Source organism: Thioalkalivibrio sp. XN8, from assembly GCF_011058255.1.
GTDB lineage: Bacteria > Pseudomonadota > Gammaproteobacteria > Steroidobacterales > XN24 > XN24.
Map to the genome: position 1 here is coordinate 194,314 of NZ_JAALFH010000062.1, position 44,105 is coordinate 238,418.

Genomic DNA, 44,105 nt, shown 5'->3' on the forward strand with positions numbered 1-44,105 from the left:
CCGTCGTCTTCGCCTCCATCAGCGCCTTGTCACCCCGGGCCTCGACATTGAGCCGCACCAGCGGCTCGGTGTTCGAGGCGCGCAGGTTGAAGCGCCAGTCGGCGAACTCCATGGACAGGCCGTCGGTGCGATCGACGGCCACGGCCTCGTCCGCGTAACGATCCTCGACCGCCGCCAGCACCGCCGGCGGATCGTCGATCGAGCGGTTGATCTCGCCGGAGGCCGGGAAGGCGGCCATGCGCTCCTCGACCAGCGCCGACAGCGGGCGGCCGGCGCGGGACACGAGCTCCGCCACCAGCAGCCACGGGATCATCCCGGAGTCGCAGTAGGCGAAGTCGCGGAAGTAGTGATGCGCGCTCATCTCGCCGCCGTACACGGCGTCCTCGAGCCGCATGCGCTCCTTGATGAAGGCGTGGCCGGTCTTCGACATCACCGGCACCCCGCCGCCCCGTTCGACGATGTCGATGGTGTTCCAGGTCAGGCGCGGGTCGTGCACGATCTTCGCGCCGGGGTGCTTGGCCAGGAACGCCTCGGCCAGCAGCCCGACGATATAGTAGCCCTCGATGAAGCGGCCGGTCTCGTCGAACAGGAAGCAGCGGTCGTAGTCGCCGTCCCAGGCGATGCCGAAATCGGCGCCGGCCTTGACCACGGCGTCGGCGGTCGCGGCGCGATGCTCGGGCAGCAGCGGGTTGGGCACGCCGTGCGGGAACGTGCCGTCGGGCGCGTGCTGGATTTTCACGAACTCGAAGGGCAGCCGCGGCTCGAGCTTGTCGATCACCAGGCCCGCGCCGCCGTTGCCGGCGTTGACCACGAGCTTCAGCGGCTTGAGCGCCTGGCGGTCGACATAACCGAGCAGGTGATCGATGTATTCCGCGTAGATATCGACCTCGGTCCGCCGCCCCCGCCGCGGCGTGGCTTCGAAGCGGTCGCGCTCGACCCGCTCCTCGATGTCCTTCAGGCCCGAGTCGCCGCTGATCGGCTTCGACTGCTCGCGCACGAATTTCATGCCGTTCCAGTCGGGCGGATTGTGGCTGGCGGTGACCATGATGCCGCCGTGCACGTCGAGGTGGCTGGCGGCGAAGTACACCATCTCGGTGCCGCCCAGGCCGATGTCGACCACGTCCACGCCGGCGTCCATCAGGCCCTCGGCCAGCGCGTCGGCGAGCTCGGGGGACGACAGCCGCACGTCGTAGCCGACCGCCACGCGGCGCGGGCCGATGACGGCGGCGTAGGCGCGGCCGATGCGGCGGGCGATGTCGGGGTTGAGGTCGTCCGGGAGGCGGCCGCGGACGTCATAGGCCTTGAAGCATTTCATGTGAGGTCATCCAGTGGCGGAAGCCGGCATTCTAGCAACGCAGCGTGAAACCTGGGCCAGTCGGCGAGTCCCGGCGTTTCTGCACGCTCCGGCGACGAAGGCCCCCTGCAATGCCCGGCCCAGTAGTGCTAGTATCTGACCAACTAAGTAGTCACTTTAGGAGACAGGGCATGCGCGCCGACACGGTGAACCTGGCTGACGCCAAGGCCAGGCTGAGCGAACTGGTGGAACAGGCGGAGTCGGGCGAAACCGTGGTCATCACGCGTCGCGGCAAGCCCGTCGCGAGGCTGACGACTGCGACGCCGGAGCGCAAGCCGGTCGCGCTGGCGATACTGGCGGCAGTGACGGAACCGATGCCGCGCCAGGACGAGTCCGCGGCCACCTTCATCCGGAAGCTGCGCGAGGATTCGCGCTACTGATGCATTACCTCGACACGAGCGTGCTGGTCGCGGCCCTGACGAACGAGGCCAGGACCGCGACGACACAGCGCTGGCTCGCCGCGCAGGCGCCGGGGGCGCTCGCCATCAGCGACTGGGTGATCACTGAATTCTCCGCGGCCCTGGCAATGAAGCTCCGGCTGCGGGCGCTGGCGGCCGGGCATCGGGCCGATGCGCTCCGGGTATTCGCCGCGCTGGTGGAGGAGTCGTTTCACGTGCTCGGCGCGAGCGGGACGGAGTTCCGCGTGGCCGCCCGCTTTGCCGACCAGCAGAAGACCGGGCTGCGCGCTGGCGACGCCCTGCACCTGGCGATCGCCTCGGGGCACGGCGCGGCCGTGGTGACGCTCGACCGGAAGCTGGCGGCAGCCGCACGGTCGCTCGGCGTCAGCTGCCAGATGCTCTGATGGGGACTGTCCCGGGGACAGTCCCCACCTAACCCCGCCCGTAGGTGTCCTCGAAGCGGACGATGTCGTCCTCGCCGAGGTAGGAGCCCGACTGCACCTCGACCAGGTGCAGCGGCACCTTGCCGGGGTTCTCGAGCCGGTGGGTGGTGCCCATCGGGATATAGGTGGACTGGTTCTCGCCCAGCAGGAACACCTCGTCGCCGCACGTGACGCGGGCCGTGCCCTGCACCACGATCCAGTGCTCGGCGCGGTGGTGATGCATCTGCAATGACAGCTGCGCGCCCGGGTTCACCACGATCCGCTTCACCTGGAAACGGTCGCCGTTGTCGATGCTGTCGTAGCTGCCCCAGGGCCGGAACACCTGGCGATGCAGCGAGGTCTCGTAGCGGCCGTCGGCCTTGAGCCGCGCCACCAGCTTCTTCACGTCCTGAACCCGGTCGCGCGGCGCCACCAGCACGGCGTCCTTGGTCTCGACCACCACGCAGTCGGCCAGCCCGACCGCCGCCACCAGGCGGCTCTGGGCGTAGAGATAGCAGTTGGTGGCGTCCTCGCAGAGCACGTCGCCGACCGCGACGTTGCCGGCCGCGTCCGCTTCGCAGGCGTCGTGCAGGCTGGCCCAGCTGCCGACGTCGCTCCAGCCGGCGGCCAGCGGCACCATCCAGGCATGCGCCGTGTTCTCCATCACCGCGTAGTCGATGGAGTCCGAGGGACATTCCTCGAAGGCATGCCGATCCACGCGGACGAAGTCGAGATCCGACTTCGCGCCGGCCACGGCGGCCACGCACTGGGTCACGATCTCGGGGCGATGCGTCCGCAGCTCCTCGATGTAGCGGCCGGCGCGGAACATGAACATGCCCGAGTTCCAGAAGTACTCGCCCGAAGCGACGTACTCGGCGGCGAGTTTCGCATCGGGCTTCTCCACGAACTGCTGCACGGCGGCGGCGCCGTCCTTGGCCGCGGCGCGGATGTAGCCGTAACCGGTCTCGGGCCGGTCGGGCACCACGCCGAAGGTGACCAGCTTGCCCTCCTCCGCCAGCTTCGCGCCCGCGGCCACGGCACGGCGGAAAGTCGCGGGATCGCGGATGACGTGGTCGGCCGGCAGCACCAGCAGCACCGGGTCCACGCCCTGGGCCTGCTCCTGCAGGGCCGTCGCCGCCGCCAGGGCCACCGCCGGCGCCGTGTTGCGGCCCACCGGCTCGAGCAGGATCGCCGCCGGCTTCACGCCGGCCGCGCGCAGCTGCTCCGCGACGAGGAAGCGGTGCTCCTCGTTGCAGACGATGATCGGCTCGGCCAGGCCCTCGATCCCGTCGAGGCGCGCGAGGGTCGCCTGGAGCATGGTCTGCTCGCCCACCAGCGGCAGCAGCTGTTTCGGGTAGAGCTCGCGCGACAGCGGCCACAGGCGCGTGCCGGAGCCGCCGGACAAAATCACGGGGACGATCATCTGGGCAATCCCTGGCGTCGAAAGGTGCCCCGGATTGTACGACAGGGTGGCGGGGTGATTGCCACGGCCAGGCGCGGGATTTGTGACGGGCGTCCGGCTGCGGGCCCGGGCCGCCGATTATCCTGCGTTCCATGCACGCCACGCAGCTGGAATCCAAGGTCGGCGAGGCCCCGCGGTTCTACCTCGGGCGCCAGCCCATCCTCGACCGCGACGGGCGCACGGTGGCCTACGAACTGCTGTTCCGCCCCAGCGCGCGCAACGGCGTGGACGTGGTGGACGACCGCGCCGCGACGGCCGCGGTGATCGCGCACGCCTTCAGCGACCTCGGCATCGAGGCCGTGCTCGGCGGCTGCAAGGGCTTCATCAACTTCGACGCCGCGCTGCTCCATTCCGAGGTGCCGGAACTGCTGCCGGCGAGCAGTATCGTCATCGAGATCCTCGAGACCGTGGAGATCACGCCGGCGCTGCTGGACCGCTGCCGCGAACTGAAGGCCAAGGGCTTCCGCTTCGCGCTCGACGATGTCATGCGCCCGGAAGAGATCGGCCCCGAGGTGCTCGGGCTGATCGACATCGTCAAGGTCGACCTGGCCACCACCCACCGCGACGACCTGCCCGCCATCGCCGCGGCGGGGCAAGCCGCGGGCGTGCAGCTGCTGGCGGAGAAAGTGGACAGCCTGTTCCACGCCGACCGGTGCAAGGAACTCGGCTTCGACCTGTTCCAGGGCTATTACTTCGCCCGCCCCATGCTGCTCGGCGGGCGCGATACCCGGCCGGACCGGCAGTTGCTGCTGCAGTTGCTGCAGCAAGTGGCGCAGAACGCGCCGCGCCAGGAGATCGAGCAGACCTTCAAGCGCGCGCCCGAGCTGGCGTTCAAGCTGATGCGGCTGGTGAACTCCGTCGGCATGGGGCTGGCCAACCGCATCCAGAGCCTCGCGCATGCGCTGGTCGTGCTCGGCGACCGGCAGCTGCATCGCTGGCTGCAGGTGCTGGTGTTCGCGCACCAGGACCAGGACGGCGCGCCGAGCGCGCTGATGACGCTGGCGGCCACGCGCGGCCGGCTGATGGAACTGATTACCGAGCGCTGCCCCGACTACGCCGACCTGCGCGACCAGGCTTTCATGACCGGGATCATGTCGCTGCTCGACACGCTGCTCGACATGCCGATGGAAGACCTGCTGCAACAGGTCAACCTCGGCCTGCCGATCCACGACGCGCTGCTCGCGCGCCGCGGCCGCCTGGGCGAGATGCTCAGCCTCGTCGAGGCGCTGGAGAAGAAGGACTCGGCCTTGCTGCCGCGGCTGCTCGGCGAGGACTCCCGGTGGCCGGTGGACGAGCTGCCGGCGCTGCAGGTCAGCGCGATGACCTGGGCCGGGGAGCTCGGGGTGGCGCGCTAAGTCCCGGTACTGGGGACAGTCCCCAGGTCAGAGCGGGGGGCGCTCCTGCGGCAGCGGCTGTTCACGTGCCCATTCGATCGCGGCCTCGACATCGCCCTCTTCAATGCCCAGCGACTCGAGTTTCTCCCGCACGCCGCGGGCGGCGTCCGGGCGCACCGGGGTGAGTACGATGCGCCCCTGTTCCACCGCGACGTCGAAATACTCGAACCGGCCGACGGCCGAGACCACCGCCTTGGGGAGCGTCAGCTGGTTCTTGGAAGTGAGCTTGGCGAGCATGGGGCGCGTCCGGATGTTGGAGTAAGGAATTCTTACTACGGTCCGAGCCGGCTTGCAATCGCGGCGTCGAGAGCCTGGGCGAGCCTCACAGCCAGCTCTCGACCATCAGCCCCGGCACGCGCCGGAATTCGCGCTCATTGTTGGTGACCAGCGCAAGTCCGGCGCTGCGGGCGTGTCCCGCGATCATGAGGTCGTAGGCGCCGATAGCCTGCCCGGCGCGCCTGAGTTCTGCGCGCACCCGACCGCTATGGAAAGCTGCCGGGGCGTCGAATGGCAACACCACGAGGCGCGCGGCGAAACTCTCGAGCACGCGGCGGTTGGCCTCCGGCCGCGCAGAGTGCTCGACGCCGAAATGCAGCTCGCTTAGCACGACCGAGGAGATCGACAGGGACTCTGCATGCTGGTCGAGGCGATCCTGCAGCGCGGGATGCTGATGCCGGAGCACGAAAACGCAGCTGTCCGTGTCCAGCATGTAGCGGAGCATCAGAGCGCGTCCCGCTCCTGGATGGGAGGCTGCTCGCGCTCGCCCATGAAATCATCGGACACGGCCGGACCGGCGAAGAAATCCTCCCAGCGACGGCCGGACGGAACGATCAAGCGCGCGTCGCCAATCCGGAGGATGTCCACCTGCTTCACGTCCTCGGGCAAGGCGACATCCTTGGGCAGGCGCACGGCCTGGGTTCGGTTGCTCTTGAACACTGTGGTCTGGGTCACTGGGCGCTCGCTCATGTTGCCAAGTATGGCCGCAGCCGAGGGATATATCAACTGGATATACACTCTGCTCCGGGCTTCAGAGATCATCTCCGCGGGAGACGGAGCCGGGAACCGGCGATATGGCGGTTATAGCGCGGGAAATGGCGAACTGGGGACTGTGAAAGGCTCATGCGCGAGGTCCAACCCGGGCATCGTGTCCGTGCTGCCGGTCGGCGCGGCATTTCCTCGGAACCCGCCTTTCAGCCTAGAATCGGGCGCCTGAACCGTGCGAAGAATAAATCCAACGGGTGGCGTGGCCCCGCAGCGGGCCGAAGGGGGAGCGACAATGAGCATCAGGCATTGGGGGAAGGTGGCGCTGGGCCTGCTGGCGTTGGCGGTGGCGGCGGAGGGCTGGGCGCAAAGCGCCGCGGAGGTCATCGAGCAGGCGCGGGCGCGGGCCCGCCAGGTCGAGGAGATCAAGCAGGTCCTGAACGACCCGGACCAGAACGTGCGCCTGGCGGCTTTCGAGACCATGGTCGGCAGCGACGACCCGCTCATGCGGGACCTGGCGCTCGACGCGGGACTGAACAGCACCGACCAGGTCCTGCGCGGGATGGCGCTGCGCCACGCCGTGCTCGGGCTGGCGCAGCTCACGATCTCGCTGGAGGTGGACGAAACCGCCCCCAAGGAAATCCAGGAAAGCTCGCGCGATTACCTGCTGAAGAACGGCAGCAGCTTTGCCATGACCATCGACGCCAAGGGCAGGGATTTCGGCACAGGCGCCTTTCACGGCGCCGGCCAGGCCTCGTACCGCGGCAACGTCAGCGGGCTGGTGGTGACGTTCAAGTACAGCTATCACTCGGGTGAGCTGCACCTGCAGGACGACAACACCCTGGCCGGCAAGATGTTCTACCAGTGGAGTTCGCACAACCACCAGTTCAAGGCGACGGCCCCGCTGCGCTGAAGCGCGGGGCCGCTGACGCGGCCTAGCGTTCGCCCTCGAGGATCCGGACCCGGCCGAGCGCGACCTCGGCCGGCGCGCCGCGGGTCGCGTAGATTTCCAGCCGCAGCAGGCGCGCGCGCACCGGCAGGAACTCGAGGCGCGCCACGCCGTCGACGTACTCCAGCGTGCCGGAAGTCACGGCGCGCCAGGCCGGCCTTTCGGCGTTCACCGAGGTCATCACCTGCACCCGCGCCGGCAGGGCCGGCGAGTCGCCCGCCTCCCCCGCGATGAACTCCACCCCCCGCACGATGCGCACCGCGTCGGGGCCGCCGAGCTCCACCGCCGCCGGCCACTGCGGCACGCGCGCCGCCCAGAATCCTTCGCTGCCGCCGCTGGTGAGCCGCGCCGCGATGTGCCCCGAGCCGGTCGGATCGACGCTCCAGCCCGTGACCTGCCAGGCGCCGGATGCCGGCGCGATCGCGCCTGCGGCCGCCGGACCTTGGGCCGGGCTCGAGGCCACGGCCGGCGCCGGGGCCGCGACGCCGCCGCGCACGAAGGCATCCACCTTGGCCATCAGGGCATCGGTGCGGATCACGGTGCCCACGCCGCTGCGCGCGCTGACCGACAGCAGCATGCCGACGGGCTGGTCGCCGAGCAGCAACAGGCTGCCGCTGTGGCCCTTGCGAATGCGCTCGCCCTCCACCGTCGGCAGCACCCGGAGCAGGCCGGCGCCGTCGTCGTCCACCACCGTCACCGCCAGCCGCCCGAGCGTGCCGTCGCCGTTCACCGAGCGCAGCGTGCCGAGCCCGCCGTCGCGCAGCCGGCGCTCCACCGAGCGCGGAATGCTGCCGACGCTGTAGCCGCAATCCTGGCCGATGCCCCCGGCCAGGACCGCGACGGCTGCGTCGTCGCCGAGGTCCACCACCTCGACGCCCTCGCCGCGCAGCCCGCGCGGCCCCTCGCGCAAGAGCGACGGCACGCTGGTCTCCTGCGCCACGTGAAACGGCAGCACCGCGAAGCAGCGGCCGCCGGAATGCATCAGCCAAGCCTGGCCCACCTCGAGCTCCGGGGCGTCGTAGGAGCGCACCACCGCCTGCTGCGCGTGGGCGAGCGGCAGCGCCAGCAGCAGCGCCACGCCCGCCGCGAACACCGCAGGGCGTCTTGCGTCACGCATCCGCATCACCCTGCCCGCCCCGCCAGCGCCGCCAGTCCGCCGCCAGCCGGCGGCGCCGCTCGCGGAAACTGCCCTGGCCGAGCTCGGCGCCGTCCTTGTAGATCGACATGAAACCCAGCAGCGAGACGAGCAGCACCGCCCAGGTCGACACCGCGCTGTGGCGGGTCAGGCGCGCCAGCAGGCCGGGCGAGAAGCTGTAGCCCTGGTCGCCGAAGCGCACGATCTGCACCGCGTCCGCCTCGCCCAGCGCGACCACGGTCATGGCGGCCGGCTCCGTCGGCGCCGGCAGCAGGTCGAAGTGCACGAAGCCCTTGGTCGCGCTGCCGCCGGCGCGCGAGCGCTGGCCGAGGTCGACCCGGTCGCCCGGCAGCAGTGCCGCGGTCGTGACCAGGTCGCGCCCGCCCGCGGCCTCGTCCGAGCGGGTGTAGAGGGACACCGTCCCGCCGCGCAGCAGGGTGGGCTCGCGCCACGACACGTCCTTGCCGATCGACCCGGCGCCCGCGAAGGGCAGCAGGATGCGGCGCGGGGGATGGTCGGCGCCCGGCGGCGGGAAATGCAGGATGGCCGCGTGGCCGAGTTCCAGCGGCGCCGCAGCGCCGCCCGGCAGCAACTCCAACGGCGCCAGGCCGTCTCCCTCGCCGCTGACCTGCAGGGCGAGGCTGCCGTCGTCCCCGACGTCGAGGCGCACCGAGTACGCCGCCTCGATGCGCGGCATGGCGGGCAGGCGCAGGGTGGCCTCGCTCAGCCCGCGCAGGTCGAAAGCGCGCCAGCGGCGCCCGGGGCACGGCGAGTCGGCCTCCGGCGCCGGCAGCTCGTCCAGCCCGGCCGACGCGCTCGACTCGCCGGCGCGGATGCAGAGCAGCGCCCCGTCGATGCGCCAGTTCGTCTCCAGCTCGGGGGTCAGCAGCAGGGTCGCATGCTCGGACTGCGCCTCGATTGAGAACGGCCACGGCTGGCGCGACAGCAGCGCCCACGCCACCAGCCCGACGAGCGCAATGACCAGCAGCGGCAGCGATGTCCGCAGCGCCAGCAGCAACAGGTTCCACGAGTCGTCGAGCAGCTGCAGGAACCCGATCTCGCGGGCGCCCGCCTCGCTCACGGGTTGGCGCCCAGCTGCAACTCGATGGCGACCGCGCCGAGCGGCCGGCCGTAGCGCTCACGCTCGATGACCACCTGCTTGCGGCCGGCGCCGAGCAGGCCGAGCGGGATGCTGCAGCGGTAGTCGTAGCTGGTGCGCCGCCCCTCGGTGAACTCCTCGCAGTCGTGCTCGGCGCCGTCCGGCCCGCGGAACCAGACGTCGTTGGCGCCGAAGGCGTTCACCAGCACGTCCACGCTGGCGGCGGGATCGACGGAGACCGGCACGAGGTACACGGCCGGCGACTCGTCGCAGCTGCCGGGCATGGCGCGCACCGCGAGGTCGCCCGCGGGATAGCGGCTGATGAGCTCGCGCTGGCGCGTGAAATCCTCGTAGGGCAGCACGACCATGCCCCCGGCGCCCGCGCTGACGTCGTAGCTGTTGCGCGAGTAGTAGACGCCGTCGCGCGACAGCAGCGTCAGGCAGACGGCGTCGGCCGACGCCGGGACCAGCAGGCCGGCGAGCGCGGCTGCGCCGGACAGCGCGCTCGTGGCGGCCACGCCGACGACCACGGAACCGCTGACGGCGACCTCTTCCTGCACCGCCTCATGGAAACTGCCGTTCAGGCTGGCCCGGGGCGGCGGCGTGGCGCCGGCCTGGCCGGCGGCGAGACAGAGCAGCACGGCGAACACTCCGGGCGACGGCGCTCCGAACGACGCCGGCGTCCGCGTTCGCATCACAGGTGGCATGTGCATGGCGTCCTCCCCTGGGCCGCCTTCAGTCGGCGGCCCGTCCCCGCGGTCGATTCTGCGGCCGGCGGTGGAGAGGGTCAATTCAGGCAGCTGCACGTCGCGGCAGTGGCTTACATGACACGAATCCGGGGGTTTCGTGTCACGTAAGGGCCGAATCGGCGTGGCTTTCCGCTGGTTTCTCTCGTAAAAACAGTAGCCTAGGTCGGTCCGACCCGCTGCCCGCGCCCGATACCGTAGTAGGTGAAGCCCAGCCGCTGCATGTGGTCGGGGTCGAAGACGTTGCGGCCGTCGAAGATCACGGGCTCGGCCAGCGCTTCCTTCACCGCATCGAAGTCGGGGCTGCGGAACTCCATCCACTCGGTCACCAGCGCCAGGCAGTCGGCGCCCTCGAGCGCCTCAGCGGCGTTCTTGCACAACACCAGGTCCGGCCGGTCACCGTAGATGCGCCCGGTTTCCTTGCGCGCCTGCGGGTCGTAGGCCCGCACTTTCGCGCCCGCCTCCCACAGCGACTCCATCAGCACCCGGCTCGAAGCCTCGCGCATGTCGTCGGTGTTGGGCTTGAAGGCCAGGCCCCAGATCGCGACGGTCTTCCCAGCGAGGTCGCCGCCGTAGTGCGCGCTGATCTTGTCGAACAGGACGCGTTTCTGGCGCTCGTTCACGGCCTCGACGGCCTCGAGAAGCAGCGCCGGGAAGCCGGCCTTCTGCGCCGAGTGCGCCAGCGCCTTCACGTCCTTGGGGAAGCAGGAGCCGCCGTAGCCGGCGCCCGGGTAGATGAAGTGGTAGCCAATGCGCGGATCCGAACCGATGCCGAGGCGGACATGCTCGATGTCGGCGCCGAAGCGCTCGGCCAGGTTCGCCAGCTCGTTCATGAAACTGATCTTGGTCGCCAGCATGGCGTTGGCCGCGTACTTGGTCAGCTCCGCCGAACGGATGTCCATGGCGATGAGGCGGTCGTGCTGGCGATTGAAGGGCTCGTAGAGCAGCCGCAATAGCTCGGTGGTGCGCGGGTTGTCGGTGCCGACGATGATGCGGTCCGGGCGCATGAAGTCGTCGACCGCGGCGCCCTCCTTGAGGAATTCCGGGTTCGAGACCACGTCGAAGTCGATCGCCGCGCCGCGCTCGGTGAGGGTGCGGTCGATCTCGGCCTTCACCTTGTCGGCCGTGCCGACCGGCACCGTCGACTTGTCCACGACGATGCGGTAGTCCTCCATGTGCTCGCCGATGCTGCGCGCGACGGCGAGAACGTGCTGCAAGTCGGCCGAGCCGTCCTCGTCCGGCGGCGTGCCGACGGCGATGAACTGGAACAGGCCGTGGGCCACGCCCTGGGGAATGTCGGAGGTGAACTTCAGCCGGCCGGACTCGCGGTTGCGGGCCACTACCGCCTCGAGGCCCGGCTCGAAGATCGGGATCTCGCCGGCGTTGAGCCGGTCGATCTTGTCCTGGTCGATGTCCACGCACAGGACCTGGTTGCCCACGTCCGCCAGGCAGGCGCCCGTGACCAGGCCGACATAGCCGGAGCCGAAAATCGTCACTTTCACCGCAATATCCCTTCAGGTTCGGGGTCGGACCGTCTCAAGTAATTGAAACGCGACGGATTATGGCAGAAAAACCCGGTGGATTGAGGGCTTACGTCACACAAAACGCCGGTATTCGTGTCACGTAAGCTAGCCAAAAGGAATGTCGGTAAAGTTTACCCGCGAGACCAGTTCTCGACCTCAAGGCCCGGGACCCGGCTGAACTCCGCCTCGTTGTCCGTGACGACCACTGCGCCGAGCGCACGTCCCTGCGCTGCGATCCAGTAGTCGTTCGCGCCGATCGGCGTGCCGCAGCGCTCGAGATGCGCGCGGATTTCGGCATAGTGCCTCGCGACCTCGGCATCGAGCGGAACGAGTGCCATCTCGCGGACGAGTTCGGCGAGGCGAGCGGCATTGCGTTGCCTGGCAGCGCTCTTGGCGACGCCGAGCTCCAGCTCGCCAAGAACGATCGGGGAAAGCACCAGCGCCTCAGCGGGAACCCGGGCCAAGCGAGCGCGCAGCGGCGGCAAGCCTTTCATGGCGCCGATGAAGATGTTGGTATCCAGGATGTATTGCACTCAGAGCCCGGCCACAGGTTCCGGTGCAGGATCTGCCGGTGCCACGAGATCGATTTCCGCGGCGTCGGGCCAGCAGGGCTCGAACAACTCCGACGCCATCCGGGGCGCATCTGGCACCAGCCGGGCAACCACCTTCCCATGCCTGGTGATCACCACGGTGGCCCCCGCCTCCACTTCGGCAAGGAGAGACGAAAAATGGGCCTTGGCTTCAACGACCTGGACTCTTCGCATGGTTGCACACCATTCTGACCATGTGGTCAGAATTCTAGGTCATGCTGAGCAACCTTGCCAGATCGAGTTTCTGGGTGATTGAGCAGGAATCCCGGATGCGGCTCTGTCGTGCGCGACTCACATCCAGTTCAGGTTCCAGAGCTGGCGAGGATCCTCCGGACCACCCCCCGCACATTCTCATGAACCGCCGGCTCATCCAGCACCTTCTGCAGCGAGAACCACCGCCACGCCGAATGCTGGGCTGCCTGGCCTGAAGCCAGGGCTAGCGACCCGGCCACGTCCCGCGAAACCTGGACGAGGTAAGCCAGGTTCACATAGTGCGTCGACACCGATGGGTCGAATGCGCTGTCGGGATAGAAGTGATCCCAGGCGCCGAGCAGCCGAGCTTCGCGGAGGATTTCCGGAGCCAGGCCCACCTCCTCGATCGCGACCCGCTCCATCGCCTGGCCGATTGGCTCGTTCTTCCGGATGCGCCCGCCCGGCGTAAACCACCAGCCCTGCGCGGGCCGGTTGTTCCGCCACCCGAGCAACAGCTCGGGCCCGGCCTCTCCCGGACTGACGAGGAACAGGTCGATCGAGACCAGCGGCAAGGCCGCGCAAGCCATCGAGAAGGTCTCCGGAGCAAGCCAGCCGGGCTTGCTCATCGCTCAGCCGCGGGCCTCGTCGATGTGCTCCAGGTACCAGCGATACGCATCGCGCAGGCCTTCCTCGAGACCGATCCGGGCCTCCCAGCCGAGCGCCTTCAGCCGGCTGACGTCGAGCAGCTTCCGCGGTGTCCCGTCCGGCTTGCTGGTATCGAACTCCAAGCGGCCGGTGAAGCCCGTGACGCGGGCAACCGTCTCCGCCAGCTCGCGAATCGTGCAATCGACGCCGGTACCGACATTGATATGGCTCAGCATCGGTTGCGTGTGCGCCGAGTAGACCTCGGGAGATAGCCCCATCACATGCACGCAAGCCGCCGCCATGTCGTCGACATGCAGGAACTCGCGCATGGGGTTGCCCGAGCCCCAGATCACCACTTCCTCGTCGCCGCGCTGGACGGCCTCGTGGAAGCGCCGCAGGAGCGCCGGGATGACGTGGCTGTTCTCGGGATGGAAGTTGTCCCCTGGGCCGTACAGGTTGGTGGGCATGACGCTGCGGTAGTCCCGACCGTACTGCCGGTTATAGCTCTCGCACAGCTTGATGCCCGCGATCTTGGCGATGGCGTAGGGCTCGTTGGTGGGCTCGAGCGGTCCTGTAAGCAAGGCATCCTCGCGCATGGGCTGTTCGGCCAGCTTGGGATAGATGCAGGATGAGCCGAGGAAGAGAAGCTTCTCTACGCCCGCCACGTGCGCCGCGTGGATGACGTTCGCCTCGATGATCAGGTTCTGGTAGATGAACTCGGCCGGGTAGGTGTTGTTGGCATGTATGCCGCCGACCCGGGCTGCCGCGAGGTAGACCTGGTCGATCGCGCGCGAGGCAAAGAACGACTGCACCGCCGCCTGGTCCAGGAGGTCGAGCTCCTCCCGGCCTGCCGTGATGATGTTGCCGGCCCCGGATTGCTCGAGCTGCCGCACGATCGCGGAGCCGACCATGCCGCGATGACCCGCGACGAAGATGCCCTGGCCCGTGGACATAGTGCCGGTCAGCTCTCGAAGGACATCGGCACGTCGTGGCCGTGCGCCTTCAGGAAGGCATGGCGCTGGGCCACCTTGAGGTCTTCGGCCACCATCTCTGCGCACATCTCCTGGGCGGTGATTTCCGGCACCCAGCCGAGCTTCTCGCGTGCCTTGCTGGGATCGCCGAGCAGCGTCTCGACCTCCGCAGGGCGAAAGTAGCGCGGATCGACCCGGACGATCACATCGCCGGGACTCAGCGCGGGCGCCGCATCGCTTTCGACCGCCTCGACAATCGCCTGCTCCTCCACGCCCTCCCCCTCGAAGCGAAGCGCGACGCCGAGTTCGGCCGCGGTCCAGCGGATGAAGTCACGCACCGAGTACTGGACGCCAGTCGCGATCACGAAATCCTCCGGCTTGTCCTGCTGGAGCATCATCCACTGCATACGCACGTAGTCACGGGCGTGACCCCAGTCCCGGAGCGAATCCAGGTTGCCCATGTAGAGGCAGGGCTCGAGGCCTTGCGCGATGTTGGCCAGGCCGCGGGTGATCTTGCGGGTGACGAAAGTCTCACCGCGCCGCGGGCTCTCGTGGTTGAACAGGATCCCGTTGCAGGCATACATACCATAGGCTTCACGGTAGTTGACCGTGATCCAGTAGGCATAGAGCTTGGCGACCGCATAGGGACTGCGCGGATAGAACGGCGTGGTCTCCTTCTGCGGAATCTCCTGCACCAGGCCGTAGAGTTCGGAGGTCGAAGCCTGGTAATACCGGGTCTTCTTCTCCAGGCCCAGCAAGCGGATCGCCTCGAGCAGGCGCAGCGAGCCCAGCGCATCCACGTCGGCAGTGTACTCCGGGGCCTCGAAGCTCACCGCCACGTGACTCTGCGCGCCCAGGTTGTACACCTCGTCCGGCTGCACCTCCTGCAGGATGCGCGTCAGGTTGGAGGAGTCGGTCAGGTCCCCGTAGTGGAGCACGAAGCGCTGGTTCCGGACGTGCGGATCCTGGTAGATGTGGTCCACGCGCTGGGTATTGAACATCGAGGCGCGCCGCTTGATGCCGTGGACCTCGTAGCCCTTCTCCAGCAGGAACTCCGCCAGGTAGGAGCCGTCCTGGCCCGTGACTCCAGTGATTAGTGCTTTTTTCAAGGCGATCCCCAAGAGCTTTGTGACTATGCAGCCCCAGGATTCTTCCCGGCACGAGCCGGCAAATCAACCACTTTCCCGGTCGCCGGCTTGATGTGACCCCGACTCGCCCGATACACATGATCGGCCAGCGTCGCCGGCGGGCGATACTCCTCGACGACGTCCAACAGGATGCGGCGCATGGCGTCGCAGTCGTTCTGCAACACGGCCTTGCTGACGGCCTCGACCGCGCGGTGTACTTCGTCCCAGGCCGCGTGGCGCTCGCGGGCCTTCCAGATCCGCGGATGGTCGGTGCCGACCGCGTTGCCGCTGATCAGCAACTCTTCGTAAAGCTTCTCGGCCGGCCGCAAACCGGTGAAGGCGATCTCGATGTCGCCGTCCGGGTGTTCGGCGTCCCGCACCTGGAGGCCGCTGAGCTGGATCATCTTCCGCGCCAGATCGACGATCTTGACCGGCTCGCCCATGTCGAGCAGGAAGACCTCTCCGGCCCGACCCATGGCGCCGGCCTGGATCACCAGCTGCGCCGCCTCGGGAATAGTCATGAAGTAACGCACGATCTCGGGATGCGTCACCGTCACCGGGCCGCCGTTGCGAATCTGCTCCCGGAACACCGGCACGACCGATCCGGAAGACGCCAGCACGTTGCCGAACCGGACCATGCAGATCCGCATCTTCGAACCCTGCTCGACCATGCCCTGCAGGATCATCTCGGCAAAACGCTTGCTCGCCCCCATGACGTTGGTCGGGTTCACGGCCTTGTCGGTCGAAACCAGCACGAAGGTTTCGACACCTGCGTGTGCCGCCGCCTCGGCCGTCCGGTAAGTGCCGATAACGTTGTTCCGGATGCCGGCTCCCATGTTGTATTCGACCAGCGGGACGTGCTTGTAGGCCGCCGCGTGGTAGATCGTCCGGACCTTGAACGACTGCATGACCTGCTGCAGGAAGTCGCTCTCGGTCACCGAGGCGAGGACCGGAATGATCTCGAGGGGAAGGCCATGGAGCTCCGCCGCCGCCCGCAGCTCGCGCTCGATGGCGTAGAGGGAAGGCTCAGAGTGATCGACGAGCACCAGCCGGGTCGTGCCGAGATGAATGATCTGCCGGCAGAGCTCCGAGCCGATGGAGCCGCCTGCGCCCGTCACCATCACCGTGCGCCCCTCGATGCTGGCCCGGATGAGGTCGGGCCGCGGGGGAATGGGATCACGGCCGAGCAGGTCCTCGACATCGACCTCGCGGAGGTCGTCGAAGCTGGCCCTGCCGCTGACCAGGTCGTTCATGTCCGGCACGGTCTGGACGTGCAGTGGATAAGGCTCGAGCCAGCGGATGATCTCTGCCCGGCGCTGGCGTGATGCGGACGGAATGGCGAGGAGGATCCGAACGGCATCATGCGCCTGGATGAGTTCATCGAGGCGATCAGGGATGAACACCGGCAAGCCCGCCACCAGGCTGCCGCTCAGCGCAGGATCGTCATCGACGAAGGCGACCGGCAGGCATTGCCCGCCGGTGCCAAGCAGGTTCGCCAATCGAGCTCCCGAATTACCGGCGCCGTAGATGATTGCGCGCTCGCGCGGCTTGCGGCTGCCGTGCAGGAAATCACGCAGGGAGAACCTCGAGCCTGCCGTATGGATCACGGCGAAAGCCCAGAATACGGCGGCAGCCGCCAGGCTGATCCCGGACTCGGGCCGCAGGTAACCGTAGATCGCCATGACGATGCTGAGCAGCGTCACACCCTTGAGCACCGAACCGATGACCCGGCTGCGCAGGAACCTGACGACCGCCCGGTAGAGCCCGAGGCGACCGAACACGACGATCGTGAGCGGCGCCAGGAGGACGAGGAAAACCCACGGCGGGCCGTGCTCGGCGATGACCGCGGGGTTGACCAGCCAGATGGAAAGGGCGGCCGCGCCGAGGATGAACACCAGGTCCGTGCCGACCATCAGGGCGCGCTTGGCGGACCGCGGCAAGCCGACGAGGTAAGCCCTGAGTCGATGGAGCGACTCTTCGCTCAAGAAGCGCATGCGCTGAATTGCCCAACCCCCCGGAAACACTGAGAATTCCGTTTCTCTGTTACAAGCCCGTGACGCAGCTTATCCGCAAACTCCGCCGAACGCCATATTTGGGCATTCACTCCCAATCCAGGCTCCGGGAACTCAGATTCAAGTCACAAGCTCGACCGGCCGCAATCGTATAAGATTGCGCGCCAAACATCACGGGAAACCTCTCCGAAATGACCGTCGCCGAAGAAACGCCCAATCTCGACACCCGCACCCTCACCCACCTCGAGCGCCTGGAGGCCGAGGCGATCCATATTATGCGCGAGGTCGTGGCCGAGGCCGAGAACCCGGTCATGCTTTACTCCGTGGGCAAGGACAGCTCGGTGATGCTCCACATCGCCCAGAAAGCCTTCTATCCCGCCAAGCCGCCCTTCCCGCTGCTGCACATCGACACCACCTGGAACTTCCGGGCGCTGTACGCCTTCCGCGCGGAGATGATCGATGAAGTCGGCATGCAGCTCATCGTGCACATCAACGAGGAGGCCGTGGCCGAGGGCATCAATCCCTTCACCCACGGCTCGGCGCTGTATACCGACGTCATGAACACCGTGGCGCTGAAGCAGGCGCTGGACAAGCATGGCTTCGACGCGGCCTTCGGCGGTGGCCGGCGCGACGAGGAGAAATCGCGCGCCAAGGAGCGCGTGTTCTCGTTCCGCACCGCCCAGCACCGCTGGGACCCGAAGAACCAGCGCCCCGAGCTGTGGAAGCTCTACAACGCCCGCAAGAAGAAGGGCGAGTCCATCCGAGCCTTCCCCCTGTCGAACTGGACCGAGATCGACATCTGGCAGTACATCTGGCTGCACAACGTGCCGATCGTGCCGCTGTACTTCGCCGCCACGCAGCCGGTCGTTGAGCGCGACGGCATGCTCATCATGGTGGATGACGAGCGCATGCCGCTGAACCCGGGCGAGCAGCCGATGATGAAACAGGTGCGTTTCCGCACCATGGGCTGCTACCCGCTCACCGGCGCGGTGGAATCCGACGCCACCACCCTGCCCGACATCTTCCGCGAGATCCTGCTGGCCACGGCGTCCGAGCGCCAGGGCCGGGTGATCGACTACGACGACGGCGGCGCCTCGATGGAGCGGAAAAAGCAGGAGGGCTACTACTGATGGCCAGCGTGACCGAGATGGAGCTGGCCGCCAGCGTGGAAGAGTACCTGCGCCAGCACGAGCACAAGTCCCTGCTGCGCTTCATCACCTGCGGCAGCGTGGACGACGGCAAGAGCACCCTGATCGGCCGCATGCTCTACGACTCCAAGCTGCTGTTCGAGGACCAGCTCGCGGCGGTGACCAAGGATTCGCGGAAGTGGGGCACCCAGGGCGACGAGATCGACCTGGCGCTGCTGGTGGACGGCCTCGCCGCCGAACGCGAACAGGGCATCACCATCGACGTCGCCTACCGCTTCTTCGCCACCGAGCAGCGCAAGTTCATCGTTGCCGACACGCCCGGTCATGAGCAGTACACCCGCAATATGGTCACGGGCGCCTCTACGGCGGATGCGGCCGTGATCCTGGTGGATGCCCGCAACGGCGTCCTGACCCAGACCCGGCGCCACAGCTACCTGGTGTCGCTGCTGGGGATCCGGCACGTGGCGCTGGCCGTCAACAAGATGGATGCAGTCGAGTATTCGCAGGCCCGGTTCGACGAGATCGTCGAGGACTACGCCGAGTTCGCGAAGAAAATCGGGATCGAGGAGTTCACCGCGATTCCGATCTCGGCCCTGAAGGGCGACAACGTGGTCGCGCCGAGCCCGCACATGGACTGGTACCACGGCCCGACGCTGATCGGTTACCTCGAGACCGTCGAGCTCGACGACACCCGCATGCAGCAGGCGCCGTTCCGGCTGCCGGTGCAGTGGGTCAACCGGCCCACCTCAACCTTCCGCGGCTTCGCCGGGATGGTGGTCTCCGGCACGATCCGGCCCGGCGACCGCATCCGCGTGCAGCCCTCAGGCCGAGAGAGCACCGTCGCCCGGATCGTTACTTACGACGGCGAACTGGGCGAGGCCGTTGCCGGCCAGTCCGTGACCCTGACCCTGGAAGACGAGATCGACATCTCCCGCGGCGCGGTGATTTCCGGCGCCGACGCGCCGGCGCAGATCGCCGACCAGTTCGAGGCCAAGGTCGTCTGGATGGCCGACGAGCCGCTGATGCCCGGCCGCTCCTACCTGGCGAAGATCGGCACCAACCTGGTCGGCGCGCAGGTCACCGACATCAAGTACCAGGTCAATGTGAACACCCTGGAGCACACGGCGGCGAAGAAGCTCGAGCTGAACGGCATCGCTTTCTGCAACGTCAGCTTCGACCGGCCGGTCCCCTTCGATCCCTACGTCGAGAACCGCGACACCGGCAGCTTCATCCTCATCGACCGGATGAACAACAACACCGTCGGCGCCGGCATGCTCGACTTCGCGCTGCGCCGCTCACAGAACATTCACCACCAGCACCACGACATCGACAAGGCCGCTCGCGCCGCGGTGAAGGGCCAGAAGCCGTGTGTCCTGTGGTTCACCGGATTGTCGGGGTCGGGCAAGTCGACCGTGGCGAACCTGGTCGAGAAGAAGCTCCATGCCATGGGGCATCACACCTACTTGTTGGACGGCGACAATGTCCGCCACGGACTGAACCGTGATCTAGGGTTCACCGAGGAGGACCGGGTCGAGAACATCCGCCGCGTGGCCGAGGTCGCGAAGCTGATGGTGGACGCGGGCTTGATCGTCTTGACGGCGTTCATTTCACCCTATCGGGCCGAGCGGCAGATGGCTAGGGCCCTGTTCGACGAGGGCGAGTTCATCGAAGTGTTCATGGATACGCCGCTGGAGATCGCCGAGCAGCGCGATCCGAAGGGGCTTTACAAGAAGGCCAGGCGCGGGGAGTTGAAGAACTTCACGGGGATTGATGCTCCGTATGAGAGGCCGGAGGCCGCAGAGTTGTCCATCGACACCAAGACCCAAACACCGGAGGCGGGAGCCGATTCGATAATGGCGGCCATTCGCCATATGTCGATCATTTGACATCGAATGCCCCCGGGCCTTGAACGGCCCGTGGCTAATACGAAGTAGGCAAGAATCGGCCCCGGACCCGACGTGTTTGATTGGAAGCGCGGAACTCGAGGGACAGACCACAATTCCGGGTTCATAGCAAAGGGAGAGACCTGAGATCGGCAAAGTACTGATACCGGCTCTCGTGGCTCTGGGATTATTCGCGGGCTTCGCCCGGGAAATCCTGCTCGCCTATGTCTTCGGGACATCCCGCGAGGTAGAGATCTTCAGGGTCGCTTTCGGCCTCCCGAGTGTCCTGAGCGACAGCCTCGCGGTGTCTTTTGTCGCGATACTCATTCGACTCATTCTGAGCGCGGAGAAAAACCGACCGGCCCAGGCTCTTCGGCAAGCGGTTTGGGCCAGCGTCGCAGTGGCATTCGCAGTTTATGCGATAGGCTTCCTAACCATGCCGTTGCAGGCAAGGTGGTTAGCGCCAGGAATGAGCGAAGCCGACCACGCGAAACTCATATTCGCGGGCCGAGTATGCTGGACAATGTTCTTGTTCGTAATTCTGTCCCTTCCTTTGCGTTCCTTGATGAGCGCTAGGGGACGAATCTGGCCTGGCGCCGCATCTCAGGCAATTAGGTCTGGCGGTTTCGTAGTCGTTCTCCTCGTCCTCGTTTTCGTGCTTGGCCGCGAGGATGTAACGGCTCCCGCAGCGGCAGCGGCAGTGGGCGGCGCCACCGTCCTCGTTGTCCACATCTTTGCTCTCGGAAAACAAGGCCGGAGACGATTTGCCAACGTGGTCGGGCAGTTGCGGCCACCGGAGTTCCGTGTACTGGAGCCAACTCTGTTCGCGCTGGCAACTGTGGTCCTGACGCAGATACTTCTGTCTGCCGGAAGGCTAATGGATCGGGCTGCCGCCACCCTGATAGAGGAAGGCATGCTCGCCGCCCTCGATTACAGTTACGCCCTGGTAATGGCCGTAGGAGCCCTTCTTGGGACTTCCACGAATCTTGTTTTGGCCCCCCGAATGGGGCGCTCGATTCGAGATTCCGGCCGGCTCTCCAAGGAAGAATGGCGGTTGATCTTTGCCATCACGGGCGTCGCCACTGTAATCGGCTTAGCTTTATCCGGATTGGGCGACCTCATCGTGAGAGTGGTCTACCAGTACGGCGCCTTCGACGCGACAGCCGCTGCGTTAACCTCCAGCATATTCCGCATCCATGCGCTGGCGCTTGGACCCTTGATACTCGCGCTCCTACTAACACAGGTATTGATCGCAAGCGGAAAACAAAAATCCGTCACTGTCGCTGCGATAGGCAATATTTTCATCAAGCTTTTGTCCCTTCTGTCGGTCATGCACTTTGGCTGGGGCGTGCAGGGTATCGCCGCCACATTGATAATCGCGGAAACCACTATGGTAATGATCTTAGGAAGCCAAATCGCGCGTCAGCCCCGCCCCTGCTAAGCGATACGTCCGCTCACCGGCTCTCCTCCAGCAGTTGACGGTAGCGCCTGTTTCGGTCTTCCCCGTCGCCAGACAGTCCGAGGACCGAGTTCACAACGTAATTTTGATAGGGCACATACATGAACGTGGATGGACGGGTAAACGAGACAAGCATGAAGACGGTCCCCATCGCGATCACCGGCCAAACGTACCTAGAGCGCGCGATACGGTATGGTGAGAACGCAAGCAAACTGAACACAATGACGACTTCATAAAAAATTCTGTTCCGAATAACGTGTTCCGGAATAAAGACTAGGGCCACAATCGACATGACTAGCAAGAACCGCAACAGAAAATACAACCGGGGATCGAAAGATCGTCGCCAAACGTAAGACACGCGAAACGACATTACCACTATTAGCACGTAGAACGTCACAGCAAATATTGCTTCCAATATGTTTAGATCTAGATCTCTTTCTGTGAAATAGAAGACCAATTTGTCCGCTATCCGCGATGGAAATATCGGAATTAAACTGAGTATGACCCCCGGAAATACCAATGGAAATGCGAGAAAGAGAACCATTACGGCGGACAACCACATTCTCTTCGTGCTTGTAGCTGCCAGCAACAGCGCCCCAATGTAAAGTAGCGCTGAAAATTGGAAAAATAACGAGAGGGAAACCAGCAGAAATGCCATGGCACCTCTGCCCCTTAGGTATGCAGCGAGCCCAAAGTTGAATAGACTGACGGCAAACGCCTGCCTAATTGTTGAGAACTCAAGGGTAAACAAAAGAAAAAGATGCACGATAATAAGTGCAGCAGAAATATTCTTGCATCCGACAGCGCGACCGAGAGTCCAAAAACTGCACAGGAATGCAAAATATAAGGCGCTCTGAAACCATTCGTAGTCTGGAACGACCTGAGAGAATACGTAAGTTAGGAACAAGAAACCAAGTTCCGCCGGATATTGGAGCTGTATTGCGACAAAATTCCTCAGGAATTGGGGAAAGGGATACTGGCTAAGGTAATCAAACATCTCCTTGTAGTACGGCCAGTCATACGCCATTTCGAAACGTAGGCCTACAAAAAAGAACGAGATACCGGCGACAAGGAAATCGCGTACCCCAGGCGAAACCTTCGGGAGATTCGCGAGGAGAACAAGAACCAATATAAAGACTATATAAACTGCCACGAAGCAGGCCACGTGGCTGTGTAAAGAGTCGGCCTATACATCATCACGCTGTCACCATTAATTTTCGCCTCCCCATAGAACGGCGAGCGCTTCCAATGCATTGGCCGGGAAGATTGAATTCCCTACAAAACGGGACACTTTCCGTAGCGCTATAAACCGCGGAATAGTCCCTCAGACGCCCAGACCTGAGCACGGGCTATATCAGACTCTGGCAAGCGCGCATTGAAGCCCAAAGCTCGTCCGACTATCGCCCATACTGTGAGGCCGATATACATGAGATCGCGTCGAAGAGAAGCTCGCTCCAAATAAGCGCGTTCCAGAGCCAGCTTGGCTGGCATCAGCTCGTTGACATAGCTCATCTCGGGATCACCGGGGTCTAGTAGCCGGTCGGCCATGATGTAGTTGTAAATGGCCCCGGGGCTCGTCAATCCAGGCCTCACAGAGAGCGTCTCTCTCATCCAACTCGTGTAGAAATTTTCCACAATCTCGGGTGCTTCTGCCCTCGGGCCGACAATCGACAAGTCGCCTCTCACCACATTCCAGAACTGCGGCAGTTCATCGATCTTCAGATTTCGAATCAATCGCCCGAATGCGAACACGCGCTCGTCATCGGGGGCCGTGATCGAAGAGGAATTCCCGTTTTGGACATGCATTGTCCTCAGCTTCCACATAGTGAAAGGAACACCATAGCGTCCGACACGACGGGCCGGGTAGAACACGGGACCTGGCGAAGAAACTCTTATGCAGATCCCGGACAACAGGACAATTGGGGCGGAGAGCACGACCCCTATGGAGCCGAACAGAAGATCAAATAAGCGTTTGGCCATCTCGGAGGACACGACGGATGGTCATAAAGGACTCCGCGGCTTCGGAGCATACCTGGGATCCGGCGCTCTCCGCCTTGGCCTGAAGCGACCTGATCGACCGCGGGTGCGGCCACTCCCTTAGCTCTGTTTTATATCGAGCCATTGCTTCGAGTTTTAGAGAAAGTGTCTCGGAAATGTCTACCCATGTATCAGGGTTAAAGTTCCTCGGATACGCCCACTCGGTCGAGCTGACAGTGTCGAACGAATACACCGCTTCGATACTCCTCTCCAGCGGCCGTGTTGCCACCAAGGCAGCTTGGAAGAGCAATTGGTGGTCCCGATTAATGTCATAACCGTACTGGATATAAACCACATTAGGTTCGACTTCATGAACGATCTCCTCGATCGGAGAAATGATCTCCACAAGAGAATATCGATCTAATCCTTGATCAGGAAATGGCAGCAACCTCAAATCATCTACACCCAGGACGTGCGCAGCTTCCTGCGCTTGGCGCCGGACAGCTTCACCCCCGGTCTCGTCGTGCTTCAGGTCCCCGGCACACACGATGACGCTAGTAACCCGGTGCCGTGCACGCGTATGCAGGGCTATTGTGCCCCCGAGGCCCAGAAGTTCATCATCCGGGTGGGCCGCGATCACCAACACTCTCTTGTTATGACTCAACGCCCGCTTCCTCCAGTATCCCATTTGCCGCGAAACTCTCCCTCGGCAAGCGAGGCACCCTGTATTCTCTGCCCGTCGTGGTTCTCGATCTCCAGCAGGACCACCCCGCCTACTCCGCAAGCGACCAGCATTCCACTAGCGTCGACCAAGTCCGAATAGACCGGCCCCAGGATTGTCCCGGGCGATCCCAGTTGTTGTTGCAGCGGCAACAACGCCGCACGCCAAACCAGGTACTTTCGCCCTTCAAGGAAAGAGAACGCACCTGGGTATGGATTTGTCAGCGCACGGATGAAATTGTAGACATCTCCTGCCGAATGCTCCCATTTAATTAGTCCGTCTTCCGGGCGTCGTCTAGGCAACAGTGGCGCTCCATCTGACACCTGCGGCGTGTAATCAGGCCTCCGGCCTGAAAGCAACGTGTCCACGAGTTCCAGAAGCATTTCACTATTGGTCATCGCGACGCGCTCATATAGGGTCGCGACGTTATCAAACGGCGATATCTCGATTCGCCTCTGGGCAACAATGTCCCCACTATCGACGTCCTCAGCAAGCCGAATCAGCGTATTGCCAGTGTATCTTTCACCCCGAATGAGCGCCCAATTAACCGGGGCACTTCCACGATTCGCCGGAAGCAGAGAAGCGTGGGCGCCAAAGCACCCAATCTTCGTCGAGCGAAGAACTCTCTCACCCAATATTTGCGACCATCCGATGACAAGCAAGACGTCCAGATCGAGGCGCGTCAGCAGGTCGAGCGTTTCCTCATCGTTGATGTTTCGGACACGAAAGCATGGCAATCCGTAGCCCACCGCGATTTCTGCGAAATTGGCAGCTCCGGAGCGAATCGCGAGCCGTTCGGCATCAAGCGTGATGATGCATTCAATCGGGTAACCAGCAGTGATGAGGTCATGAAGCGGCTTGACTCCCTCAACGTGGTGGCTAAGCCAGCCAATCCGAAGGCGACGACGATCTTTAGTCATCAGGAACGATCCCTGGTTAATCCAAACTGATGCCCGATAGCGGTCTTCTCTTCCGCATCAGACTGTATTCAACCAGTCAAAGTCTGGCAGACAACCTCAACGACACGCTGTTGCTCTACCTCAGTCATCGACATGTACAAAGGCAAACTTACACACCGCTCGAAGTATTTGTCCGCGCGGGGAAAACTGCCGGTGCTTGTGGCCTGGGCCCAATACGTCATTTGGTGCAGAGGGCGATAATGCACCGAAGTGGCGACGCCGTGCTGTTGAAGAGAACGGATGAAGTCGTCCCTAGACAACGGAGCCTCTTCCGTTAGCTGCAAGACATAAAGATGCCAAGAGTGAGAATCGCCCTCGGCGGGTGGCGGCGGCAACGCCACTGGAAGCTCCGCGAAAGCCATGTTGTACCGATCGACAAGTCGACGTCTGGCGTCGAGGAACTCGTTAATGCGCCCTAACTGAACACGACCAATTGCTGCTGCGAGATCGGTAAGGTTGTATTTGAACCCGGCGTCGACCACATCATAGATCCAGCTTGCCTTGACGTTGGTGAACCGATCAAAGACGTCTCGATCGATTCCGTGAAGCCGCATTTTTCGCGCCCGGCTTGCAACGTCTTCACGGCTTGTGACGAGCATCCCGCCTTCACCCGTTGTCATGGTCTTGTTGGCGTAGAAGCTGAACGCAGTAACGTCAGCACCCAGCGTGCTACTACCGATAAGCTCGCCCAAATGCCTGGCCGGAAGAGCATGGGCAGCATCATCGACGATCAACAACCCATGGTCATCAGCAAGACGGCGCAACGATGTCATATCACAGGGCCTGCCCGCGAAATGGACGGGCATGATCACTTTCGTCCGGCTTGTAATCGCCCGACCCGCCGCCGAAGTATCCAAACACAAGGTGTTGGGATCGATATCGACGAAGACCGGAATCGCTCCGAGATACCTGACGACTTCAGCTGTAGCTGTGAAGGTCAGCGTTGGGACGATAACCTCGTCGCCTTGCGAAACGCCAAGAGCCTCCAGCGCAAGGTGAAGCGCAGCTGTCGCCGAGTTAACTGCCACCGAGTGCACCCCACCGCCCAGCATGGCCGAGAACTCGGTTTCGAACGCTGCGGCCTGAGGCCCCGTTGTGAGCCAACCGCCCCGGAGACACTCCAGAACGGCATTGATCTCGGCGTCCCCGATGCTAGGGCGAAAGAAAGGCACAGAAACCGCTGTCATATCTCGTATTCCAACTCTGAGAGAACGGGTCCCATCACCCGGTGCAAGGTGCTGATCTCGTCCTGAGGTAGATCAAGCCACGGCTTCGCTGGACTCGGCGATATGTTGCGTCTGTAGCACGCGAGGATGCCGGAAGAATCTGGCAATCCTAAGGCGCCGACCAATTCTTCCAATGCGGAAGGCCCAGCAATCAAATCTTCGTACCTGATAGTGAACACGCGTGAGTCTGCACCGGGGAGCCGCGCAAGGTCTCTTCTGGCGCGCGTGACTGACTCCAACCATTGCTGGGCACAGACCTCAGCAAGCGGCGCATCCTCAGCCAGTTGATCGATCCCTGGGAATCTGGGCCCCCAAACGTGTCCGCCCTTTCGCCCCGAGATAATACCCCTGATGAAGTTACCGCCGAACCACGCGATATAGCTGGCATTGGCGAGCGGAATTTGGCGGACTTTGATGAACAAGGACCGCCAGTCGGGCGGTTTCCTCCACTGTCGCATTGCGCTCTCGGCGACATCGCGGCCATCGCGCACGAGGTGGACATAACGCGCGTCCGGAAAGACCGCATCTACGAACGCGACTCTCAATGTGCTAGCTACGGTCTTCTCGATCAGGACATCCCCCGGGCCTGCCTTCGCCAACGAGCGGAGTGTCCGGCGAATGAAATTTTTGCGCTTGTCGGTCAGGCTGGCGGGATCAAGAACATCATGCTCGGTGCCCTCTGCGCCATAACGCCATACGTAATTGACGTCGTACGGAACCGCAGCACCGCCCGCGCCGGCAGCCAGCACATCTCGAAGAAACTTCGTGCCCGATCTGGCTGCGCCAATCAGTATTACGGGCCGCGGTTCAATCATGTTCTCGAGTTTCCTCCAATCTGGTCTTCGTCGGCTAACTTGCTGATGGATTCAGTCCCGCTGACTCGAATTGAAGCAGTGCCGAAGATCGCGAGCGCGCCATCGGCCAGTACCCTCAGCTCGGTACTCGCCGCACCAGCGCCTCGAGAATCTGAGAATATTTCTCGAGGGCTTGGTCACGACCATACTTCAGTTGATTCAAGCGCAGGGCCCGCATGCCTTGTTCGACACCCAAGCTGCGGTCTTCGTAATAACGTCGAACAGCTGTGACCAACGTATCTGGATCATCCAGAGGCACTACGCATCCGATTTCCTCTTCCAAAACCATCCGCGCAATCTCTCCAGTACTTTCGCCCTGATAAAGAATCGGTCTACCCGCAGCAAGAGCGCCGTAAGCCTTCGAGGGGACTGCGAGTCCCTCGAAGCCAGCCCTAAGCGAAAGGAAGTGAACGTCACCGAGGCTCAGGCTTTCAGCCAGCCGTTCATTCGGCTGAAAGGGAAGTAACCTTACATTCTCCAAGCCGAAACGTTGCTGCCATTCCGATATCTCCTTTCTCCGGGAGCCATCTCCGATGAACAGGAACACAATATCCGGTAACTCTTTTAGTCTTCGAGCAGCTTCAAGTACGTCGGAAAATGAATGCGATACACCCATATTCCCTGAATATAGGATCACGAATTTCCCGCCTAGTCCCAGCTCATCTCTGAGGCGGTTTCGCTCGTGATCTACTGCCCAGACCTCCGCATCGTTCACCCAATTCTGGACAAGCTCAAGACGCGCCGGCGCGACGCCGATCTTCTCCAGTTGCTCACGCATGCATCGCCCGATGACGATTACAGCATCAGCCCGGCGCAAGACGATTCCCGAGACTTTCGCGAGGAGTCTCGTTGCCAGACCATTTTCCTTCAATATTCCATCCCGAACCGCAAGATCCGGGTAGACGTCCATGACTAGGCAGCAATATGGCTGACGCCTGAAAGCTCGCAGAAGAATCCCCCACGAAGAGAAAAGAGGCGGCTGAGTGAGGAAGAAATTCAGTTGGGCCCGCGGACCGAAAAGGGAAAGGAGAACGGCGCCAACCAAGTATGTAACCATAACCAAGAGCTTCTGCGACCTGCGCTGCACGGGTTCATTGCTCCAACCGATGCGCCGGACTCGTACGCCACTCGGCGCCAAGCTCTCCTCCAAGGGCCTTCGGCCTTCGCGGTACTCTCGACTGGAGACGATAACCTCGACCTTGAGGCCTCGGTCGGACAGGAACGGCAATAAGTCCCGGTAGAAAGGTGAAACTGGCTCATAGGTGTTAAAGAAACGGATATCGGCCATTAAGACTCAACCTTCAATGGTGTCCGCCAGCTACCCTGGGCGACGTCTTGCCTTAGAAAGACTGAAGTTGAGACACACATCTCTATAATCGCCCATCAAGCAGAAAACCCCGTATCGAAGGAACCGCGGGCGCAGTTGCGTGCGGATCGTCAATCCGGGTTCGAGCGAACGACATGGAGCAAGAAGACCAGCAGCACGCCGACCATCGCTCCCAAAATGACTCCAGCGATCGCAAGCACTGGCCTATTTGGCCGCACATGCTCCCTCGGTATCCAGGCCGGGTCAATCACACGAAACGCGAATTCTTCGTTCCCGCGGGCAAGCATGAGTTTCTGAAGCTCGCTTTCCAGCAGACGCCCTATTGATTGTTGCAGGGTAACCAGACTGGTCTGCGCCAATTCAGCCCGGAGGAAAGCGACGTTGGTTTCGGCTTCCGCCAAGGCGCGTTCGCGCAATCCATTGTTCAGACGAACAACAAGTTCGGCAGCCCATTGGGCCGCGACCTCCGGATCAGTCCATTCAATCGCGAGAGTAACCAGCCCAGAGTCACGGTCTTCGCTCACACTCAAGACGTGGTCATGGAAATAATCGACTGCGTCGCGGGTGTCAGGCCAGTCTTCCGGGTCATCGTCACGCCAAGCTTTGCGCGTAGCATCCCATTCGTCTTGGAAGAACAATTTCAGCAGGCCAAAATCCTCCACGAAAGCCCGAGCTAACTCCCGAGACCTAAGCACCGCAATCGCCTCAGCGCTTCCCTCTCCGCCTATACTTACGCCGGCCAATGCAGCAAGCCCACCGAGTTGCCCGCCGATCGCGGGGGTGGTTACCTCCTCGGCCGGTGCCAACAGAGTCGCGGTACGAAACCATTCTGTCGCCAGAAACGCATAGGCAATCGCTGCAACGGCGAAAACCATAGTCGTGGCAGCGATAATTTGCTTGCCATCCCATAAGATGCGTAGAAGTTCCCGCAAGTCGATCTCGTCATCGGTACTGCCATCGAATCTCGGATCGGGCACGACGTAGACCATTCGGCCGCCTTCCCCAGGCCTGGTAACGTCGACGCCGTCGTTTTCGCCTGTCGACGAATTTCGCATTAATCGATCTTCCCGTCAGAATGAGTTTACCGCCGCCACCGCGACAGCCAGGTTGAAGATAATCGACGTCACCGCACTCCACAGCGGCAGTGGCCTCATCCTCTCGATGTCGGTCGGCACGACGATCGTATCTCCAGGCTCCACCGTCGTATCCGCCGCGCTGAACCACCTTCGCGACTCACTGGCGCTGACCTGCCCGTTAGCCCGCACGATGTAGATTCGGTCGGTATCAGCGCGGCGCGTCATGCCGCCGCTGAGGTTGATGTAATCGTCGCGGCTAAGTCCTTCCTCGAACAGGATGGAGGTGGGGCTCTGCACCTCGCCGAGCACGGTCACGGACTGCATCGGACCGGGCACCATCAGCATGTCGCCGTCCTCCAGCACGATATCCCGCGCCGAGCCGGGCTCGGACTGCAGCACCCTGTTCAAGTCCATCGCCAGCCGCCCGACCGGTGTCGCCGACTGCAGGTCGCCGAGCAAGCTCCGCCCGGTCGCGATGGTTTCCATGGCCTGGGCGTCCCCGCCGGCCTGCCCGGCCTGTGCGCCCTCCAAAGCAAGTGCCGAGAGGTCGGCTTCCATGCGCTGGGAGAGCCGCCTGAGCTGCTCGGCCTCGCGCTGCCGCAGTTCCACGCGCGTGAAAACGGCGCCCTCCGGGAAAGCTCGGTCGGTCAGGCCGCCGGCTCTTTGGAGCACCGACAACAGGGTCTCACCCTTGCGGATGGGGTAGGTACCGGGGAACCGGACCTCTCCGAGCAACGTCACCGACTCCTGCTCGCGCCAGTTGGTCACTTCCTTCACATTGAGGAAGTCATAGGGCTGGAGCATGAAGTCTGCGGCGGGGTCGCCGGCGGCAATGCCGGCCAGGTCCACTTCGACCAGCTCGGCTTCCCGGTACTCGCCGCCCACGACCTGGTACCGCGTCACCTCCGCCGAGGCGATGTAGGCGCTCTCGCTCAGGCTGCCGCCCGCCCGCAACAGGTCGCTGACGGTCATGCCCGGCTCCAGCGGGTAGGCGCCCGGGTCGCGAACGCGGCCATCGACGCGCACCAGCTGCGCCGGCGCCTCGAGGCTGGTCTGCAATTCCAGTTCCTCGAGCAGCGCGTCCACCACGGTGCGGCGGTCAGCCGCCAACCGGCGCTCAAGTTCCTCCTCAGAGAACTCCGTATCAGCGGCTGCCGCGTTGCCGGGCTGCCCATTGGGCATGCGCTGCTGCGCGGCCTGTTGCTCCAGCATCATCTCGGGTGACATCAGCTCTTCCGGCAACGCCTCCCGCGTGAACACGCTCACCCGGTCCCCCGGCTGCAACTCGACATCCGCCACCGAGCCCGGCGCGGCGAGTGCCTGCTCCAGGTCCGCGGACAGCGCCACGATGCGCCGGCTCGGGCGCAGCTCGCGCCGGATCAACAGGTAATTGGCATCCGCCAGCGGCCTGAGGTACTCGAGCGACGGCAGCAGGTCGCTGATGCGCATGCCGGGGCGATACTGCACGGCCCGCGGGCGGAACACGTGGCCGGCCAGCTCGATCCTGTTGTCCATGCGGTCGATCACCGCCGGCACGTCGACGAGATCGCCGGCCTTGACCGGCGTGGCCCGGCCGGTGGCCGCATTCAGGTCGAGATCGAGGATCACCCGGTCCTGCGAGTCGTTGACGCGCGAGAGCGTGGCGCCCTGCGGGTGCGCCGTGGCCGTGAGGCCACCGGCGAGGCGCACCATCTCCTCCGCCGTGGTGGCGCTCTCCAGCTCGTATACGGCCGGCCGGTTCACCTCGCCCTGGATGCCGACGCGCGTGCCGACCGGCGGGATGAAGATCACGTCGCCCGGCTGCAGCCTGGCGTCGCCGCGTGTGTCGCCCCGTAGCAGCAGGTCGTAGAGATCGAGCGTGCCGACGAGCTGGCCGTTGCGCTTGTGCTGGATGGCGCGCAGGGAGCCGATCGGCTTGACGCCGCCGCTGGCGAATAATGCATTCGTGATGGTCGAGAGGCTGCTGACCATGTACGAGCCCGGCCGCGTCGCCTCGCCGAGCACGAAAATACGGATTGAACGCAGCTCGCCCATGGAGACGCTGGCGCTGACGCCGATCATCTGCTGGCTGACGCGGTCCTGCAGCAGCTGCCGCACCTGGTCGAAGCTCAGCCCCGCCACCTGGATCGGCCCGAGCTCGGGGAAATTGATGGCGCCGTCGCGGTTCACCACCAGGCTGAAGTTGCCCGGCGTCTTGCCGAACAGCTGCACCTGCACGGTGTCGCCCACGCCCACCTCGAAGTCGGTCGGCACGGGGATGTCGGTCACGGGCGCGAAGGTGCTCGGCACGCCGGCGAACAGGTCGTAACCGAACAGGGGCAGGCCGGTCGCCTCGTCGAGCACCGGCTCGCGTTCGGCGGGGCCCTCGTTCGTCGTGCCGTTGAGCCCGTTGCGACCGTTCACGCCCTGCTGGTCGCCCTGCGCCGGCTGCTCCAGCGGCTGGTCCCGGACCGTGCTGCCGTTGCGCTGCTGGAACTGCTCCATCAGCTGGCGCTGCTGCTCGGGCGGCAGCTGGCGGAGCATCTCGAGCTGCTGCGGCGTCGGCGTCTGCGCCTGGGCGCCGGCGGCGAGCAGCATCCCGGCCAGCACCGTTCCCGCCAGCAGGCGGCCGAAGAATCGCGTCATGTGCCTCATAGTCCGCTCATAAGCCAGAATAGTCCCATGTCCATTGCAGGAACACCTGCGCGTCGGCCTCCGACTCGCCGGTGACTTCGTTATCCGCGGATTGTAGCCCGAAGCCGGCGCTAAACGTGCCGAGCTTCACGCCGTTGTACTGCAGGTCGCGCCGGTGGCTGAGCTGGGCGCTGAAGATCTTCGTCTCTTCGGGCGCGGCCGAATGGATCGCATCCTTGCCGATACCATCCCCGAGCTCGTTCAGCGTGCCGGCGCGAACGAGTGCGTGCCAGGTGTGCTCGTTGCGGTCCACCAGCGTGACGCCGGCGCTCAGCACCTCGCTGTCGCCGTCGAGGCCGGCGCCCAGCGTGCGGCTGTAATAGCGGTAGCCGCTGGTGTAGATGGAGTGCTCGTAGGCGGTGTCGTAGCGCGGCTCGCTCTTGTAGAACGAAGCCAGCGTGTTGCTGTACTCGAGATGCGCGCGCCAGCGGCCGGACAGCCACCCGGCCTCAATATCGCCCCAGGCTTCCAAGCCAAGCTGCCCGAACCACAGCGAAGGCGTGCCGCCGGCCTCGTCCTCGGCCGTCGCCTGGCCGTAGATCGCCCAGGGCTGGCGCAGGAAAGGCGAGCGCCAGCGGAAGTCCACGGCGGCGAGCTGGTTGCCAGGTTCCGTGTCGACAGTGAGACCGTCGTCACCGCGGTTGTCCCGGCCGAGCACCAGGTCGGTGAAGGTGCCGAAATCACACGGCCGGCCCTCGCCGCACCACTGCGCGGCGCGCGACAGGCCGATCTCGAGATTCTCCGTGGGGCGGAAGTTGAAGCGGAAAGCCGTCAGCCGCGCGTTCGGCACGTCGCGCCCGCTTTCCAGGAAGCCCCAGACCAGCGAGTAATTCCAGGGACCGAGCCAGGACAGCCACTTCGTTTCGAAAGGCCGCGCGATGTTCCGCTCAAGGCCCAGCGCACTCACCGGGCGGCTGTTCGAGGACAGGATCAGGCTGTCGCTGTGGCCCGGCCCCCACCAGCGATCCAGCGCGCCCGCATGGACGACCTGGTTGGCGAAGGTGCCGGCGAGGTAGGAGCCGTCGCCGCGCCATTCGCGGTCGCCCGGCCGCGGGTCGTTGGCGTAGGCGACCTGGGCCCGGGCGGCGAAGCGGTCGCCCATCCACGACACGCCGACCCGCCCCTCGAGGTCGTCGCGGGGCGTGTCCTCGAAAGTGCGCAGCCAGATGCCGTCGTCGGTCCGCGCCGCGATCCGGGCGTTGGGCTGCAGGCCGCGCAGGCCGCGGACGGTGTCGAGGCGGGACTGGAGTCGGGCCAGGGCCGCCTGCTCGGCCGGGCGGAGGTGGGGACAGTCCCCGGGACAGTCCCCATTTGCGGCCAGGTCGGCGGCCAGCGTTCCCCACGGAATCGGCCACGTGGTGACGGGCGACTTGATGATCCCCGAGTCGGCCAGTAGCTGGATATCGTGACGGAGGGCGAGGTCGCCGGGCTTGGCCCAGGGGTCGCCTACAGCGGGAGACACCACCAGCGCCATGAGGACGGCGCCGACGGCGATAAAAAAGCGCTTGGGTTCAGTCATTTGCATCGCGCCCGGATCCCTCCTTGAGCGCTTCTGCTCCCCTTGGTCGTGCAGTACCAGATGAGTCCGCCTGGGCGCGACCCGAGCATGATAGGTGGCGGGGGCGGTGGGGACAAGACAAAGGAACTTTCCGCATGGGAGTGCTGGAAACGGAGCCTGCCGAGCTGATGGGTCATGTGAGCACAATCGAAACCCCGGAATCGGTAGCACGCATTTCGCGTACGGCACGCTGGGGCATGAAGGTTGCTGACATAATTCGTCGACTCCACGCGGACGGCTGGTACCTGGTCGCGACTCGCGGGAGTCACCGGCAGTACAAGCATCCCACCAAGCGGGGCCGTGTTACGGTGGCCGGCAAGCCGAGTGACGACCTTGCTCCCGGGACCGTAAAGAGCATACTTAGGCAGTCGGGCCTGAAGAGGTGAGACCAATGCGCTACGCGATTGTCATTGAACGCGCCGGAGACAACTACTCCGCATATGCGCCAGACCTGCCGGGCTGCGTCGCAGCAGGCCCGACCATTTCTGATGTCGAGGCCCGGATGCGAGAAGCCATCGCGATGCATCTCAGCGGGCTCCGCGAAGACGGCATCTCAGCTCCGCCGCCCGCAAGCGTGGTGGACTATATCGAGGTCACGGCCTGACGCCACGGGCACCTTTACTTCCCCAGTAACTCTCGCCTCACCGCCGTATTCTTCTTCACGTCCGCCACCACGCGCTTGCCGATCACCTCCGGCAGGTACTTCGGCGCAAGCCCGTAGCCCGGCCGTACGCTGCGCACGGCATCGGTGGTGATGACCTCGCCGGCCTTGAGGTCCTTCACGAAATACAGCGAGCGGCGGAACTGGGCATTGCCCTGCTCGCTCGACTTGCGGCCGTAGTCCACTGCCCCAAGCGCTTCCCACGCCGTGCGCGTGCCGTGCACCAGCCCGGCCAGCTCGGCGGGCTCGAGCGAAAAGCTGTCGTCCGGCCCGCCGCCGCTGCGGTCCAGGGTGAAGTGCTTCTCGACGAGCGACGCGCCGAGCGCCACGCTGGCGATCGCCGTCGAGTTGTCGAGCGTGTGGTCGGAGAGCCCGGTCACCACGCCGAAGCGCTCGATCATGTCCGCAATGGTGCGCAGGTTGTAGTCGGCGGCCGGCGCCGGGTAGCCGCTGACGCAGTGGAGCAGCGCCAGTTCCTTGCAGCCGCCCTCGCGCGCCGCGGCAACGGCTTCCGCGATCTCTTCGGCGTCGGCCATGCCGGTGGAGATGATCATCGGCTTGCCGGTGGCGGCGACGTAACGGATCAATGGCAGGTCCACCGCCTCGAAAGACGCGATCTTGTAGGCCGGCGCGCCGAGTTCCTCGAGCAGGTCCACGGCCGTGGTGTCGAAGGGCGAGCTGAAGAGGGTGATGCCGGCCTTGCGGGCATGTGCGAACAGCGGCGCGTGCCAGTCCCAGGGCGTGTGCGCCTCCTCGTACAGCTCGTAGAGCGTGCGGCCGTCCCACAGCCCGCCGTGGATGCGGAACTCCTCGGCGTCGGAATCCAGCGTGATGGTGTCCGGCCGGTAGGTCTGCAGCTTCACCGCGGCGGCGCCCGCTTCGCTGGCCGCTTCGATCAGCGCCATGGCGTTCTCGATCCGGCCGTTGTGGTTGGCGGAGATCTCCGCGATCACGTAGGGCGGATGGTCGGGGCCGATCGGCCGGCCGTCGATAACGATCTGCTTCGTCAAGGTCGCATTCCCTCACGCATCGGGGAAATACTTCGGATTGAAACAGGCCACGCACACGCGGTCCACCGGCTCGCCATCGCGCAGGTAGTAGCCCTTGAAGGTCGCCTCGACGACCCAGCCGGCGCGCGTGTAGGCCTTGATGGCCGGAATGTTGGTGGCGAAGATCCCGCTCTGCAGCCGCCGGATGTCGTGCTGCTCGAAGGCCAGCTCGTTACCGAGCGCGATGGCCTTGGTCGCCAGCCCCTGGCCGAGGAACTTGCGGTTGCCGATGAGCGCCACCAGGTCCGCCGTGCGGTTGCGGGTGTCGATCGGGCCGATCTTCAGCGTGCCGATGCGCTCGCCGTCCGCGGTTTCGATCACGTAATAAAACCAGCGCCCGGTCTCGCGGCCGAGCTCGAAGTCCTGCACCAGGGTCGCGCGGTCGAAGGTCCGGCCGCTGCCCGTGAAGTAATCGAGATGGCCGTCGTCGTTGGTGTACCAGCCGACGTACTCTTCGTCGATGTCCGCGAGCGTAACCGGTCGCAGCCGGATGTCCATTCTCACTCTCCCCTGCCCGCCAGCAGCGCGTCGGCCACCCGCGCCGTGCCGCGCCCGTCGCAGATCGCTGCAGCGGTGGCCGACATCGTCGCCAGCACCGCCGGGTCGCGCACGAGGTCCGCGATGATCGGCGGCAGCGTGCGCGCGATGTCGTCCGGCGCGCCCAGATCGAAGGCCGCGCCGGCCGCGGCGAGCTCGCGGCAGATGGGCGCCTGGTTGTCCGCCAGCACCACCAGCGCGCTCGGCAGCCCCATGCAGCAGCGCTCCCACGACGTGCTGCCGGCGGCCCCGATCGCGAAATCGCTGGCACCCATGCGCTCCGCCATGTCGTCCACGTCGACCACGACCTCGGCCCGGAACGGCAGCGCCGCCACCTTGGCGCGCACCTGCTCGAGCCACGGGGCGCGACTGCCCATGACCACCGTCACGGCAATCTCGGCCGGGAGCCGGCTGGCGCCCAGCGCCTCCAGCACCTGTCCCGTGGCGTCGGCCTTGTCGATGCCGCCCATGGTCACCAGGATCCTCTCCAGCCCGCCCTCGGCCCGGCGCTCCAGGCTCAGGGGCCGCAGGCGCGCGAAGCCCGGCCGCAGCAGCGCGAACGCCGGCCCGCACAATAGTTGGCAATGCGGCGGCACCAGCGCCTCGTAATCGCCCGGCGCCCGCCCGAGATTCTGGTCGAGCAGCAGCTCGCATTCGTGCGGCCGGTCGGCGAGGTCGTCGATGACCATGATCTTGCGCGCGGCCGGGCGCAGCGGCCGTTCCCAGCGCGCATCCAGGCCGTAATGATCCACCACGAGCCAGTCCACGGGCCGGTCGCCGAACGCCGCCCGGGTCTCCGTGACGTCGAGCTCCACCGGCACGCCGAGCCAGCCCATGGGGCTCGCCGGCGGCGGCAGCACATGCACATCGAAGCCGCGGCGACGGATCTCGTCGATGCGGTGCCCGGGCAGCTCGCGGCAGACGAACTCGCAGTCCGCGCCCCGCTCGCGGAGTTCTTCGGCCAGCACGAGGCAGCGCATCACGTGGCCGGTGCCGATCTCCAGCGAGGCGTCCGCGCGCAGGACGATGCGTGGCTGGCCGGCCGCAGTCATTGCCCGGCCAGGGCCCGGAACATGAGCTCGGCCCGCGCCCAGTCCTCCGGCGTGTCGATGTCCTGCACCCGGCTGGCCGGCAGCACCACGGCCCGCGATTCCGGCGCGAAGATCGGCCGGCCCTCGAGCCAGGCGTCGCGCGTGCCCCAGTACCACTGGCCGGCGTCGTGGTAGGCCGGCTCGAGGTCCTGCGAGCGGGTCGCGGCGTGCTCGGGCTGGAACATCCCGACGCGGCCCTCGGCGTCCAGGCGGAGCGCACGCTGGATCGGGAAACCGTAGCCGGCCACCGGGAACACGTAGTCGGCGCCGCCCTCCTCCAGCAGCCGCAGGCCCTCGCGCAGGTCCTCGGCGCGGCAGAACGGCGCCGTGGCGTAGATGCAGCAGGCCGCAGTCACCGCGTCGCCCTGCTCTTCCTGCCAGCGGACGGCATGCGCGATTACGGGGACTGTCCCCACATGATCATCCGCCAGCTCCGCGGGGCGGGTGAACGGCGCCTCGGCGCCATGCTCGCGGGCGACGGCGGCGATCTCGGGGTCGTCGGTGGACACCAGGATGCGGTCGAAGCAGCCGGCCGCGCGCGCCGCCTCGATCGACCAGGCGATGATGGGCTTGCCGGCGAACTCGCGGATGTTCTTGCGCGGGACGCGCTTGCTGCCGCCGCGCGCGGGGATGACGGCCAGCCTCATCAGGTCCCCGCCTCGCCCAGGGCCTCGCCGAGCGCCGCGACGACCCGGTCCTGGTCGGCCTCGGTCATGGCCGGGTACATGGGCAGGCTGATGGCCTCGGCGTAGTAGTCCTCGGCCACGGGAAAGTCGCCGGGCACGAAGCCGAGCTGCTCGTAGTAGGGCTGGGTGTGCACCGGGATGTAGTGCACGTTGACGCCGATGCCCCGCGCCCGCAGGCCCTCGAAGACGCGGCGGCGGCGCTCGTTCTCGGCGCCTTCCTCGACGCGGATCACGTAGAGATGGAAGGCAGAGTAGCCGTCGGGATGCTGCCAGGGGGTGGTGACGGGCAAGTCCGCCAGCAGCGCGTCGTAGCGCGCGGCGATTTCGTGCCGGCGGGCGACGTACTCGTCCAGCCGCAGCATCTGGCTCAGTCCCAGCGCCGCCTGCAGGTCGGTCAGGCGATAGTTGAAGCCGAGCAGCTGCTGCTCGTAGTACCAGGGCCCGTCCATGCGCGTCATCTTCGCCGCGTCGCGGGTGATGCCGTGGCTGCGCAGCATTTCCATGCGGGCGGCCAGAGCCGCGTCCTGGGTCAGCGCCATCCCGCCCTCGGCGGTGGTGATGATCTTGACCGGGTGGAAGCTGAACACCGTGATGTCGCTGTAGCGGCAGTTGCCGACCGGCTCGCCGCGGTAGCGCCCGCCGACGGCGTGCGAGGCGTCCTCGATGATGCGGAAGCCGTAGCGCTTGGAAAGCTCATGGATCGCGGCCATGTCGCAGGACTGGCCGGTCAGGTGCACCGGCACCACGATCTTCGGCAGCCGTCCCGCCCGCTCAGCGGCCGCGAGTTTCTGCGCCAGCGCGCCTGCGGACAGGTTGTAGGTCCGCGGGTCGATATCCACGAAATCCACGTCGGCGCCGCAGTACAGCCCGCAGTTGGCCGACGCGACGAAGGTGACCGGGCTGGTCCAGAGCAGGTCGCCGGGGCCGAGATCCAGCGCCAGGCAGGCGATGTGCAGGGCGCTGGTGGCGCTGTTCACGGCGACGGCGTGGGCCGCGCCGCAGTGGCCGGCGACGGCCTGCTCGAAGCGCGGCACCGCCGGGCCCTGGGTCAGGAAGTCGGAGCGCAGGACCTCGACCACGGCGTCGACGTCCGCCTGGGTGATGTGCTGGCGGCCGTAGGGGATCACGCGCTCAGGCCGTGAAGTCCGGGTCGATGTTCTCGCGGATCAGCTCGCGCAGCTGGTCCACGGTCAGGAAATCCGCGTTGCTGCCGCTGTTGTAGGCGAAGCCGGGTTCGACCGGGGTGGCGCCGAAGCGCTCGCAGTAGGCTTCGACGCCGTGCCTGCCGGTCGGCGACAGGATCGCGTAGTAGTGGCCGAGATCGACCGTGTAGGGGCTGTCGCTGGAGGTGATCATTTCCTCGTGGATCTTCTCGCCCGGGCGGATGCCGGTGATCTCGCGCTGGCAGTCCGGGCCGACGGCTTCGGCCACGTCGAGGATGCGGTAGCTCGGGATCTTGGGCACGAAGATCTCGCCGCCCTGGGCGTGCTCCAGCGCCCAGAGCACCATGTCCACGCCTTCCTGCAGGGTGATGTTGAAACGCGTCATGCCGGTGTCGGTGATCGGCAGCACGCCGGTCTTGCGCTTGTCGAGGAAGAAGGGAATCACCGAGCCGCGGCTGCCCATGACGTTGCCGTAGCGCACCACGGAAAAGCGCAGGTCGCGGGCGCCCTTGATGTTGTTGGCGGCGGTGAAGAGCTTGTCGGAGCAGAGCTTGGTGGCGCCGTAGAGGTTCACCGGCGCGGCGGCCTTGTCGGTGGACAGCGCCACCACGCGCTTCACCTCGTTCTCGAGGCAGGCCTCGATCAGGTTCTGGGCCCCGAGGATATTGGTCTTGATGAACTCGAAGGGGTTGTACTCGGCGGCCGGCACCTGCTTCAGCGCCGCCGCGTGGATTACGGTGTCGATCCCCTCCAGCGCGCGGCGCAGGCGGGCCTCGTCGCGCATGTCGCCGAGGAAGTAGCGCAACCCGGGGTATTTATCGGGGCTGAACGCCTGCGCCATCTCGAACTGCTTGAGCTCGTCGCGGGAGAAGACCACCAGGCGCTTGATGTCGGGGTGCCGCTCCAGGACGGTGCGGACGAAGGCCTTGCCGAAGGAGCCGGTGCCGCCGGTGATGAAAATCGATTGCCCGCTGTTCATGATTGCTGGGGTCGGACCGTCTCAAGTACCTGATGACCCGGGGATTATGGCAGAAAACGGGGCGGTTTTCGGGCCTTACGCGACAGCGGAACCGGGGTTTTGTGTCATGTAAGGAGATTCTGCTGGTCGCTCAATCGAGGTCCAGGTGCGGCCATGACCGGTGGGAGCCTTGGGAATGTCCACGGTTCCGGGCCATTAGCGGCCTCGCCCAGTGACCGCCCCCGGCGAGAAAATGGCTTGCCAATCGAACCGGCGTGGAGCAGACTTGACTAAGTTCATTAAACTAAGTCCATTTGGAAGCCTCGAGCATGGAAATCTTCAACATTCACGACGCGAAGACACACCTGTCGCGGCTCGTCGAGCGCGCCGCCCACGGCGAGCCCTTCATCATCGCCAAGGCCGGACGGCCGATGGTGCGGGTGATCGCCATCGATGCGCCCCTGCCGACGGAGGCCCGGCGGATCGGTTTCCTCGCTGGCGAGATCCGCGTACCGGACGACTTCGACCGGATGGGCGAGACTGAAATACAGGAGCAGTTCGAGGGCCGGGAGTGAACCTGCTGCTGGACACCCACGTGCTGCTCTGGGCCGCCGGCGACTCCGCGCGCCTGTCGCCCGCGGCGCGCAAGCTGATCGGGAACCCCGCGCATGCGCTGTGGTTCAGCGCCGCCAGCCTCTGGGAGGTGACTATCAAGGCGAGCCTGGGGCGGGACGACTTCCATGCCGATCCGGTCCTGCTGCGGCGCGGGCTGCTCGAAAACGGTTACCGCGAACTGCCCATCACCAGCGAGCACGTCATTGCTGTCAGCCGCCTGCCGGAGCTGCATCGCGACCCCTTCGATCGCATCCTGCTTGCCCAGGCCGAGGTCGAAGGCGCCCTGCTGCTGACAGCCGACGACCGCGTGCTCAGCTACGGCGGGCCGGTCCGTCGCGTCTGACGATCATTGCCACGATCTCGAGCACGGGCACCAGCCCGGCATCGGGACGGAGCCCGCTCCGGCTCAATGCAGCTTCAGGTGCGGCCGGATCACCCGGTGCAGGCTCTTCAGCAGGATCATCAGCACGCCGCGCCACGGGCCGTACAGCTCGAGCAGGTGGCGGTGGTAGAGCGACAGGTAAGTGAAGCGCGCGATCCGTCCCTCGACCATGACCCCGCCGCCGAGGAAGGAGAACAGGTTGCCGACGGTGTGGAACTTCGACAGGTTCACCAGCGAGCCGAGATCCTTGTATACATAAGTTTTACGTGGGGACTGTCCCCGGATCATCAGCATGATGTTGTCGGCGACGAGATGGCCGAGCTGGCGCGCCGCCTGGCCGCGCGGCGGCACCCAGGAGCCGTCGGGCTGCGGGCAGGCGCAGCAGTCGCCGATGGCGAAGATGGTGTCGTCGCGGGTCGCCTGCCCGGTCGGCCGGACTACCAGCTGGTTCAGGTGGTTGGTCTCGAGCCCGCCGATGTTCTCGAGGTAGTCCGCGCCGCGGATGCCGGCGGACCAGATGACGATATCCGCGGGGATGAAATAACCGCCCTGGAACGTCAGCCCCTGGTCGGTCACCTCGACCACGCGCGTGTTGGTGAACACCTGCACGCCGATCTTCTCCAGCTCGCGGGCCACCGCCGCCGAGATCGCCTCCTGGCTCACCTTGGGCAGGATGCGCTTGTCGGCCTCGACCAGCGTGACGTCGAGCAGCGAGCTGTCGATCCTGTAGCCGTAGCCGCGCAGCTGGTCGACGGCATGGTGCATCTCGGCGGCCATCTCCGTGCCCGTGGCGCCGGCGCCGACGATGGCCACCTTGATCCGCTCTTCCAGCTGTTCGTGGCTGGCGTAGCGCAGGAAGCGGTTGAGCAGGATCTTGCGGATGCCCATGGCCTGCTCGGTGTTGTCGAGGAACAGGCAGCGACGCTTCACGCCCGGGATGCCGAAGTCGTTGGCAATGCTGCCGACGGCCACCACCAGGTAGTCGAAGTCGAGGCGTCGGGCCGGCAGCAGTTCCTCGCCGTCGACCACGATGGGCGCGAGCACCACCTGGCGGTGCTCGCGGTCGATGTCGGCCAGGCTGCCCTGCTGGAAGTGATAGCCGTTGGCGGCGGCGTGACCGCGGAAACTCAGCGCGTCGATGCCGACGTCGAGCGCGCCGGTGGCCACCTCGTGCAGCAGCGGCTTCCACACGTGGCTCTCGACCCGGTCGACCAGCGTCACGTGCGCCTTCCCCTTGCGGCCGAGCTTGCGCCCGAGCCGGGTCGCGCAGGCGATGCCGCCGGCGCCCCCGCCGACGATGACGATCTTCTTCATGGGCTCTGCTCTAGGGACCGGTCCTGGGGACAGTCCCCAGGACCGGTCCCAGTTTACCGCAGTGCAGCATCAAAGAGCAGGCGGACAGCACCGCCGCCGCCCGGCGTCTGCCCCGGTTTCAGTCCTTGTCGAGCGCGAAGCTGTCGATCATCCGCCCCGCGGCGTCGAAGGCCCGGTAGGACAGGGTGCCGGCGCGCGGGTCGATGTCGATCACCTGGAAGGTGCGGGTGTCGGTCGCGCCGAAGGCCGCGAAATCCGGCAGCTGCTGCCGGTACATCTTGGTGCCGGAGACGGCGACCAGGTAGATCGTGCCGTGCTCGCCCGGCGGCGCCGGCTGGTGCGCGCGCATCGGCACGGTGCGCATGTAGGCGTGGTCGTGGCCCTGGAACGCGATGTCCACCTGGTGGCGATCGAAGACCGGGCCCCAGGCGTCGCGCAGCGGATGATTGTCCCGCCCCGGCCGCGAAGCGTAGAAGGGATGGTGGTAAATGACCACCTTCCAGCGGGCGTCGCTGGCGCCGAGGACGCGGTCCAGCCAATAGACCTGCAGCTCGGGCTCGAGCAGCTGGTAATTGGAGTCCATCACCACCACCAGCAGGTCCTGGTAGGCCAGGTGGTAGGTGCGGCCGGGATCGAGCCTGGGCGTGCCGTTGGCCGGCAGGGCGAACTGCTGCAGGTACAGCGTCGGGTGGCCGCCGTGGCTGTCGTGATTGCCGATCGCGGGCACCACCATGGCGCCGTCGAAGACCGGCGACCCCTCGCGGAAGAACTCGTCCCAGTTGTCGCGCTCGGCGCCCCTGTCGACCAGGTCGCCGGCGATCATGTAGAAGCGCGCCTCGGGAAAGCGGAAGTCCGCCTGGCGCAGCAGCTGCCCCCACTGGTCGAGCCCGTTCTGCGGGTCGCCGAGGTAGACGAAGGAATAGGGCTCGGCGCCCCGCTCCGCCGCCGTGCGGAACTCGCGCACCTCGGTCCAGCTGGCGCCGCCGTCGGCGCTCGCAGCGTAAAGGTAGTCCGTCCCCGGCTCGAGGTCGTCCAGGCGCACGCGGTGCAGCCGGATCACGGGATCGTTCACCACCTGCTCGCTCACCAGCTCGACGTGGCGCGCCGCGATCCTGCGCCCCGCCGCGCCTCCATCGGCCAGGAAGTCCGCCTTGGGCGCGAGCCACAGCAGCCCCCCGCCGACGCTGTCGTCCGTGCGCCACTGGACCGTGACCGAGCTCCGCGGGTCGCCGTGCCAGGTGAGGACCAGGTGGTCGGGGTCCGGCGAGGCGGGATACGGGGTCGCGCGGAAGTAACCGGCCACCCAGGACACCAGCTCCCAGGCCTCGTAGGACCGCAGCACCGGGAGGCCGTCGAGCGCGGGCGGGAGCGCGCCGAGTTCATCGTCGTCGTCCAGGAAGGGCCGGACCCCCGCCCGCGCCGGCACCAGGTCGACGCCGGGCACGAGCGGCGTCGCCCGCACGGACCCCTGGCCGGCCGCCGGCGCGAGGAAGACCAGGTAGGGCTTGAGTTCGCCGGAGAAGCTCGGCACGCCAAGCTCGACCAGGCCGGGGCCGGCCACGCCGGCCCAGACCTGGTAACGGTCCGAGTTCGCCACCAGGAAATCGAGGTCGGCCCGGCGCTCGAAGCCGCGCGCGGCCAGCCAGAAGGGCGTCTCGCCTTCCTCGGCGTCGAAGGCGACGTAGAGCCGGGCGGCCTCGGCCAGCTCGAAGCGCACGAAGCCGGCGGCCAGCTCCGTGCGCTCGGCCGGAGTCAGCCGCGCGGCGACGGCCTCGGGCGTCAGCGCCA

44 protein-coding genes (1 of these 44 running past the window's edge) are annotated in these 44,105 nt (G+C 65.4%); 11 read left to right on the forward strand and 33 right to left on the reverse strand.

All coding sequences use genetic code 11. From position 1 onward, the window contains the following. Nucleotides 1-1,315, reverse strand: the 5' portion of a protein-coding gene (locus G6N75_RS09650; protein WP_165348137.1) for a phosphomannomutase. Its footprint begins 29 nt before the window's first position; only the first 1,315 of its 1,344 coding nucleotides appear in the window; its start codon is at nt 1,313-1,315; its stop codon lies beyond the left edge, outside the window. Nucleotides 1,316-1,485: 170 nt separating this feature from the next. Between G6N75_RS09650 and G6N75_RS09655 the strand changes: the two genes are divergently transcribed. Beyond that, on the forward strand, nt 1,486-1,734 hold the full coding sequence (locus G6N75_RS09655) for a type II toxin-antitoxin system prevent-host-death family antitoxin (protein WP_165348138.1): 249 nt from the start codon (nt 1,486-1,488) through the stop codon (nt 1,732-1,734). Next, the gene (locus tag G6N75_RS09660) at nt 1,734-2,156 is read left to right on the forward strand and encodes a type II toxin-antitoxin system VapC family toxin (RefSeq protein ID WP_206203043.1); all 423 of its coding nucleotides are present in this window, start codon (nt 1,734-1,736) and stop codon (nt 2,154-2,156) included. The genes G6N75_RS09655 and G6N75_RS09660 overlap by 1 nt, the downstream gene beginning before the upstream one ends. A gap of 28 nt (nt 2,157-2,184) precedes the next feature. On the opposite strand, the gene G6N75_RS09665 is transcribed toward G6N75_RS09660, so the two are convergent. After that, nucleotides 2,185-3,597 (reverse strand): mannose-1-phosphate guanylyltransferase/mannose-6-phosphate isomerase, encoded by a 1,413-nt coding sequence (locus G6N75_RS09665; protein WP_165348139.1) that lies wholly within the window; start codon nt 3,595-3,597, stop codon nt 2,185-2,187. Between the two features lie 131 nt (nt 3,598-3,728). On the opposite strand from G6N75_RS09665, the gene G6N75_RS09670 reads away from it, so the two are divergent. After that, nucleotides 3,729-4,991, forward strand: a complete 1,263-nt coding sequence (locus G6N75_RS09670; protein WP_165348140.1) for an EAL domain-containing protein — start codon at nt 3,729-3,731, stop codon at nt 4,989-4,991. A 27-nt stretch (nt 4,992-5,018) separates the two neighbouring features. Here G6N75_RS09670 and G6N75_RS09675 read toward each other — a convergent pair whose 3' ends face one another. From G6N75_RS09675 to vapB, 3 genes are all read right to left on the reverse strand, one after another. Continuing rightward, complete coding sequence (locus tag G6N75_RS09675) at nt 5,019-5,267, reverse strand: AbrB/MazE/SpoVT family DNA-binding domain-containing protein (RefSeq protein ID WP_165348141.1); 249 nt, start codon at nt 5,265-5,267, stop codon at nt 5,019-5,021. Nucleotides 5,268-5,352: 85 nt separating this feature from the next. Beyond that, nucleotides 5,353-5,751, reverse strand: coding sequence for a tRNA(fMet)-specific endonuclease VapC (gene vapC / locus G6N75_RS09680; protein ID WP_165348142.1), 399 nt, complete (start codon nt 5,749-5,751; stop codon nt 5,353-5,355). Beyond that, nucleotides 5,751-5,981: an antitoxin gene (gene vapB / locus G6N75_RS09685; RefSeq protein ID WP_165348143.1), complete on the reverse strand. Its 231-nt coding sequence runs from the start codon at nt 5,979-5,981 to the stop codon at nt 5,751-5,753. The genes vapC and vapB overlap by 1 nt, the downstream gene beginning before the upstream one ends. 325 nt (nt 5,982-6,306) lie before the next feature. Here vapB and G6N75_RS09690 point away from each other — a divergent pair, with 325 nt between their 5' ends. After that, nucleotides 6,307-6,924 carry a HEAT repeat domain-containing protein gene (locus G6N75_RS09690; RefSeq protein ID WP_165348144.1) on the forward strand — a complete coding sequence of 206 codons (618 nt, stop codon included), beginning with the start codon at nt 6,307-6,309 and terminating at the stop codon, nt 6,922-6,924. Nucleotides 6,925-6,946: 22 nt separating this feature from the next. On the opposite strand, the gene G6N75_RS09695 is transcribed toward G6N75_RS09690, so the two are convergent. From G6N75_RS09695 to G6N75_RS09735, 10 genes are all read right to left on the reverse strand, one after another. Next, nucleotides 6,947-8,077 carry a hypothetical protein gene (locus G6N75_RS09695; protein WP_165348145.1) on the reverse strand — a complete coding sequence of 377 codons (1,131 nt, stop codon included), beginning with the start codon at nt 8,075-8,077 and terminating at the stop codon, nt 6,947-6,949. Beyond that, a complete protein-coding gene (locus tag G6N75_RS09700) occupies nt 8,070-9,176 on the reverse strand; it encodes a hypothetical protein (RefSeq protein ID WP_165348146.1) in 1,107 nt (368 codons plus the stop codon). Before G6N75_RS09700 ends, G6N75_RS09695 begins: the two co-directional genes overlap by 8 nt. Beyond that, nucleotides 9,173-9,835, reverse strand: a complete 663-nt coding sequence (locus G6N75_RS09705) for a hypothetical protein (protein WP_165348147.1) — start codon at nt 9,833-9,835, stop codon at nt 9,173-9,175. Before G6N75_RS09705 ends, G6N75_RS09700 begins: the two co-directional genes overlap by 4 nt. Before the next feature lie 266 nt (nt 9,836-10,101). Continuing rightward, a complete protein-coding gene (locus tag G6N75_RS09710) occupies nt 10,102-11,442 on the reverse strand; it encodes a UDP-glucose/GDP-mannose dehydrogenase family protein (RefSeq protein WP_165348148.1) in 1,341 nt (446 codons plus the stop codon). A 152-nt stretch (nt 11,443-11,594) separates the two neighbouring features. Then, nucleotides 11,595-11,996, reverse strand: a complete 402-nt coding sequence (locus tag G6N75_RS15120) for a PIN domain-containing protein (protein ID WP_346765516.1) — start codon at nt 11,994-11,996, stop codon at nt 11,595-11,597. After that, nucleotides 11,997-12,227, reverse strand: coding sequence for a type II toxin-antitoxin system prevent-host-death family antitoxin (locus tag G6N75_RS15125; protein WP_206203045.1), 231 nt, complete (start codon nt 12,225-12,227; stop codon nt 11,997-11,999). A gap of 128 nt (nt 12,228-12,355) precedes the next feature. Next, entirely contained in the window at nt 12,356-12,871 is a 516-nt protein-coding gene (locus G6N75_RS09720; protein ID WP_240901045.1) for an NUDIX domain-containing protein, read from the reverse strand. Between the two features lie 3 nt (nt 12,872-12,874). After that, nucleotides 12,875-13,843 (reverse strand): GDP-L-fucose synthase, encoded by a 969-nt coding sequence (locus G6N75_RS09725; protein WP_165348149.1) that lies wholly within the window; start codon nt 13,841-13,843, stop codon nt 12,875-12,877. A gap of 8 nt (nt 13,844-13,851) precedes the next feature. Next, entirely contained in the window at nt 13,852-14,970 is a 1,119-nt protein-coding gene (gene gmd / locus G6N75_RS09730; protein ID WP_165348150.1) for a GDP-mannose 4,6-dehydratase, read from the reverse strand. A gap of 23 nt (nt 14,971-14,993) precedes the next feature. After that, nucleotides 14,994-16,982: a nucleoside-diphosphate sugar epimerase/dehydratase gene (locus G6N75_RS09735; protein ID WP_165348151.1), complete on the reverse strand. Its 1,989-nt coding sequence runs from the start codon at nt 16,980-16,982 to the stop codon at nt 14,994-14,996. A gap of 209 nt (nt 16,983-17,191) precedes the next feature. Here G6N75_RS09735 and cysD point away from each other — a divergent pair, with 209 nt between their 5' ends. From cysD to G6N75_RS09750, 3 genes are all read left to right on the forward strand, one after another. Then, nucleotides 17,192-18,130 (forward strand): sulfate adenylyltransferase subunit CysD, encoded by a 939-nt coding sequence (gene cysD / locus G6N75_RS09740; RefSeq protein WP_165348152.1) that lies wholly within the window; start codon nt 17,192-17,194, stop codon nt 18,128-18,130. After that, entirely contained in the window at nt 18,130-20,034 is a 1,905-nt protein-coding gene (gene cysN / locus G6N75_RS09745; protein WP_165348153.1) for a sulfate adenylyltransferase subunit CysN, read from the forward strand. Before cysD ends, cysN begins: the two co-directional genes overlap by 1 nt. Nucleotides 20,035-20,206: 172 nt before the next feature. Next, entirely contained in the window at nt 20,207-21,472 is a 1,266-nt protein-coding gene (locus G6N75_RS09750) for a lipid II flippase MurJ (RefSeq protein WP_165348154.1), read from the forward strand. A gap of 13 nt (nt 21,473-21,485) precedes the next feature. On the opposite strand, the gene G6N75_RS09755 is transcribed toward G6N75_RS09750, so the two are convergent. From G6N75_RS09755 to G6N75_RS09800, 10 genes are all read right to left on the reverse strand, one after another. Further along, the gene (locus tag G6N75_RS09755) at nt 21,486-22,643 is read right to left on the reverse strand and encodes an EpsG family protein (protein ID WP_165348155.1); all 1,158 of its coding nucleotides are present in this window, start codon (nt 22,641-22,643) and stop codon (nt 21,486-21,488) included. Between the two features lie 149 nt (nt 22,644-22,792). Next, nucleotides 22,793-23,470: a sugar transferase gene (locus G6N75_RS09760; RefSeq protein WP_165348156.1), complete on the reverse strand. Its 678-nt coding sequence runs from the start codon at nt 23,468-23,470 to the stop codon at nt 22,793-22,795. Continuing rightward, nucleotides 23,451-24,107 carry a PIG-L deacetylase family protein gene (locus G6N75_RS09765; protein ID WP_206203046.1) on the reverse strand — a complete coding sequence of 219 codons (657 nt, stop codon included), beginning with the start codon at nt 24,105-24,107 and terminating at the stop codon, nt 23,451-23,453. The genes G6N75_RS09760 and G6N75_RS09765 overlap by 20 nt, the downstream gene beginning before the upstream one ends. A 20-nt stretch (nt 24,108-24,127) precedes the next feature. Further along, nucleotides 24,128-25,108 carry a methionyl-tRNA formyltransferase gene (locus tag G6N75_RS09770; protein ID WP_165348158.1) on the reverse strand — a complete coding sequence of 327 codons (981 nt, stop codon included), beginning with the start codon at nt 25,106-25,108 and terminating at the stop codon, nt 24,128-24,130. A gap of 68 nt (nt 25,109-25,176) precedes the next feature. Further along, on the reverse strand, nt 25,177-26,334 hold the full coding sequence (locus G6N75_RS09775; RefSeq protein ID WP_165348159.1) for a DegT/DnrJ/EryC1/StrS aminotransferase family protein: 1,158 nt from the start codon (nt 26,332-26,334) through the stop codon (nt 25,177-25,179). Beyond that, nucleotides 26,331-27,188: a sulfotransferase gene (locus G6N75_RS09780; RefSeq protein WP_165348160.1), complete on the reverse strand. Its 858-nt coding sequence runs from the start codon at nt 27,186-27,188 to the stop codon at nt 26,331-26,333. The genes G6N75_RS09775 and G6N75_RS09780 overlap by 4 nt, the downstream gene beginning before the upstream one ends. A 115-nt stretch (nt 27,189-27,303) precedes the next feature. After that, the gene (locus G6N75_RS09785; protein WP_165348161.1) at nt 27,304-28,515 is read right to left on the reverse strand and encodes a glycosyltransferase family 4 protein; all 1,212 of its coding nucleotides are present in this window, start codon (nt 28,513-28,515) and stop codon (nt 27,304-27,306) included. 149 nt (nt 28,516-28,664) lie between these two features. Next, nucleotides 28,665-29,543: a Wzz/FepE/Etk N-terminal domain-containing protein gene (locus tag G6N75_RS09790; protein WP_165348162.1), complete on the reverse strand. Its 879-nt coding sequence runs from the start codon at nt 29,541-29,543 to the stop codon at nt 28,665-28,667. Between the two features lie 81 nt (nt 29,544-29,624). Further along, nucleotides 29,625-32,255, reverse strand: coding sequence for an SLBB domain-containing protein (locus G6N75_RS09795; protein WP_165348163.1), 2,631 nt, complete (start codon nt 32,253-32,255; stop codon nt 29,625-29,627). A gap of 16 nt (nt 32,256-32,271) precedes the next feature. Next, nucleotides 32,272-33,822, reverse strand: a complete 1,551-nt coding sequence (locus G6N75_RS09800) for a capsule assembly Wzi family protein (RefSeq protein ID WP_165348164.1) — start codon at nt 33,820-33,822, stop codon at nt 32,272-32,274. A gap of 236 nt (nt 33,823-34,058) precedes the next feature. Here G6N75_RS09800 and G6N75_RS09805 point away from each other — a divergent pair, with 236 nt between their 5' ends. Then, a complete protein-coding gene (locus G6N75_RS09805; RefSeq protein ID WP_165348190.1) occupies nt 34,059-34,247 on the forward strand; it encodes a type II toxin-antitoxin system HicA family toxin in 189 nt (62 codons plus the stop codon). 5 nt (nt 34,248-34,252) lie between these two features. Continuing rightward, complete coding sequence (locus tag G6N75_RS09810; RefSeq protein WP_165348165.1) at nt 34,253-34,465, forward strand: type II toxin-antitoxin system HicB family antitoxin; 213 nt, start codon at nt 34,253-34,255, stop codon at nt 34,463-34,465. 14 nt (nt 34,466-34,479) lie between these two features. On the opposite strand, the gene pseI is transcribed toward G6N75_RS09810, so the two are convergent. Genes pseI through pseB form a run of 6 tightly spaced genes read right to left on the reverse strand, consistent with a single transcriptional unit; the run spans nt 34,480 to nt 40,027 of the window. Continuing rightward, nucleotides 34,480-35,532: a pseudaminic acid synthase gene (gene pseI / locus G6N75_RS09815; protein WP_165348166.1), complete on the reverse strand. Its 1,053-nt coding sequence runs from the start codon at nt 35,530-35,532 to the stop codon at nt 34,480-34,482. 12 nt (nt 35,533-35,544) lie between these two features. Further along, entirely contained in the window at nt 35,545-36,069 is a 525-nt protein-coding gene (locus G6N75_RS09820) for a GNAT family protein (RefSeq protein WP_165348167.1), read from the reverse strand. 2 nt (nt 36,070-36,071) lie between these two features. Beyond that, nucleotides 36,072-37,160 (reverse strand): UDP-2,4-diacetamido-2,4,6-trideoxy-beta-L-altropyranose hydrolase, encoded by a 1,089-nt coding sequence (gene pseG, locus G6N75_RS09825; protein ID WP_165348168.1) that lies wholly within the window; start codon nt 37,158-37,160, stop codon nt 36,072-36,074. Next, entirely contained in the window at nt 37,157-37,846 is a 690-nt protein-coding gene (gene pseF / locus G6N75_RS09830) for a pseudaminic acid cytidylyltransferase (RefSeq protein ID WP_165348169.1), read from the reverse strand. Before pseF ends, pseG begins: the two co-directional genes overlap by 4 nt. Beyond that, the gene (gene pseC / locus G6N75_RS09835) at nt 37,846-39,012 is read right to left on the reverse strand and encodes a UDP-4-amino-4,6-dideoxy-N-acetyl-beta-L-altrosamine transaminase (protein ID WP_165348170.1); all 1,167 of its coding nucleotides are present in this window, start codon (nt 39,010-39,012) and stop codon (nt 37,846-37,848) included. Before pseC ends, pseF begins: the two co-directional genes overlap by 1 nt. 4 nt (nt 39,013-39,016) lie before the next feature. Next, on the reverse strand, nt 39,017-40,027 hold the full coding sequence (gene pseB, locus G6N75_RS09840) for a UDP-N-acetylglucosamine 4,6-dehydratase (inverting) (protein ID WP_165348171.1): 1,011 nt from the start codon (nt 40,025-40,027) through the stop codon (nt 39,017-39,019). A gap of 308 nt (nt 40,028-40,335) precedes the next feature. Here pseB and G6N75_RS09845 point away from each other — a divergent pair, with 308 nt between their 5' ends. Both G6N75_RS09845 and G6N75_RS09850 read left to right on the forward strand, forming a co-directional pair. Next, entirely contained in the window at nt 40,336-40,581 is a 246-nt protein-coding gene (locus G6N75_RS09845; RefSeq protein WP_165348172.1) for a type II toxin-antitoxin system prevent-host-death family antitoxin, read from the forward strand. Beyond that, nucleotides 40,578-40,964 (forward strand): type II toxin-antitoxin system VapC family toxin, encoded by a 387-nt coding sequence (locus G6N75_RS09850; RefSeq protein WP_165348173.1) that lies wholly within the window; start codon nt 40,578-40,580, stop codon nt 40,962-40,964. The genes G6N75_RS09845 and G6N75_RS09850 overlap by 4 nt, the downstream gene beginning before the upstream one ends. 63 nt (nt 40,965-41,027) lie before the next feature. Here the strand turns inward: G6N75_RS09850 and G6N75_RS09855 are convergent, their stop codons facing one another. Next, nucleotides 41,028-42,317, reverse strand: a complete 1,290-nt coding sequence (locus G6N75_RS09855; protein WP_165348174.1) for an NAD(P)/FAD-dependent oxidoreductase — start codon at nt 42,315-42,317, stop codon at nt 41,028-41,030. A 118-nt stretch (nt 42,318-42,435) separates the two neighbouring features. Beyond that, a partial coding sequence (locus G6N75_RS09860; RefSeq protein ID WP_165348175.1) for a metallophosphoesterase family protein occupies nt 42,436-44,105 on the reverse strand: 1,670 nt, incomplete at its 5' end.

Coding starts and splice junctions, on each gene's coding strand:
- pseF (WP_165348169.1), bottom strand. CDS start 37,846: ATGAGGCTGGCCGTCATCCCCGCGCGCGGCGGCAGCAAGCGCGTCCCG.
- G6N75_RS09785 (WP_165348161.1), bottom strand. CDS start 28,515: ATGGCCGATATCCGTTTCTTTAACACCTATGAGCCAGTTTCACCTTTC.
- cysD (WP_165348152.1), top strand. CDS start 17,192: ATGACCGTCGCCGAAGAAACGCCCAATCTCGACACCCGCACCCTCACC.
- G6N75_RS09665 (WP_165348139.1), bottom strand. CDS start 3,597: ATGATCGTCCCCGTGATTTTGTCCGGCGGCTCCGGCACGCGCCTGTGG.
- G6N75_RS09660 (WP_206203043.1), top strand. CDS start 1,734: ATGCATTACCTCGACACGAGCGTGCTGGTCGCGGCCCTGACGAACGAG.
- G6N75_RS09820 (WP_165348167.1), bottom strand. CDS start 36,069: ATGGACATCCGGCTGCGACCGGTTACGCTCGCGGACATCGACGAAGAG.
- G6N75_RS09805 (WP_165348190.1), top strand. CDS start 34,059: ATGAAGGTTGCTGACATAATTCGTCGACTCCACGCGGACGGCTGGTAC.
- G6N75_RS09810 (WP_165348165.1), top strand. CDS start 34,253: ATGCGCTACGCGATTGTCATTGAACGCGCCGGAGACAACTACTCCGCA.
- G6N75_RS09690 (WP_165348144.1), top strand. CDS start 6,307: ATGAGCATCAGGCATTGGGGGAAGGTGGCGCTGGGCCTGCTGGCGTTG.
- G6N75_RS09735 (WP_165348151.1), bottom strand. CDS start 16,982: ATGCGCTTCTTGAGCGAAGAGTCGCTCCATCGACTCAGGGCTTACCTC.
- vapC (WP_165348142.1), bottom strand. CDS start 5,751: ATGCTCCGCTACATGCTGGACACGGACAGCTGCGTTTTCGTGCTCCGG.
- G6N75_RS09800 (WP_165348164.1), bottom strand. CDS start 33,822: ATGACTGAACCCAAGCGCTTTTTTATCGCCGTCGGCGCCGTCCTCATG.
- G6N75_RS09845 (WP_165348172.1), top strand. CDS start 40,336: ATGGAAATCTTCAACATTCACGACGCGAAGACACACCTGTCGCGGCTC.
- G6N75_RS09655 (WP_165348138.1), top strand. CDS start 1,486: ATGCGCGCCGACACGGTGAACCTGGCTGACGCCAAGGCCAGGCTGAGC.
- G6N75_RS09855 (WP_165348174.1), bottom strand. CDS start 42,317: ATGAAGAAGATCGTCATCGTCGGCGGGGGCGCCGGCGGCATCGCCTGC.
- G6N75_RS09775 (WP_165348159.1), bottom strand. CDS start 26,334: ATGACAGCGGTTTCTGTGCCTTTCTTTCGCCCTAGCATCGGGGACGCC.
- pseB (WP_165348171.1), bottom strand. CDS start 40,027: ATGAACAGCGGGCAATCGATTTTCATCACCGGCGGCACCGGCTCCTTC.
- cysN (WP_165348153.1), top strand. CDS start 18,130: ATGGCCAGCGTGACCGAGATGGAGCTGGCCGCCAGCGTGGAAGAGTAC.
- G6N75_RS09720 (WP_240901045.1), bottom strand. CDS start 12,871: ATGAGCAAGCCCGGCTGGCTTGCTCCGGAGACCTTCTCGATGGCTTGC.
- pseG (WP_165348168.1), bottom strand. CDS start 37,160: ATGACTGCGGCCGGCCAGCCACGCATCGTCCTGCGCGCGGACGCCTCG.
- G6N75_RS09780 (WP_165348160.1), bottom strand. CDS start 27,188: ATGATTGAACCGCGGCCCGTAATACTGATTGGCGCAGCCAGATCGGGC.
- G6N75_RS09770 (WP_165348158.1), bottom strand. CDS start 25,108: ATGACTAAAGATCGTCGTCGCCTTCGGATTGGCTGGCTTAGCCACCAC.
- G6N75_RS09675 (WP_165348141.1), bottom strand. CDS start 5,267: ATGCTCGCCAAGCTCACTTCCAAGAACCAGCTGACGCTCCCCAAGGCG.
- G6N75_RS09725 (WP_165348149.1), bottom strand. CDS start 13,843: ATGTCCACGGGCCAGGGCATCTTCGTCGCGGGTCATCGCGGCATGGTC.
- G6N75_RS09695 (WP_165348145.1), bottom strand. CDS start 8,077: ATGCGTGACGCAAGACGCCCTGCGGTGTTCGCGGCGGGCGTGGCGCTG.
- G6N75_RS09670 (WP_165348140.1), top strand. CDS start 3,729: ATGCACGCCACGCAGCTGGAATCCAAGGTCGGCGAGGCCCCGCGGTTC.
- G6N75_RS09760 (WP_165348156.1), bottom strand. CDS start 23,470: ATGGCCAAACGCTTATTTGATCTTCTGTTCGGCTCCATAGGGGTCGTG.
- G6N75_RS09795 (WP_165348163.1), bottom strand. CDS start 32,255: ATGACGCGATTCTTCGGCCGCCTGCTGGCGGGAACGGTGCTGGCCGGG.
- G6N75_RS15125 (WP_206203045.1), bottom strand. CDS start 12,227: ATGCGAAGAGTCCAGGTCGTTGAAGCCAAGGCCCATTTTTCGTCTCTC.
- G6N75_RS09790 (WP_165348162.1), bottom strand. CDS start 29,543: ATGGTCTACGTCGTGCCCGATCCGAGATTCGATGGCAGTACCGATGAC.